This is a genomic window from Streptomyces sp. NBC_00224 (assembly GCF_041435195.1).
In the GTDB taxonomy this organism is placed as follows: Bacteria; Actinomycetota; Actinomycetes; order Streptomycetales; family Streptomycetaceae; genus Streptomyces.
Map to the genome: position 1 here is coordinate 5,362,545 of NZ_CP108106.1, position 57,671 is coordinate 5,420,215.

The 57,671-nt window shown below is 71.0% G+C and carries 50 protein-coding genes and 1 pseudogene (2 of these 51 cut by a window edge); 28 read left to right on the forward strand and 23 right to left on the reverse strand.

What is annotated here, in order from left to right; genetic code table 11:
- The 3 genes and pseudogenes from OG965_RS23905 to recQ all read left to right on the forward strand — a co-directional run.
- Positions 1-420: the 3' end of an NADH-quinone oxidoreductase subunit M gene (locus OG965_RS23905; RefSeq protein WP_371654119.1), read on the forward strand. The gene continues 1,152 nt to the left of window position 1, outside the view; 420 of the gene's 1,572 nt are visible here — the last part of the coding sequence; its start codon lies off the left edge, out of view; the stop codon is at positions 418-420.
- A complete protein-coding gene (nuoN, locus tag OG965_RS23910; protein ID WP_371654120.1) occupies positions 417-2,072 on the forward strand; it encodes an NADH-quinone oxidoreductase subunit NuoN in 1,656 nt (551 codons plus the stop codon). The genes OG965_RS23905 and nuoN overlap by 4 nt, the downstream gene beginning before the upstream one ends.
- Positions 2,073-2,422: 350 nt before the next feature.
- Positions 2,423-4,237: pseudogene (gene recQ, locus OG965_RS23915) on the forward strand (DNA helicase RecQ); the annotation flags it as partial.
- Positions 4,238-4,291: 54 nt separating this feature from the next.
- Here recQ and fahA read toward each other — a convergent pair.
- A complete protein-coding gene (gene fahA / locus OG965_RS23920; protein WP_371654121.1) occupies positions 4,292-5,515 on the reverse strand; it encodes a fumarylacetoacetase in 1,224 nt (407 codons plus the stop codon).
- Positions 5,516-5,696: 181 nt separating this feature from the next.
- On the opposite strand from fahA, the gene OG965_RS23925 reads away from it, so the two are divergent.
- Both OG965_RS23925 and OG965_RS23930 read left to right on the forward strand, forming a co-directional pair.
- Positions 5,697-6,947 (forward strand): ATP-grasp domain-containing protein, encoded by a 1,251-nt coding sequence (locus OG965_RS23925; protein WP_371654122.1) that lies wholly within the window; start codon positions 5,697-5,699, stop codon positions 6,945-6,947.
- Positions 6,948-7,015: 68 nt separating this feature from the next.
- Positions 7,016-8,215 carry an FAD-dependent oxidoreductase gene (locus tag OG965_RS23930; RefSeq protein ID WP_371654123.1) on the forward strand — a complete coding sequence of 400 codons (1,200 nt, stop codon included), beginning with the start codon at positions 7,016-7,018 and terminating at the stop codon, positions 8,213-8,215.
- Between the two features lie 18 nt (positions 8,216-8,233).
- Here OG965_RS23930 and OG965_RS23935 read toward each other — a convergent pair whose 3' ends face one another.
- Both OG965_RS23935 and OG965_RS23940 read right to left on the reverse strand, forming a co-directional pair.
- The gene (locus OG965_RS23935; RefSeq protein WP_371654124.1) at positions 8,234-10,231 is read right to left on the reverse strand and encodes a CocE/NonD family hydrolase; all 1,998 of its coding nucleotides are present in this window, start codon (positions 10,229-10,231) and stop codon (positions 8,234-8,236) included.
- A 17-nt stretch (positions 10,232-10,248) separates the two neighbouring features.
- Entirely contained in the window at positions 10,249-11,760 is a 1,512-nt protein-coding gene (locus OG965_RS23940; protein ID WP_371654125.1) for a peptide MFS transporter, read from the reverse strand.
- Positions 11,761-11,938: 178 nt separating this feature from the next.
- Between OG965_RS23940 and OG965_RS23945 the strand changes: the two genes are divergently transcribed.
- Positions 11,939-12,949 carry a polyprenyl synthetase family protein gene (locus OG965_RS23945; RefSeq protein WP_371654126.1) on the forward strand — a complete coding sequence of 337 codons (1,011 nt, stop codon included), beginning with the start codon at positions 11,939-11,941 and terminating at the stop codon, positions 12,947-12,949.
- A gap of 72 nt (positions 12,950-13,021) precedes the next feature.
- Here the strand turns inward: OG965_RS23945 and OG965_RS23950 are convergent, their stop codons facing one another.
- Positions 13,022-13,585 (reverse strand): hypothetical protein, encoded by a 564-nt coding sequence (locus OG965_RS23950; protein ID WP_371654127.1) that lies wholly within the window; start codon positions 13,583-13,585, stop codon positions 13,022-13,024.
- Positions 13,586-14,165: 580 nt separating this feature from the next.
- On the opposite strand from OG965_RS23950, the gene OG965_RS23955 reads away from it, so the two are divergent.
- The 4 genes from OG965_RS23955 to OG965_RS23970 all read left to right on the forward strand — a co-directional run bounded on the left by OG965_RS23955 (position 14,166) and on the right by OG965_RS23970 (position 18,239).
- Entirely contained in the window at positions 14,166-15,422 is a 1,257-nt protein-coding gene (locus OG965_RS23955) for an outer membrane lipoprotein carrier protein LolA (RefSeq protein WP_371654128.1), read from the forward strand.
- A 124-nt stretch (positions 15,423-15,546) separates the two neighbouring features.
- Entirely contained in the window at positions 15,547-16,476 is a 930-nt protein-coding gene (locus tag OG965_RS23960; RefSeq protein ID WP_371654129.1) for an ATP-binding cassette domain-containing protein, read from the forward strand.
- Positions 16,463-17,482, forward strand: a complete 1,020-nt coding sequence (locus tag OG965_RS23965) for an ABC transporter permease (RefSeq protein ID WP_371654130.1) — start codon at positions 16,463-16,465, stop codon at positions 17,480-17,482. The genes OG965_RS23960 and OG965_RS23965 overlap by 14 nt, the downstream gene beginning before the upstream one ends.
- Positions 17,483-17,633: 151 nt before the next feature.
- Positions 17,634-18,239, forward strand: a complete 606-nt coding sequence (locus OG965_RS23970) for a TetR/AcrR family transcriptional regulator (protein WP_371654131.1) — start codon at positions 17,634-17,636, stop codon at positions 18,237-18,239.
- On the opposite strand, the gene OG965_RS23975 is transcribed toward OG965_RS23970, so the two are convergent.
- From OG965_RS23975 to OG965_RS23990, 4 genes are all read right to left on the reverse strand, one after another.
- The gene (locus OG965_RS23975) at positions 18,205-18,780 is read right to left on the reverse strand and encodes a flavodoxin family protein (RefSeq protein WP_371654132.1); all 576 of its coding nucleotides are present in this window, start codon (positions 18,778-18,780) and stop codon (positions 18,205-18,207) included. The genes OG965_RS23970 and OG965_RS23975 overlap by 35 nt on opposite strands.
- Positions 18,781-18,895: 115 nt before the next feature.
- Complete coding sequence (locus OG965_RS23980; protein ID WP_371654133.1) at positions 18,896-20,224, reverse strand: M28 family metallopeptidase; 1,329 nt, start codon at positions 20,222-20,224, stop codon at positions 18,896-18,898.
- Positions 20,225-20,625: 401 nt separating this feature from the next.
- A complete protein-coding gene (rarD, locus tag OG965_RS23985) occupies positions 20,626-21,543 on the reverse strand; it encodes an EamA family transporter RarD (RefSeq protein ID WP_371657036.1) in 918 nt (305 codons plus the stop codon).
- 207 nt (positions 21,544-21,750) lie between these two features.
- Positions 21,751-22,620: an NAD(P)H-binding protein gene (locus OG965_RS23990; RefSeq protein ID WP_371654134.1), complete on the reverse strand. Its 870-nt coding sequence runs from the start codon at positions 22,618-22,620 to the stop codon at positions 21,751-21,753.
- Positions 22,621-22,725: 105 nt separating this feature from the next.
- On the opposite strand from OG965_RS23990, the gene OG965_RS23995 reads away from it, so the two are divergent.
- Positions 22,726-23,115: a winged helix-turn-helix transcriptional regulator gene (locus OG965_RS23995; protein WP_371654135.1), complete on the forward strand. Its 390-nt coding sequence runs from the start codon at positions 22,726-22,728 to the stop codon at positions 23,113-23,115.
- Between the two features lie 12 nt (positions 23,116-23,127).
- On the opposite strand, the gene OG965_RS24000 is transcribed toward OG965_RS23995, so the two are convergent.
- The 6 genes from OG965_RS24000 to OG965_RS24025 form a co-directional block, all read right to left on the reverse strand.
- On the reverse strand, positions 23,128-25,083 hold the full coding sequence (locus OG965_RS24000; RefSeq protein WP_371654136.1) for an APC family permease: 1,956 nt from the start codon (positions 25,081-25,083) through the stop codon (positions 23,128-23,130).
- A 60-nt stretch (positions 25,084-25,143) separates the two neighbouring features.
- A complete protein-coding gene (locus OG965_RS24005; RefSeq protein ID WP_371654137.1) occupies positions 25,144-26,193 on the reverse strand; it encodes a 2-oxoacid:ferredoxin oxidoreductase subunit beta in 1,050 nt (349 codons plus the stop codon).
- Positions 26,186-28,123, reverse strand: coding sequence for a 2-oxoacid:acceptor oxidoreductase subunit alpha (locus OG965_RS24010; protein WP_371654138.1), 1,938 nt, complete (start codon positions 28,121-28,123; stop codon positions 26,186-26,188). The genes OG965_RS24005 and OG965_RS24010 overlap by 8 nt, the downstream gene beginning before the upstream one ends.
- Positions 28,124-28,383: 260 nt before the next feature.
- A complete protein-coding gene (locus OG965_RS24015; RefSeq protein ID WP_371657037.1) occupies positions 28,384-29,043 on the reverse strand; it encodes a LuxR C-terminal-related transcriptional regulator in 660 nt (219 codons plus the stop codon).
- Between the two features lie 383 nt (positions 29,044-29,426).
- A complete protein-coding gene (locus OG965_RS24020) occupies positions 29,427-30,734 on the reverse strand; it encodes a sensor histidine kinase (protein ID WP_371657038.1) in 1,308 nt (435 codons plus the stop codon).
- A gap of 166 nt (positions 30,735-30,900) precedes the next feature.
- The gene (locus tag OG965_RS24025) at positions 30,901-32,202 is read right to left on the reverse strand and encodes a sensor histidine kinase (protein ID WP_371654139.1); all 1,302 of its coding nucleotides are present in this window, start codon (positions 32,200-32,202) and stop codon (positions 30,901-30,903) included.
- 312 nt (positions 32,203-32,514) lie between these two features.
- Here OG965_RS24025 and OG965_RS24030 point away from each other — a divergent pair, with 312 nt between their 5' ends.
- From OG965_RS24030 to OG965_RS24090, 13 genes are all read left to right on the forward strand, one after another.
- Positions 32,515-32,913: an NADH-quinone oxidoreductase subunit A gene (locus tag OG965_RS24030; protein ID WP_371654140.1), complete on the forward strand. Its 399-nt coding sequence runs from the start codon at positions 32,515-32,517 to the stop codon at positions 32,911-32,913.
- Positions 32,904-33,641, forward strand: a complete 738-nt coding sequence (locus OG965_RS24035; protein ID WP_371654141.1) for an NADH-quinone oxidoreductase subunit B — start codon at positions 32,904-32,906, stop codon at positions 33,639-33,641. The genes OG965_RS24030 and OG965_RS24035 overlap by 10 nt, the downstream gene beginning before the upstream one ends.
- Positions 33,638-34,849 (forward strand): NADH-quinone oxidoreductase subunit C, encoded by a 1,212-nt coding sequence (locus OG965_RS24040; protein WP_371654142.1) that lies wholly within the window; start codon positions 33,638-33,640, stop codon positions 34,847-34,849. The genes OG965_RS24035 and OG965_RS24040 overlap by 4 nt, the downstream gene beginning before the upstream one ends.
- Positions 34,846-35,814, forward strand: coding sequence for an NADH-quinone oxidoreductase subunit H (locus OG965_RS24045; protein WP_371654143.1), 969 nt, complete (start codon positions 34,846-34,848; stop codon positions 35,812-35,814). The genes OG965_RS24040 and OG965_RS24045 overlap by 4 nt, the downstream gene beginning before the upstream one ends.
- A complete protein-coding gene (locus OG965_RS24050; RefSeq protein ID WP_371654144.1) occupies positions 35,814-36,437 on the forward strand; it encodes an NADH-quinone oxidoreductase subunit I in 624 nt (207 codons plus the stop codon). Before OG965_RS24045 ends, OG965_RS24050 begins: the two co-directional genes overlap by 1 nt.
- Complete coding sequence (locus OG965_RS24055) at positions 36,434-37,033, forward strand: NADH-quinone oxidoreductase subunit J (protein ID WP_371654145.1); 600 nt, start codon at positions 36,434-36,436, stop codon at positions 37,031-37,033. Before OG965_RS24050 ends, OG965_RS24055 begins: the two co-directional genes overlap by 4 nt.
- Positions 37,033-37,392, forward strand: coding sequence for an NADH-quinone oxidoreductase subunit NuoK (gene nuoK / locus OG965_RS24060; RefSeq protein ID WP_361392146.1), 360 nt, complete (start codon positions 37,033-37,035; stop codon positions 37,390-37,392). The genes OG965_RS24055 and nuoK overlap by 1 nt, the downstream gene beginning before the upstream one ends.
- The gene (locus OG965_RS24065; RefSeq protein WP_371654146.1) at positions 37,389-39,443 is read left to right on the forward strand and encodes an NADH-quinone oxidoreductase subunit L; all 2,055 of its coding nucleotides are present in this window, start codon (positions 37,389-37,391) and stop codon (positions 39,441-39,443) included. The genes nuoK and OG965_RS24065 overlap by 4 nt, the downstream gene beginning before the upstream one ends.
- A 27-nt stretch (positions 39,444-39,470) precedes the next feature.
- A complete protein-coding gene (locus OG965_RS24070; RefSeq protein WP_371657039.1) occupies positions 39,471-41,027 on the forward strand; it encodes an NADH-quinone oxidoreductase subunit M in 1,557 nt (518 codons plus the stop codon).
- Positions 41,024-42,685 (forward strand): NADH-quinone oxidoreductase subunit N, encoded by a 1,662-nt coding sequence (locus tag OG965_RS24075; protein WP_371654147.1) that lies wholly within the window; start codon positions 41,024-41,026, stop codon positions 42,683-42,685. Before OG965_RS24070 ends, OG965_RS24075 begins: the two co-directional genes overlap by 4 nt.
- A 173-nt stretch (positions 42,686-42,858) precedes the next feature.
- Positions 42,859-43,314: an MscL family protein gene (locus OG965_RS24080; protein WP_371654148.1), complete on the forward strand. Its 456-nt coding sequence runs from the start codon at positions 42,859-42,861 to the stop codon at positions 43,312-43,314.
- A gap of 148 nt (positions 43,315-43,462) precedes the next feature.
- A complete protein-coding gene (gene htpX, locus OG965_RS24085) occupies positions 43,463-44,326 on the forward strand; it encodes a zinc metalloprotease HtpX (protein ID WP_371654149.1) in 864 nt (287 codons plus the stop codon).
- The gene (locus OG965_RS24090; protein WP_371654150.1) at positions 44,323-44,712 is read left to right on the forward strand and encodes a YccF domain-containing protein; all 390 of its coding nucleotides are present in this window, start codon (positions 44,323-44,325) and stop codon (positions 44,710-44,712) included. Before htpX ends, OG965_RS24090 begins: the two co-directional genes overlap by 4 nt.
- A 226-nt stretch (positions 44,713-44,938) precedes the next feature.
- On the opposite strand, the gene OG965_RS24095 is transcribed toward OG965_RS24090, so the two are convergent.
- Positions 44,939-46,156: an APC family permease gene (locus tag OG965_RS24095; RefSeq protein WP_371654151.1), complete on the reverse strand. Its 1,218-nt coding sequence runs from the start codon at positions 46,154-46,156 to the stop codon at positions 44,939-44,941.
- 101 nt (positions 46,157-46,257) lie between these two features.
- Here OG965_RS24095 and OG965_RS24100 point away from each other — a divergent pair, with 101 nt between their 5' ends.
- Entirely contained in the window at positions 46,258-46,530 is a 273-nt protein-coding gene (locus OG965_RS24100; RefSeq protein WP_371654152.1) for a GlsB/YeaQ/YmgE family stress response membrane protein, read from the forward strand.
- A 71-nt stretch (positions 46,531-46,601) separates the two neighbouring features.
- On the opposite strand, the gene OG965_RS24105 is transcribed toward OG965_RS24100, so the two are convergent.
- The gene (locus OG965_RS24105; RefSeq protein WP_371654153.1) at positions 46,602-47,267 is read right to left on the reverse strand and encodes an alpha-ketoglutarate-dependent dioxygenase AlkB; all 666 of its coding nucleotides are present in this window, start codon (positions 47,265-47,267) and stop codon (positions 46,602-46,604) included.
- Entirely contained in the window at positions 47,264-47,809 is a 546-nt protein-coding gene (locus tag OG965_RS24110) for a methylated-DNA--[protein]-cysteine S-methyltransferase (RefSeq protein ID WP_371654154.1), read from the reverse strand. Before OG965_RS24110 ends, OG965_RS24105 begins: the two co-directional genes overlap by 4 nt.
- A 506-nt stretch (positions 47,810-48,315) precedes the next feature.
- Here OG965_RS24110 and OG965_RS24115 point away from each other — a divergent pair.
- On the forward strand, positions 48,316-49,560 hold the full coding sequence (locus OG965_RS24115; RefSeq protein WP_371654155.1) for an MFS transporter: 1,245 nt from the start codon (positions 48,316-48,318) through the stop codon (positions 49,558-49,560).
- Between the two features lie 477 nt (positions 49,561-50,037).
- On the opposite strand, the gene OG965_RS24120 is transcribed toward OG965_RS24115, so the two are convergent.
- From OG965_RS24120 to OG965_RS24135, 4 genes are all read right to left on the reverse strand, one after another.
- Entirely contained in the window at positions 50,038-50,763 is a 726-nt protein-coding gene (locus OG965_RS24120; protein WP_371654156.1) for a DUF6082 family protein, read from the reverse strand.
- Between the two features lie 559 nt (positions 50,764-51,322).
- Entirely contained in the window at positions 51,323-51,775 is a 453-nt protein-coding gene (locus OG965_RS24125) for a hypothetical protein (RefSeq protein WP_371654157.1), read from the reverse strand.
- A 37-nt stretch (positions 51,776-51,812) separates the two neighbouring features.
- Positions 51,813-52,526: a phytanoyl-CoA dioxygenase family protein gene (locus tag OG965_RS24130; RefSeq protein WP_371654158.1), complete on the reverse strand. Its 714-nt coding sequence runs from the start codon at positions 52,524-52,526 to the stop codon at positions 51,813-51,815.
- Entirely contained in the window at positions 52,523-52,915 is a 393-nt protein-coding gene (locus OG965_RS24135) for a hypothetical protein (protein ID WP_371654159.1), read from the reverse strand. Before OG965_RS24135 ends, OG965_RS24130 begins: the two co-directional genes overlap by 4 nt.
- A gap of 167 nt (positions 52,916-53,082) precedes the next feature.
- Here OG965_RS24135 and OG965_RS24140 point away from each other — a divergent pair, with 167 nt between their 5' ends.
- The gene (locus OG965_RS24140; RefSeq protein WP_371654160.1) at positions 53,083-54,348 is read left to right on the forward strand and encodes a multiprotein-bridging factor 1 family protein; all 1,266 of its coding nucleotides are present in this window, start codon (positions 53,083-53,085) and stop codon (positions 54,346-54,348) included.
- A gap of 13 nt (positions 54,349-54,361) precedes the next feature.
- A complete protein-coding gene (locus tag OG965_RS24145; RefSeq protein ID WP_371654161.1) occupies positions 54,362-54,838 on the forward strand; it encodes a hypothetical protein in 477 nt (158 codons plus the stop codon).
- A gap of 396 nt (positions 54,839-55,234) precedes the next feature.
- Here OG965_RS24145 and OG965_RS24150 read toward each other — a convergent pair whose 3' ends face one another.
- Together OG965_RS24150 and OG965_RS24155 are read right to left on the reverse strand one after the other, a co-directional pair.
- Positions 55,235-56,806, reverse strand: coding sequence for a hypothetical protein (locus tag OG965_RS24150; protein ID WP_371654162.1), 1,572 nt, complete (start codon positions 56,804-56,806; stop codon positions 55,235-55,237).
- Positions 56,803-57,671 carry the 3' portion of a bifunctional DNA primase/polymerase gene (locus OG965_RS24155; RefSeq protein ID WP_371654163.1) on the reverse strand. It continues 202 nt past the right edge of the window, so the window shows 869 of its 1,071 coding nt (coding positions 203-1,071); the start codon falls outside the window, past its right edge — the gene reads right to left on this strand; the stop codon is at positions 56,803-56,805. The genes OG965_RS24150 and OG965_RS24155 overlap by 4 nt, the downstream gene beginning before the upstream one ends.

The window sequence follows — 57,671 nt, forward strand, 5'->3', positions numbered from 1 at the left end:
GACTACGGCGGGGTGCAGAAGGTGGCCCCGCTGCTCGCGGGCACGTTCCTGGTGGGCGGTCTGGCGACCCTGTCGCTGCCGGGGCTCGCGCCCTTCGTCAGTGAGTTCCTGGTCCTGGTGGGCACGTTCAGCCGCTATCCGGCGATCGGCGTGATCGCCACGCTGGGCATCGTGCTGGCCGCGCTTTATGTGCTGGTGCTCTACCAGCGGACGATGACCGGCCCGGTCAAGGCCGAGGTGCAGGGCATGCCGGACCTCAAGGTCCGCGAGCTCCTGGTGGTCGCCCCGCTGATCGCGCTCCTGGTCTTCCTGGGGGTCTACCCGAAGCCGCTGACCGACATCGTCAACCCGGCGGTGCAGCACACCATGACCGACGTACACAAGAAGGACCCCAAGCCCGTGGTGGAGGCGGCCCAGTGAGCACAGCAGCAGCTGTCCACAGCCTGTGGACGACGGCGGCCGACGGCAAGGTGGACAAGATCCCGGCGCCGCACATCGAGTACGCACAGCTTTCGCCCGTGCTGATCGTGATCGGCGCGGCGGTGGTGGGCGTGCTGATCGAGGCGTTCGTCCCGCGCAAGAGCCGTTACTACGCCCAGGTGTTCCTCTCCGTCGTCGCGCTCGCCGCCGCCTTCGCCGCGGTCGTCGGGCTCGCCGCCGACGGATACGGCACGACGAAGGCGCACATCGCGGCGATGGGCGCGGTGGCCGTCGACGGCCCGGCGCTCTTCCTCCAGGGCACCATTCTCCTCGCCTCGATCGTCGCGATCTTCACCTTCGCCGAGCGCCGCCTCGACCCGGAGACGCACGGCAACCGGGTCGACTCGTTCGCCGCGCAGGCCGCGTCCGTACCGGGCAGCGACAGCGAGCAGGCCGCGGTCAAGGCCGGTTTCGCGACCACCGAGGTCTTCCCGCTGGCGCTCTTCGCGATCTCCGGGATGCTGGTGTTCCCGGCGGCCAACGACCTGCTGACGCTCTTCGTGGCCCTTGAGGTCTTCTCCCTGCCGCTCTACCTGCTGTGCGCGCTGGCCCGCCGCAAGCGGCTGATGTCGCAGGAAGCGGCGGTGAAGTACTTTCTGCTCGGCGCCTTCTCGTCGGCGTTCCTGCTGTTCGGCATCGCCCTCCTGTACGGCTACGCGGGCTCGGTCCAGTACGCGACCATCGCGGACGTCGTCGACGGCACGGTCCAGACCGTGGACCCGGCGCTCGCGGGCACGATGGGCAACGACGCGCTGCTGCTGATCGGCGGCGCGATGCTCCTGATGGGGCTGCTCTTCAAGGTCGGCGCGGTGCCGTTCCACATGTGGACCCCGGACGTCTACCAGGGCGCGCCCACCCCGGTCACCGGCTTCATGGCGGCCGCCACCAAGGTCGCGGCCTTCGGCGCGCTGCTGCGGCTGCTGTACGTAGTGCTGCCCGGGATGCGGTGGGACTGGCGGCCGGTGATGTGGGGCGTCGCCATCGTCACGATGGTGGGCGGCGCGATCGTCGCGATCACCCAGACCGACATCAAGCGGCTCCTCGCGTACTCGTCGATCGCGCACGCGGGGTTCATCCTGGCGGGTGTCATCGCCACCAACGCGGACGGCATCTCGTCGGTGCTGTTCTACCTCGCGGCGTACTCGTTCGTGACGATCGGGGCGTTCGCGGTCGTCACGCTGGTGCGCGACGCGGGCGGCGAGGCGACGCACCTGTCCAAGTGGGCCGGGCTCGGCCGCCGTTCGCCACTGGTGGCGGCGGTGTTCGCGGTCTTCCTGCTCGCCTTCGCGGGCATCCCGCTGACGTCCGGCTTCACCGGGAAGTTCGCCGTGTTCAAGGCGGCGGCGGAGGGCGGCGCGGGCCCGCTGGTCGTGGTCGGTGTGATCTCGTCGGCGATCGCCGCGTTCTTCTACATCCGGGTGATCGTGCTGATGTTCTTCAGCGAGCCGAAGGCCGACGGGCCGACGGTGGCGGTCCCGTCGCCGCTGACGATGACGGCGATCGGCGTCGGTGTCGCGGTGACGCTGGTGCTGGGTGTGGCGCCGCAGTACTTCCTGGATCTGGCCAGTCAGGCGGGGGTGTTCGTGCGGTGACGCTCCGCGGGGGCGTGGATGTCTGGCCGCGGGTTGTGTGTGGCTGGTCGCGCAGTTCCCCGCGCCCCTGAGTAGCTAGGGGGTTGCTAGGCCCCGGCACCCTGAGTGGTGCCGGGGCCTCGTGTGATCTCCGGGCCGCCTACGCCCCTGTGGATAACTTTTCGCCCGCTCTGACCTGCGGTTTCGTCCGCGATCGAGCAAGATCTGCCCCGACCGCGGCAGGGCGTGTCCGCCCGGGCCCCTATCGTGGCAGGGGTGGCGGAGTTAATGGGACGACGGTGGGGGACGGCGGGATGAACGGGACGGAAGGGACGGTCGAGGTGGCGGACGAGCCGGCGGTCGGGGCAGCGGTCGAGAGCGAGGCGCTGCGGACGCTGAACCGGGTCTTCGGCTACGAGACCTTCCGCGGTGACCAGGGCGAGGTCATCGAGCACGTGGTGGCCGGCGGGGACGCCGTGGTGCTCATGCCGACGGGCGCCGGAAAGTCGCTCTGCTACCAGATCCCGGCCCTGGTCAGACCAGGTACGGGCGTCGTCGTCTCGCCGTTGATCGCCCTGATGCAGGACCAGGTGGACGCGCTGCGGGCGCTCGGCGTGCGAGCCGGTTTCATCAACTCGACGCAGGACTTCGACGAGCGCCGCACGGTGGAGGCGGAGCTCCTCGCGGGCGAGCTCGACCTGCTCTATCTGGCCCCGGAGCGGCTGCGCGTGGAGGCCACGCTCGATCTGCTCTCGCGGGCCAAGATCTCGGTCTTCGCGATCGACGAGGCGCACTGCGTGGCGCAGTGGGGCCACGACTTCCGCCCGGACTACCTGGCGCTCTCGCTGCTCGGGGAGCGCTGGCCGGACGTGCCGCGCATCGCGCTGACGGCGACGGCGACGCGGGTCACCCACCGGGAGATCACCGACCGTCTGGTGATGCCGCACGCGCGCCACTTCGAGGCGAGCTTCGACCGGCCGAACATCCAGTACCGGATCGTGCCGAAGAACGACCCCAAGAAGCAGCTCCTGACCTTCCTGAAGGAGGAGCACGACGGGGACGCGGGCATCGTCTACTGCCTCTCGCGCGCCTCCGTGGAGAAGACCGCGCAGTATCTGAGCGACAACGGGGTGGCGGCGGTGCCGTACCACGCGGGGCTCGACGCGGGCACGCGCGCGCGGCACCAGTCCCGCTTCCTGCGGGAGGACGGCCTGGTCGTGGTGGCGACCATCGCCTTCGGCATGGGCATCGACAAGCCGGACGTCCGGTTCGTGGCCCATCTGGACCTGCCGAAGTCGGTCGAGGGCTACTACCAGGAGACGGGCCGCGCGGGCCGCGACGGCCTGCCGTCCACGGCGTGGATGGCGTACGGCCTTCAGGACGTGGTCCAGCAGCGCAAGATGATCCAGGGCGGCGAGGGCGACGAGGCGTTCCGGCGCCGGGCGGCCGCGCACCTGGACTCGATGCTGGCGCTCTGCGAGACGGCCGGGTGCCGCCGCGCCCAGCTCCTCGGCTACTTCGGCCAGGACACCACGGCCGACCACTGCGGCAACTGCGACACGTGTCTGAACCCGCCCGAGACCTGGGACGGCACGGTGGCCGCGCAGAAGGCGCTCTCCACGGTCGTCCGGCTGGAGCGCGAGCGGCGCCAGAAGTTCGGGGCGGGCCAGATCATCGACATCCTGCTCGGCCGCAAGACGGCCAAGGTGATCCAGTTCGACCACGACGCGCTGTCGGTGTTCGGCATCGGCGAGGACCTCTCCGAGGCGCAGTGGCGGGGCGTGGTGCGGCAGTTGCTCGCCCAGGGCCTGCTGGCGGTGGAGGGCGAGTACGGGACGCTGGTCCTGACGGAGACCAGCGGCGAGGTCCTCGGGCGCCGGCGCGAGGTCAGGTTCCGCTCGGAGCCGGCGAAGCCGGAGCGCGCGCCCCGCGCACGGGGTACGGCCAAGGCGAAGGCGGCCCCGGCCGACTTCCCGGAGGAGGCGGCCCCGCTCTTCGAGGCGCTGCGCGCCTGGCGGGCCGCTGAGGCCCGCGAGCAGGGCGTCCCGGCGTATGTGATCTTCCACGACGCGACGCTGCGGGAGATCGCTGTGGCCCGCCCCGGCTCGGTGGAGGAGCTGGGCACGATCGCCGGGGTGGGCGAGAAGAAGCTGGCGACGTACGGGGAGGGTGTGCTGGAGGTGCTGGGGGAGCAGGAGTAGCCAGGGGGGCGCCCACGGCGCCCCCCCCCGGCACGCCCGTTAAGCCTCCACGATCCGCCCGGTGACCTCGCCGAGCCCGACCCGGACCCCGTCCGGTCCCGGGGCCCACGCCGTCATCGTGACGACGTCGCCGTCCTCCAGGAACGTGCGCTTGCCGGTGGGGAGTTCCATCGGCTCCGTACCGTTCCAGGTCAGCTCAAGGAACGAGCCGCGCTGGTCGCGCTCGGGGCCGCTCACGGTCCCCGAGCCGTACACGTCACCCGTCCGCAGCGAAGCGCCGTTCACCGTCATGTGGGCGAGCTGCTGGGCCGCCGTCCAGTACATGCCGGCGAACGGCGGCTCGGACACGAGCCGGCCGTTGAGGGCGACGGCGATACGGATGTCGAAGCCGCCCGGCACCTCGGCGTCCGCGTCGTCGAGGTAGGGCAGCAGCGGGAAGTCCCGCTCGGGCGGGGCCACCCGGGCGGCCGTCAGCGCCTCCAGCGGAGTGACCCACGCCGAGACCGACGTGGCGAAGGACTTGCCCAGGAACGGGCCGAGCGGCACGTACTCCCACGCCTGGATGTCCCGCGCCGACCAGTCGTTCAGCAGGAAGAGGCCGAAGACGTGGTCCTCGAAGGAGGCCAGGTCCACCGGGCTGCCGAGGGCGGACGGGGTGCCCACCACGAAGCCCACCTCCGCCTCGATGTCCAGCTTCACCGAGGGGCCGAACACCGGCGCCGGGTCGGTGGGCGCCTTGCGCTGCCCGTGCGGGCGCGTCACGTCCGTACCGGAGACCACGATCGTGCCGGACCGGCCGTGGTAACCGATCGGCAGGTGCTTCCAGTTGGGGGTGAGCGCGTCCCCGTCCGGTCGGAAGATCCGGCCCACGTTGGTGGCGTGGTGCTCGCTCGCGTAGAAGTCGACGTAGTCCGAGACCTCGTACGGCAGATGCAGGGTGACCGTGTCCAGCGGGTGCAGCAGGGGCTCTATGTCGGGCCGGTGCGCGGGGACCGTGACCCACGCGGTGAGCGCGCGCCGCACATCGCGCCACGCCGTGCGCCCGGCCGCGAGCAGCGGGTTCAGCGAAGGCCGGGCGAGCAGCGCCGCGTACGGGGAGCCGAGTGCGTGCGCGGCGGCCCCCGCGTCCAGGACGTGATCGCCGATGCGGACGCCGACGCGGCGGTGCTCGGGGGCGTCGGGCGTGGAGAAGACGCCGTACGGAAGGTTGTGCGGGCCGAAGGGGTCGCCCTCGGCCAGGTCGAGCGGGCTCTGCTCGGACATCTGTGCCTGCCTCGCTTTCCACGGGTGTGGAGGACACGTTACGTCGGCGATGGTTGCGTAGGCAGTGTCTAAAGAGTTCGTAATGTCCGGAAACTCCGCGTCCGGAAGGGGAGATTCCCCCTTACCGTCCTTGCCGGGACACGAACGCGGCGAGGGGGCCGTGCGTCCTGAGGGGGGACTGGTGTCGAGCAGTAATGCCCTGTTCACGGCCGACCGGACCGTGCCCGCACTGATCGTGAAGATCGGTAACTACCCACTGCACCACGGCGGCGTCGGTGCCATCCGCAGCCTCGGCAGACTCGGCGTGCCGATGTACGCGATCACCGAGGACCGCTCGACACCCGCGGCGCACTCCCGCTATCTGCGCCACGCCTTCGCCTGGCCCACCACCGGCCGCGAGGACCCGGACGCCCTGGTCGACGGGCTGCTGCGGATCGGGCGGCGGATCGGCCGGCCGACCGTGCTCGTGCCGACCGACGAGGAAGCGGCGGTACTGATCGCCGAGCACCAGAAGGAGCTCGACGGGCACTTCCTCTTCCCGCCCGTGGCACCGGAGTTACCCCGAAGGCTCGCCAGCAAGCGCGGGCTGCACGAGCTGTGCGTCGAGCACGGGGTGCCCTCGCCCGCGGCCGCCTTCCCCGACACGTACGACGACATCGAGGACTTCGCCCGGCACGCCCGCTTCCCGCTGGTCGCCAAGAACCGCGAGGCGTTCGTCCGGCGTCGGCGGCCCGCGGTGCGCGGCACCACCCGTGTGGAGAGTGCCGCGCACCTGCTCGCCCTCGCCCGCGAGTGGGGCGAGCGGCCGGGCGTGATCCTCCAGGAGTACCTGCCGCGCGAGGAGGCCGAGGACTGGATCGTCCACGCCTACTTCGACGAGAACGCGGCGCCGCTGGCGATGTTCACCGGCGTCAAGGTCCGCTCCTGGCCGCCGCACGCGGGGATGACCGCCACCGCGTACGTCGTGGACAACCCCGAACTCGCGCTGCTGGCCGAGCAGTTCGTGAAGCGGATCGGCTTCAGCGGGATCGTCGACCTCGACCTGCGCTTCGACCGGCGCGACGGGCGGTACAAACTGCTCGACTTCAACCCGCGGATGGGCGCCCAGTTCCGCCTCTTCGAGAGCGAGGCGGGCGTCGACGTCGTCCGCGCCCAGCATCTGCACCTCACCGGCCGCGCGGTCCCCGAGGGCGAACAGCGGGCGGGACGGCGCTATGTGGTGGAGAACATCGACCTGCCCGCGCTGCTGGCCTACCGGCGCAGCGGCTACACCACCCCGCACGCGCCCGCGCGCCCCCGTGGCACCGAGCTGGCGTGGCTCGCCCGGGACGACCCGAGGCCGTTCTTCACCATGCTCGCCCGCTTCGTACGACCGGGGGCCGAGCACCTGTACCAGCTGTGGCGGAGCTCGCGCCGCGCGATAGCCGAGTAGCCCGGCGGGGCCGGCGGAACAGGCACGACCAGCACTTGTGCGTACCACCCTGGGGAGGGGACCTTCACGTGATTCGTCCGGTAGCTGTCATCGGGGCGGGGCCCTACGGTCTGTCCACCGCCGCGCATCTGCGCGGGCGCGGCCTCCCGGTCCGCGTCTTCGGCTCGCCCATGGTGAGCTGGCGCGCGCACATGCCCGCGGGCATGGTCCTCAAATCGACGCCGTCCGCCTCCGGCATCGACGCGCCCCAACCCGGCCACGCCCTGGTCGACTTCTGCGCCGACACCGGGATCCGGCGGTACGAGTCCGACTGGGACCTCATCGCGGTGGAGGACTTCGCGGCGTACGGGCAGTGGTTCGCCCAGCGGCTGCTGCCCGATCTGGAGGACGTACGGGTGGTCTCCGTGGACCGCACCCGGGCGGGCCACTTCGAGCTGAAGCTGGACTCCGGCGAGGCCTTCGAGGCGCGTGCGGTGGTGGTCGCGACCGGGCTCGCGGGGCTGGCCCGGATGCCGCGCGAGCTGGCGGCCGCGGTCCCCGACGGCCCCTGTGCCACCGGCCCCGTCTCGCACGCCTCGCAGCACGCCGACCTCTCCCGCTTCGCCGGGCGCGAGGTGCTGGTCGTGGGCGCCGGCCAGTCCGCCATCGAGAGCGCGGTGCTGATGGCGGAGGCGGGCGCGGAGGTACGGATCGTGGCACGCCGGACCGGGGCCGTCCGCTTCGGCGCCGCCCCCGACCAGCAGCCCCGGCTCAGCCCCGACTCGCCCTTCGGCCGCGCCTGGTCGCTGTACGCGTTCTCGTACCACGCCACCCACTTCCGCCACTTGCCCGCGCCCACCCGGCACCATCTGGTGCGCAGGGTGCTGGGCCCGCTGGGCGCGTGGTGGCTGCGCGACCGGTTCACCGGCAGGGTCGCGGTGACCGACGGCCGCCGGGTGGTCCGCGCCCGCGTCGAGTCCGGCCGCCCGGTCCTGACACTGAGCGGTGGCACCGGCGCCCAGCGCGAACTGGCCGCCGACCACGTGCTGGCCGCGACCGGCTACCGCATGGACGTCGCCGCCCTCGACTACCTCGGCCCGGGGCTGCGCACCCAGCTCGCCACCTCGCGGGGCGCGCCGGTACTGGACGCCGGGTACCGGTCGACGGTGCCCGGCCTCTACTTCACGGGTCTGCCGGCCGCGTCGTCGTTCGGGCCGGTGATGCGGTTCGTCTGCGGTACCGCGTATGCCTCGCCCCGGCTCGCGGCGTCGGTGGCGGCGGGCGGCTGAGACCGCCGGGGCGGCGCGTCAGCCCGCCGTCCGGGGGATGCGCTTCTCCCACGTCCGGTGGAAGACGACCTCCCCGCCGTCCCGGCACACCACCTCGTCCGAGGTGACGAAGTCCGCCGCGTCGCAGGCGATCTCGGACCGCGTGGTGATCGTGACGTCCCAGGCCGGCTCCGGCCGGTGCAGCCGGATCGTCCAGTCCGAGCGGGTGCGCGCGGACTGGGGGTCCGCCTCGTCGATCGTGTACGTCTCCAGGGCGTCCTCGGTGAACTCCAGACCGTCGGGGTAGACCCGCGTACCGCCGTAGCGCGGGTCCACTTCCAGGCGCCACTCGCCCTTGGCGACATCGCGGACGACCAGCCGCTCCGGGCGGGGCTCGTCCAGCGAGGCGGGGGAGACCACACCGAGCGGCGCCGACTGCTCGGGCTCCTCGAAGGCGATCGCGTCGGCCGTCCGCTCCCGGACCGGCAGGGTCAGGGAGCTGCCCTCCGGTTCGAGCGTGAAGCCCACCGAGTCCGCCTGCGGCCAGATCCACGGCCAGTACGCGGAGGAGACCGCGAGGCGGACGCGGTGTCCCGGCGGGAAGCTGTGGCCGATGCCGTTGAGGAGAAACGTCACGTCCTGGGTGGCGCCCAGCGGCCAGGCGTCCGCGCGGTCCCGGCCCTCGCGCGCGGACAGATTGAGCGCGCCCCGGGTGACCAGCGTGGACGAGCCGTCCGGCGCCACGTCGCAGAGCCGCGCGATCGCCTGCCCGAACGGGACGTCCATGCGCAGCCGCAGCGTCACCTCCGGGCGCCCGAGGACCTCAAGGGGCGGCCCGTCGTCCGGCACCGCGAAGTCGAACGCCGCCGAGTGCGCGTCCTCGGCGCGCTGGTCCGGCGGCAGGTCGCCGTCGTTGCCGAACGGGAAGAAGCGGCCCGCGTCCAGGCCGGTGTGCTGCGGCGAGTCGACCCGGACCGGGGCGCCCCCGAGCGCGTACGGGACGGGGGTGACGTGCGGCGAGGGCCACGCCGGGTCGCCGACCCAGCGGCCGGGCAACTCCTCGTACACCGTGGCGGGCCGGTGCGACTCGCTGATCCAGGAGCGCAGCAGCGGCTCCTCCATGACCCCGCTGTCCTTGCCCTTGAGCCAGTGGTCCCACCAGCGCAGCGTCTCCTGGAGGAAGCCGATGGCCGGTCCCGGCGGCAGCCCCCGGTCGGGGTACTGGTGCGACCACGGCCCGATCAGTCCGCGCACCCGGTCGGCGGGCAGGTGCTCCACCAGGCGCAGCACGGTGTCCCGGTACGGGTCGTGCCAGCCGCCCACCGCGAGCACCGCCGCACCGATCGCCCCGTAGTCCTCGCGGACACTGCCGTGCTTCCAGTAGTCGTCGCGGGTCTGGTGCGCCAGCCAGGTGTGGATGTAGGGCTCCATGGCCTCCAGGCGCGTCAGCCACATGTCCCGCCACTGGTCGCCGACGTACGCCGGGTCCGGCGGTCGCGCCGTGAACGCCAGCATCGTCGCCGCCCAGGCGTGCATGTCCACGGCGAGGACGGAACCTCCCAGGTAGTGCACGTCGTTGTCATAGCGGTCGTCCGACGAGCAGACCGTGACGACCGCCTTGAGCGGCTCGGGCGCGAGGGCCGCGATCTGGAGGGAGTTGAAGCCGCCCCAGGAGATCCCGAACATGCCGACCTTGCCGTCGCACCAGGGCTGCGCGGCGAGCCAGTCGACGACCGCGACCCCGTCCGCGAGCTCCCGCGCGTCGTACTCGTCGCCCGGCAGGCCCTCGCTGTTGCCGTGCCCGCGCACATCGACGCGCACGGAGGCGTAGCCGTGTCCCGCGTACCAGGGATGGCGCTGCCAGTCGCGCGGCGCGGTCCAGTCGGTGAGCCGGTACGGCAGGTATTCGAGCAGCGCCGGTACGGGCTCGTCGGTCACCGGGCGCCAGATCCGGGCGTAGAGGAGCGTCCCGTCCGGGAGCGGAATACGCACGTCCACGTGGGTGGTCTCGTACGGGAAGTCGGTTCGGATCCGCATGGCAGCCTCGCAGGACCTCAGTGGACGGGGTGCATGGTGCGCTTGAGCCAGGGCGCGGCAGCGATCACCGCGAGGCCGGCCGCCACCGCGATCGCGCCGTTGACGCCGAAGTAGGCGGCGTTGGAGACCTTTCCGTAGACCTTCACGGTCTGCGCCTGGATGCCGTTGGCGAGCGCGAGGGAGAGGAACCAGAGCGACATGGTCTGGCTGGCGAAGGCCTTCGGGGCGAGCTTGGTCGTCGCCGACATCCCGGAGGTCTCCAGAAGGACGTCGCCGAGCCCGAGCAGCAGATACGAGCCGACGATCCACCAGGCCGCCATCCGGTACGAGTCGGAGCCCTGCCCGGCCGTCGGCACCACCATCAGCAGGAACGAGAGCCCGCCGAGTACCACCCCGAACGCGATCTTGTTGGAGGCGTGCGGCTGGCGCGGCCCCATCCGGGACCAGACCGCCGCGACCACCGGCGCCAGCGCCACCTCGAAGGCGCCGAGCGCCGAGGCGTACCAGCTCGCCGGGAAGTGGAAGCCGAGGATCTCGGTGCGGGCGTTGGTCGACGCGAGCAGCATCATCGTCGAATACGCCTGGAAGAGGATGAAGTTGAAGACCACCGAGGCGAGGAAGAGCACCACATAGGGGCGCAGCCGCCCGCGCTCCTCCGCACTCACCCGGGGGCTGCGGAACATCACCGTGAAGTACACCGCCGGGGCGATCACCGAGATCACCGTCAGCGCGTCCACGAACCGGCCCATGGTCAGCCAGCCCGCCAGCGAGAGCGCCCCGGCCAGCAGCCCGGCCGCCACCGCGCCGAGCGCCAACAGCCGCACCGCCCGGCGCATCCCCTCGGGCGGCAGCGCGAACTCGGCCGCGTGCCGGCGCCCGGCCAGCTGCCGACGCCCGGCCACGTACTGGACGAGCCCGAACGTCATCCCGACCGCCGCCGCCGAGAAACCCCAGTGCCAGCCCTTGTGGTCGCCGAGCCAGCCGGTGATCAGCGGCCCCAGGAAGGCGCCGATGTTGATGCCCATGTAGTAGAGCGCGAACCCGGCGTCGCGGCGCTCGTCGTCGGTGCGGTAGAGCTTGCCCACCATCGAGGCCACATTGGGCTTGAGCAGGCCCGTACCGGCGCTGATCAGGCCGAGCCCGGCCCAGGTCGCCGCCTGGGCGGGGACGGCCATCGTGTAGTGGCCGCAGGCGATCAGGACGCCGCCGTACAGGACCGCGCGGTACGAGCCGAGGATGCGGTCCGCGAGCCAGCCGCCCGCGACCGAGACCAGATAGACGAGCGTTCCGTACGCCGCCGAGACCGAGGCCGCCGTGGCCGCGTCCAGGCCCATGCCGCCGTGCGCCACGGTGTCGGCGAAGTAGAGGACCAGGATCGCCTGCATCCCCAGGAAGGAGAAGCGCTCCCAGACCTCAAGGCCGGAGAGCGTCAGCAACCCCTTCGGGTGGCCGAGGAAGGCGTGGTCGTCCCCGGGCGGCGGCCGCTCGGCGCCGGGGTCGGGCACGGTGTCGGTGGTCGTTCCGGACAAAAGGTCCACTCCTGATCGTATGAGCTGATCACGAACATACCGGGGTCCATCGGGCTGTGCGCGGGGGGTGACGGGAAGGCGCCAGCGGTGATCGAACAGCGACCGGATACGCTGACTTGAGTGAAGGCAGCGACACATCGACAATCCGTGTGATCGTCAGCAGACAGGAGTACCCCTCGTGACCGTCGTCGGGCCGTTCGGGCTGAGCGTGCGGGACCAGGCTCTTGAAGCCGATGTCCAGACCGGATTGGCGGCAGTCGAGGCGGGCCTGCTCGACGCCACCAAGAGCGAGGTCCCCTTCATCACGGAGGCCGCGCAGCACCTCGTGCGCGCGGGCGGCAAACGCTTCCGGCCGCTGCTCGTGATGCTCTCGGCGCAGTTCGGCGACCCCTACGCGCCGGGTGTGGTGCCCTCGGCGGTGGTGGTCGAGCTCACGCATCTGGCGACGCTCTACCACGACGACGTCATGGACGAGGCCGAGGTGCGGCGCGGGGTGCCCAGCGCCAACGTCCGCTGGGGCAACTCGGTCGCGGTCCTCACCGGCGACTTCCTGTTCGCCCGCGCCTCGCACATACTGGCCGACCTGGGCCCGGAGGCCGTGCGCATCCAGGCCGAGGCGTTCGAACGGCTGGTCACCGGCCAGATCCTGGAGACCGCGGGGCCGCGCGACGGCCGCGACCCGGTGGACCACTACCTCGACGTGCTCGCGGGCAAGACCGGTTCGCTGGTGGCCGTCTCCGGCCGGTTCGGCGCGATGATGTCGGGCGCCGACGAGTCGGTCGTCGACATCCTCACGCAGTACGGCGAGCGGCTCGGCACCGCGTTCCAGCTGGCCGACGACGTCCTGGACATCGCCAGCGACTCGCACGAGTCCGGCAAGACCCCCGGCACCGACCTGCGCGAGGGCATCCCGACGCTGCCGGTCCTGCACCTGCGGGCGCAGGCCGCCCAGCACGGCCGCCCGGAGGACCTGGAGCTCGTCGCGCTGCTCGACGGCGACCTGACGGACGACGCCCGGCACGCCGAGGCACTGCGCCGGCTGCGGGTGCACCCGGCGCTCGAACAGGCCCGCAGGGACACCGTGAGGTACGCGGAGGAGGCCCGCGCCACGCTGGCGCCGCTGCCGGAGTGCTACGCGAAGTCGGCTCTGGAGGAGCTGTGCGACGCGGTGGTGCACCGGGCGGGTTAGGACCCGTCTCCGCTGGTCCTGGTCCCGGTACCCGTCCGGTTCCTGTTCCCGTACTCGTTCCTGGTGCCCGTTCTAGTAGCCGGAGCCGTCCGGCGGTGTCATGACGCCGCCCGAGGTCGTGCCGCCGCCCGTGTCGGCCGTGGCCTTCGCCCCGGTCGGGGTGATCGCGAACCAGGTGCCGCCGGCGCCCTGACCGTACGCCTCGCGAGGCCCGTCGTCCTTGGCGTACCGGTAGAGCGGCCAGCCCGCGAGGGTCAACTGGGTGCTGCCGTCCGGGCGGGTGACCTTGCCGACCAGGGCCTTGTCGATGCCCTTGACGGTCAGTGCGTCGGTGGCGGGGGCCGGGGGCCAGATCGCGGCGCAGGCGGCCAGGCAGTTCGAGTGGGACGGCTTCGCGGTGTCCTTGTCGAAGCGGTACAGGACGTATCCGTCGCTGTCGGTGACGACCGTGCCGACCTTGTCGACCTCGGTGGCGCTGAGCGCGGGGGCGGCCGGATTCGGGGTCGCGGGGGCCGTCGTGGTGGTCGACGGCTTCTCGGTCTTGCTGCTGTTGCTGCTTCCGCACCCCGTGGCGGCCAGCGCGAGGACGGCTGTCCCGGCGGCAGCGCCGACGGCGATGCGGTGGACGGTGAGCATGGCGATCCCCTTTTGTGGTGCCGGTTGCTCTCACTCAGGTGTACGGATTCCGGCCCAAAGCGACTCGAACACCCGATCTGTCAATAGTGTGACCCAGGTCACACTATTGAGTGTCCGGTGATGCTGTGCAAACGGTCGCATACCTGGTGAAACGATAGTGAAACGGGATCGGGGGAGCACCTCGCGGACGTCGTCGCCGTAGGGGTCGGGCGGTGGTGACGGTGTCCGGGGTGCGAGCCGGGGCGCGGGCCGATGTGCGGGCTGTACCTGAAGGCGGCTCAACCCGGAGCGCACCGAGGTTGGTTGGCGGTGGCGGGAAGCAATCCCGCCTGGCCTCGGTGGAGTTGGCGATTCTGACAGGTACGCGACGTACAACCCCTACTGGTCGGGGGAGGTCTGGGGCGCTGGTGTCATCCCAGAGAGGTACACGAGGTTGCTCCCGAGGGGTGACGCCTGACGGCGGCTGATTTGGTCAGATTGAGAACACCACTCCTGACCAATTCGGGTGAGAATGGCGGCGCGGGGTGGACAGAGCGCAGCACTACGGACGGACGCCGCCGACCACGGAGGTAAGGCACACATGGCACCGAACGACAGCGCACACACCACCGAGGAGGCCGGGGACCTCGTCGCGGGCCGCCGCAAGGCCGCGCGGTATCTGGTCCCGGTCGCGGTGGCGGGGGTGGCGGCCGCAACCATCGGGCTGGTCCCGGCGCTCGCGGCTTCAGGTGATCCGGATCTGCCGAAGATCAGCGCACAGCAGCTCATCGAGAAGATCGCCGCGTCGGACGCCCAGCAGCTCTCCGGCACGGTGAAGATCAAGACCGACCTGGGCCTGCCGTCCTTCGGCGGCCTCGGCTCCTTCGCCCCCAAGGGCGGCGCGGGCAAGGGCGGCTCGTCCGCCTCGCCCGACAGCAAGCTGATGGAGCTGGCCTCCGGCTCGCACACCCTGCGGGTCGCGGCCGACGGCCCGGACAAGCAGAAGCTGTCGGTGCTCGACAACGCGTCGGAGTACAGCGTCATCCACAGCGGGAACGACGTGTGGGCGTACGACAGCGCCTCGAACGAGGTGTACCACTCGAAGCGGGCCGGCGACGGCAAGAAGGAGCTCGGGGGCGACGCGGCCAAGCGCCACGGCCGCTCCGGCAAGGCTCCGGAGGCCCTGCCGACCACGCCCAAGGCGATGGCCGAGCAGGCCTTGAAGTCGGTCGACCCGACCACCTCGGTGACCGTCGACGGCACGTCCCACGTGGCGGGCCGGGACGCCTACCAGCTGGTGATCAAGCCGAAGCAGTCCGGCTCGACGATCGGCGCGATCCGGATCGCGGTGGACGCGAAGAACGGGGTGCCGCTGAAGTTCACGCTCGCGCCGTCCGGCGGGGGCAAGGCCGTGATCGACGCGGGCTTCACCAAGGTCGACTTCGGCAAGCCGTCCGCCTCGACGTTCGACTTCACCCCGCCCAAGGGGGCGAAGGTCACCCAGGACGACGGCAAGGCGCACACGGACCGGGGCGACAAGGGCTTCAAGGGCTCCGACGGCAGCGAGTTCAAGGGCCTCAACGTCATCGGAAAGGGCTGGAACTCCATCGCCCGCCTCGACGTTCCAGGAGGTAAGGGCATCCCGACCGCACCTTCCGGCAAGGGCGGCAAGGGCGATGTCCCGCCGGAGGCCCGGAAGTTCCTCGACTCCCTGGGCGACAAGGTCACGGGCAAGTTCGGCTCGGGCACGGTCTACAAGACCCGCCTGATCAACGCGCTGGTGACGGACGACGGCAAGGTGTTCGTGGGCGCGGTCACCAAGGACGCGCTGGTGAACGCGGCGAACGCGGCGAAGTAGTGAGGGGGGAGGGGGGACTCGGGTCCCCCCTCGCAACCCCCTGAAATCTCAGCGGCACCCGGCCGAGGGGGTCCGGGGCGAAGTACCGGTTACGGAAAGGGGCGGGGTGGGGAACTCTCCATCGGTGATCGAGACCCACGGTCTCAGCAAGCGCTACCGCGGCGGCCAACTCGCCGTGGACGGCCTCGACCTCACCGTCCCCAGCGGCAGCATCTTCGGCTTCCTCGGCCCCAACGGCTCGGGCAAGACGACCACCATCCGCATGCTGATGGGCCTGATCGAGCCGACCTCCGGCACGGCCCGGGTCCTCGGCAGCCCCATGCCCCGCGCGGGGCGCACGGTCCTGCCACAGGTGGGCGCCCTGATCGAGGGCCCCGCGCTGTACGGATTCCTGTCCGGCCGCGACAACCTCGTACGGTACGACTCGGCCGACCCGACCGCCGACCCCCGCACCCGCGCGAGCCGGGTCGCCCACGCCCTGGAGCGGGTCGGGCTCGCCGCCGCCTCCGGCAAGAAGGCGCGGGCGTACTCGCTGGGCATGAAGCAGCGGCTCGGGCTCGCGTCCGCGCTGCTCCAGCCCCGCAAGCTGCTGGTCCTGGACGAGCCGACCAACGGCCTCGACCCGCAGGGCATGCGGGAGATCCGCGCCCTGGTGCGGGAGCTCGCGGCCGACGGCACCACGGTCTTCCTCTCCTCGCACCTCCTGGACGAGATCGAGCAGGTCTGTACGCACGCGGCGGTGATGACCCAGGGCCGTCTGGTCGTCCAGGGCGAGGTCGCCGAACTCTCGGCGGGCAACCGGGGCCGGCTCGCCGTCACCACCCCGGACCCGGCCGACGCGGCCCGGCTGCTCAAGGAGCGCGGGGTCGCGGACGTGACCGTGGACGGAGACCGCGTGACGGGCGAAGTCCCGCCGGACGACGTGGAACTGGCGGAGCTCAACGCCGCGCTGGTGCACGGCGGCGTACGGGTGAGGGCCTTCGGGGTCGAACGGGCCTCGCTGGAGGACGCGTTCGTGGCACTGACGGGGGAGGGGTTCGATGTCGCGGGCTGAGGTGAACGCAACGGAGGATGTGCCCACGTCGGCGCCCCCGCCGGGCCCGGACGCGGCACGGACCACAGAGGCCGGGTCCGCCACAGAGGCGGAGACGGCCGAGGCCGCGCAGGCCACAGAGGTCCAGGCCGCCCCGGACGGGCCGGGCCCCGGGGTCCGGCGGCCCAGCCCGCTCTGGGCGCTCGGGCTCTTCCGGTCCGAGCTGGTCACCGTCGTGCGGCGGTGGCGCACCCTCGCGCTGCTCGGGGTGCTGGCGGCCGTCCCGATCCTGATCGGCATCGCCGTGAAGATCGAGACGAGCGACGGCGGCACGGCCGGTCCCAGCGGCGGTGACGGCCCGGCCTTCATCTCGCAGGTCACCAACAACGGGCTCTTCCTCGTCTTCGCGGGGCTCGCCGCGACCCTTCCCGTCTTCCTGCCGATGGCGATCGGCGTGGTCGCGGGCGACGCGGTAGCGGGCGAGGCCAACAGCGGCACCCTGCGCTACCTCCTGGTCGCCCCGGCCGGGCGGACCAGGCTGCTGCTCGCCAAGTATGCGTCGGTGCTCGCGTTCTGCCTGCTGGCGACCCTGGTCGTGGCGGCGTCCGCGCTCGCCGTGGGTGCGCTGCTCTTCCCGCTCGGAGAGGTCACGACCATCTCCGGCACGCAGATATCGTTCGCGGACGGACTGGTGCGCGCGCTCGCGATCGCCGGGTTGGTGGCCCTGTCGCTGACCGGCGTGGCCGCGCTCGGCCTGTTCATCTCCACGCTCACCGGCAGCGGTGTCGCGGCGATGGCGGCGACGGTCGGCCTGCTGATCACCGTGCAGATCCTGGACCAGATCCCCCAGCTGCACGCGATACACCCGTATCTGTTCCCGCACTACTGGCTGTCCTTCGCGGACCTGCTGCGGGTGCCGGTCTACTGGGACCAGCTGGTGAAGAACCTGGAGCTGCAGGCGCTGTACGTGGCGGTGTTCGGCTCGGCGGCCTGGGCGCGCTTCACGGCGAAGGACATCACGGCCTGAAAACCGGACCCGGGAGGACGACGGAAGGGACGGGTCGTGCGAGCCGACCCCCGTGGCGGCTCGACACGACACGTGCCGTTTCCTCGGCACATTCTTGGAGCAGACCATTCCGCTGTCAATACGCTACGGACCGTTCTCGTAGACTCACCCCGTGACCGAGTCGCCACGTCCTGCCCCCAACCCCCGGCGCCGGAGCGAGAGATCGCGCCGCGCGATCCTCTCCGCGGCCCTCGAACTCTGCGCGGAAAACGGCTATGGACGCGTCACGATCGAGGGCATCGCCGCCCGAGCGGGTGTGAGCAAGAAGACGATCTACCGCTGGTGGGCGACGAAGGGCGCGGTGCTCCTGGAGGCCGTGATCGAGGCCGTGGTCAGCACCTCGCCGCTGCCCGACACCGGGGACATCGACACGGACATGGTGACGCACGTCACCAGTGTGATGCGGGTCTTCACCTCGCCGGTGATCGGCCCCGCGTATACCGGCATCCTCTCCGAGCTGCTCCACGACGAGGCGCTGGCGGCGGCCGTCAACGAGGAGCTGGTCGGTCCGCGCGTCGCGCTGGTGCACGAGCGGCTGCGCGCCGGGCAGCGCCAGGGCCAGCTGCCGCCGGACGCCGATCTGGAGCTGGCCGTGGAGATGCTGTACGGGCCGCTGTACTACCGGCACGCGCTGAAGCGGCCGTTCCACGACCCGGACAGGATCGCCTCACTGGTGGCGCACGTCATGCGTGCGTTGCGAGCACCGTTTCCGAGCTGAAGAAGGTCTTGGCGCGGACCGTCGCCTCCGTGTCCTGCCCCATGGTGCCGGGCCGGTTGGCGGAGCCGAGCAGTACGCCGCCCCATTGCATGCTCATATACGCGGCGGTGTGGCGCAGGGTCCCCACCAGCGGATCGGCCACGGACTGGTCGGCGGTGGCGAGCGCCGTCACGCCCCACATGGTGCGCCCGGCCATCCGCGGCCGGAACTCCAGACCCGGCACCCGCATCCACCCCGACCAGTGGTCGAGGTAGTGCTTGACGGGGGTCGAGACGCCGTACCAGTACAGCGGCGAGGCGATGACCAGGTCGGTCGCCTCCAGGGTCGCGTCGAGCAGGGTCGCGGCGTCCCCGGCCGGGTCGGCGTACAGGCCCTCACCGTCGTGGCGCCGGTCGGTGAACTCGGGCAGCCGCAGCTGCGAGAGGTTCAGCCAGCGCTGCGAGACGCCGCTCGGCAGCTGCTCGGCGGCCAGCCTGGCCAGCGCCTCCGTGTTGCCGCCGGAGCGCGTACTGCCGAGCAGGAAAAGGAAGTTGCGGGCCATGGTCCCCCCCAGAGAAAAGCATGCGCGTGCAGTATATGCACGCGCATGCTCATTGCGGGAGAGGTGAATCCCGGGACGGATCCCGGGACGAACCCAGGACCGGACGGTCAGAAGGTCAGAAGGTGAGCTTCCAGCTGTTGATGTAGCCGGTGTCCTGCGGCCCCTTGTCCTGCACCTTCAGCTTCCACGTCCCGTTCGCCGTCTCGGTGGACGCGTTCACGGTGTACGTGGTGTTGATGTTCGGCGTGGAGTCCGACGACGAGTTGTGCAGCCGGTACGCCTTGCCGCTCGGGCCGATCAGATCGACCACCAGGTCGCCGCTGTAGGTGTGGACGATGTTCACCCCGACCTTGAGCGCGGTGGACGCGTTGCCCGTACGCCCGGTGACCGAGACCGACGAGGTCACGGCCGCGCCGGGGGAGTCCGGGATGGTCACGTCGGTGGTGTTCTCGTACAAGTCCCCGGTGGGCGGGATCGTGGTGCCGGCCGACAGCTGCCACAGCGCGTACGCGATGGCGTCGCTGTTGTGGTCGAGCGCGGAGTCGTCGATGTTGGCGCTGGTGTCGCAGGAGGAGTGGTAGCAGGCGTCGAACGCGCGGCCCGCCGTGCCGCCCCACTTCTGGGCCTGGGCCGAGGTCTTGGTGTAGTCGGCGCCGGAGAAGAGGCCGCCGACGCGTATGCCGGCGTTCTTGAACGGCGCGTGGTCGGAGCGCCCGTCGCCCTCCGTCTCGATCTCGGTGGGTATGGAGAGGGTCGCGAAGTAGTCCTTGAAGACCTTCTCCAGGGCCGGGTCGTCGTCGTACACGAAGTAACCCGGGTTCGGCGAGCCGATCATGTCGAAGTTGAGGTACGAGGAGATCTTGCCTCGGTCCGCCGACGACAGGCTGTTGACGTAGTACTTCGAGCCGACCAGGCCCAGCTCCTCGGCGCCGAACCAGCCGAACCGCAGGTGCTTGTCGGGCTTGAGCTGGGCGCGGGAGACGGCGAGCGCGGTCTCCAGGACCCCGGCCGAGCCGGAGCCGTTGTCGTTGACGCCGGGCCCCTCGGTCACCGAGTCGAGGTGTGCGCCGGTCATCACGGTCTGCGAGGTGTCACCGCCCGGCCAGTCGGCGATCAGGTTGTAGCCGGTGGCGCCGGACGAGCTGAACTGCTGGACGGAGGTGGTGAACCCGGCCGCGTCCAGCTTGCCCTTCACATAGTCGAGCGAGGCCTTGTAGCCGGCCCGGCCGTGGGCGCGGTTGCCGCCGTTGGCGTTCGCTATCTGCTGGAACTGGGCGAGGTGCGCCTTGACGTTGGCGAGGGGGATGTCGGGGGCGGCGGCGGCCGCCGGGGCGGGGGCGGCGGCGGTGGCCTGAACGGCCGGTGCGGCGAGGCCGAGGCTGGCGACGGCGAGGGTCGCGACCGCGAGGGTGCTTCTGCGGTACTTGGGGAGCTTGGTGCGCATGTGGGGGCTCCGTATTCCGTTCGGGGATGGGACGGAAACGCGAGCCTGATGTTCAGGGAGAGTTTCACTCACCGTCAAGAACGTATTCCGGACAGGGGTGTTCGGTGGGCGGACAGTGGCTGGATTGGTTCCCCCACCCCGCCCCTTCCCGAAAGCCCTCTGGCGGGCGGCCGGGGGCTGCGCCCCGGACCTCGTTCGTCTGCGGGCCGTCTGTGGCTGGTCGCGCAGTTCCCCGCGCCCCTGAACGAGCGGGAGCTTCGCTCCCTGCACGCCGGGGGGCCGGAGATACCTAAGGGGCGCGGGGAACTGCGCGACCAGCCCCCACCGGCCCGCAGACGAACACGGGTCCAGGGGCGCAGCCCCGAAGCGGGGTCCCCCGGGGCGTAGCCCCGGCAGAACCCCTACTCCTCCCCGACCCTCACCCCCGGAGGGTTCAGGGAAGGGGTGGGGAGGGGCTCAACACGTCGTCCCGCCGCCGCAAGCGCGACCCGGCCCCGTCGAGCCGTCCGCAGCGCGTCCCACGTCAGCAGCGTCAGCGCCAGCCACACCAGCGAGAACCCGGCCCACCGCTCCGCCGGCATCGCCTCGTGGAAGTACAGGATGCCCAGGCCGAACTGGAACACCGGCGCCAGGTACTGCAGCAGCCCCAGCGTCGACAGCGGGACGCGGATCGCGGCCGCGCCGAAGCAGACCAGCGGCGCCGCCGTGACCACCCCGGTCGCGGTGAGCAGCGCCCCGTGCCCGGCGCCGTGGGACGCGAAGGTCGCCTCCCCCTGCGTCCCGAGCCACACCAGATACCCCAGCGCGGGCAGGAACTGCATCGCCGTCTCGGCGGCCAGCGACTCCAGCCCGCCGAGGTTCACCTTCTTCTTCACCAGCCCGTACGTGGCGAACGTCAGCGCCAACGTCAGCGAGATCCACGGCGGCCGGCCGGCGCCCACCGCCAGGACGACCACCGCCGCCGCGCCGACCCCGACCGCCGCCCACTGCACCGGCCGCAGCCGCTCCTTGAGCAGCAGCACGCCCATCGCGATGGTGACCAGAGGGTTGATGAAGTAGCCGAGCGACGCCTCGACGACGTGGCCGGAGTTCACCGACCAGATGTAGACGCCCCAGTTGACCGTGATCACGGCGGCGGCGAGGCCGATGAGGGCGAGCCGGCGCGGCTGGCGCAGGAGCTCGCCGATCCACGCCCAGCGGCGCAGTACGAGGAGCGCGGCGCCGACGGCGACGAGGGACCACACCATCCGGTGGGCCAGGATCTCGATCGCGCCGGACGGCTTCAGAAGCGGCCAGAAGAGCGGGACCAGTCCCCACATCCCGTAGGCACCGATCCCGTAGAGCAGTCCTGCCCGCTCTTCCCCGGCAGCGGTACTCGGTTCCTCGGCCACTGGCCCTCCCTGCGCGCACGTCGACGCGCGCACGTCGACGTGATCGAAGGTAGCGCCAGGGGACCGCGCCTGTCATGCCCTATATCCGAAAACGGTCCTGACCGTGGTGTGGCCGATTCCGCCTGCCGGATCCCGTCAGGCGGAGGCCCCCGCAGTTGCCGCCGCGATCGTCTGCGAGATCGGCGTCGTCGGCCGCCCGATCAGCCGGGACAGCTCGCCGGACGTGCCCGCCAGCCGCCCCCGCCCGATCGCCAGGTCCACGTCGACCAGGATCTCGGCGAACGGCGCCGGGACGCCCGCGCCCGTGAGGATGCCGAGGTGCACCTCGGGGGCGACGGCCTGGTACGCGATCTCCTTGCCGGTCGCCCGCGCGACCTCCGCCGCGTACTCCGCGAACGACCACGCCACGTCGCCGCTCAGCTCGTACGTCCGGCCCAGGTGGCCCTCGCCGGTCAGCACGGCCGCCGCGGCCGCCGCGTAGTCGGCGCGGGCGGCCGAGGCCACCCGGCCCTCGCCCGCGTTGGAGACGACCGCCCCGTGCGCCAGGACCGGCTCCAGGTGGGCGGTGTAGTTCTCGGTGTACCAGCCGTTGCGCAGGAAGGTGTACGGCAGCCCCGAGTCGAGGATCAGCTGCTCGGTGGCCTTGTGCTCGTCGGCGAGGCGGAAGTCGGCCTCCGGTCCGCCGAGGATGCCGGTGTACGCGAGCTGCGCCACCCCGGCGTCCTTCGCAGCCGCGATCACGGCGGCGTGCTGCGCCACCCGCTGCCCGACCTCGCTGCCGGAGATCAGCAGCACGCGGTCACCGGCGCGGAAGGCCCCGGCCAGCGTCTCGGGCGCGCTGTAGTCGGCCACCCGCAGCTCCACACCGCGCCCGGCGAGCCCGGCGGCCTTCTCCTTGTCGCGTACGACGGCCGCTATCCCGCTCGCGGGCACCCCCGCGGCGAGCAGCTCGTCGACGACGAGACGGCCGAGGGCTCCGGTGGCTCCGGTGACGACGATGCTCATGGCTGCTGACTCCTTGGCTCTGGGTTCCCGTGCGGAACCCGTGCCACTCACCGTACGGCTGGCGCTAACCTTTCGTAAGTACCCACTTTGAAGTAAGGTACTGGTATGGCAGTAAGTACCCGGTCCGCCGAGGACCTCCGCGAGGCGATGTGTCCGCACCGGCTCGTCCTGGAGCACGTGACCAGCCGCTGGGGCGTCCTCGTCCTGCTCGCGCTGCTCGACCGGTCGTACCGGTTCAGCGAGCTGCGCCGGCACGTCGGCCGGGTCAGCGAGAAGATGCTGGCCCAGACCCTCCAGACGCTGGAGCGCGACGGCTTCGTGGACCGCGACGCCAAGCCGGTCATCCCGCCGCGCGTCGACTACTCGCTGACCCCCCTCGGCCGCGAGGCCGCCGAGCGGGTAGGGGCCCTCGCCGAGTGGACCGGCGTGCGGATGGAGCAGGTGCAAGAGGCACGCGCCGCCTACGACACGGCCCGGGAGGCCAGGCAGGCGTGATGCCTGGGGGCCCTAGTCGGGCTGCGGCTCACGCCCCTCGTCCAGCGACCGCAGCGCCCGCGACACGTCGAACGGCAGCACCGTCACCGCCACCGACGGCAGCTGCTCCAGCGCCTTGGCCATCGCCTCGCCGGTGCCCCGGTGCAGCAGCCTGCCGAGGAAACCGGTGTACGTACGGTGCGGGACCAGCACCGTCAGCCAGGTCCGGCCGTCCTCGGTCGTCCGGGCCGCCAGCTCCTTCATGGCGTGCCGCAGCCGCCGGTCCGGGCACTCCACCACCTCCAGCGCCACCGTGGTCGCCGCCGTCGCCTCCCACCGCGCCGAGAGCCGCCGTGCGTGCGGCTCGTCGATCGCGAAGTGGACCGCCCGGATCTCGTCGGGCCGCAGCTCGTGCGCGTACCGCAGCGCCTTGATCGCCGCCAGGTCGAGCGTTTCCACCAGCACGAACACCAGATGGCGGCGGCCGTGCGGCAGATCGGCGCCGGGCGCCTGGAGGGTGTCGAGGGCCGCCGCCTCCCGCCGGTACTCCCGGTTGATCCGCGTCAGCGCCCACACCCCCAGCGGGAACACCACGACCACCAGCCAGGCGCCCTCGGTGAACTTGGTGACCGCGAAGATCAGCACGACGGCCGCCGACACCACGGCCGCGACCCCGTTGACGGCGACCTTCAGCCGCCGGTGCCGCTCGCGCCGCCGCAGGTGGTATGCCGTGAGCCCGGCCCCGGCCATGGTGAACGCGGTGAACACCCCGATCGCGTACAGCGCCACCAGCTTGTCGACGTTGGCGCGGGTCACGAGCAGCAGCGCCAGCGAGACGACGGTCAGCGAGATGATCCCGTTGGAGAATGCGAGCCGGTGCCCGCGCCGGGTCAACAGCCGTGGCAGGAACCGGTCCTCGGCCACGAAGCTGGCCAGGTAGGGGAAGCCGGTGAACGGAGTGTTGGCGCCGGTGTAGAGGATGAGCGCGGTCGCGAGCTGTACGAAGACGAGCCCGGCCGTGCCCAGCGCCCCGCCACCGAACGCGAAGTGGGCCTCCTGTGCGATGACGGTCGGGGTCCCGTCGCTGTACGGCACCGCGTGCGTGAAGTGCGCGAGCGTCGACACACCGAGCACCAGCACGCCCAGGACACAGCTCATCGTGATCAGCGTGCGGCGGGCGTTGCGGCCCTGCGGCTCGCGGAACGCCGAGATGCCGTTCGAGATCGCTTCGAGCCCCGTCAGCGACGACCCGCCGTTGGCGAACGCCCGCAGCACCATGAACAGCGACGCCCCGTACAGCCAGCCGCTGCCCGCGCCGCCGACCGGGATCGCCCCCGCCGCGTGCAGATCGGCGCGCGGCAGCCCCGAGGTGAGCCCGCGCGCGGCGGAGACGGCCAGCAGCAGCGCGACGGCCGCCATGAACAGATAGGCGGGCAGCGCGAACAGCCGCCCGGCCTCCCGCACCCCACGCAGGTTCCCGTACGCGAGGAACAGGACCACCCCGACGGAGATGGGAAGTTGGAGGTGGTCCATACCGGTCCAGCCGCCGCCCAGCAGGTGCGCGAGCGAGATGATCGCGTTGGTCCCGGCCGACACCTGCACGGCGACGGTCACGATGTAGTCGACGAGCAGCGCCACGGCCGCGATCTGCGCGACATCCGGCCCGAAGTTCTCGCGCGCCACGACGTACGAGCCGCCGGCCCGCGTGTAGATGGTGACGACATCGCTGTAACAGAGCGTCAGAAGCACCAGGACGAAGAGGATCGCCCCGGTCACAGGCATCAGCAGACTGAACGCCGCCGCCCCGACCACGGGCACCAGGACCCGCAGTATCTCCTCGGACCCGTACGCGGACGAGCTGATGCAGTCCGACGCCAGCACCCCGAGCGCGGTGCGGTTGTCCAGCTTCTCGTCGCCGATGCGCTCGGTGGTGAGCGGTTTGCCGAGCAACTGCCGTTTGACGCGGTACGCGAGACGGTCCATGGGCATATCAGTACGGGTGCCCGGCCGGGGGCCCGCGCAGACTCCCCGGCCGGTCGGCCCTTTGGGTCAGCCCGCGACGGTCCAGGTGTCGTTGCCGGTGAGGAGGGTGGTGAGGTCGCCCTTGCCGTGCTGCTCGATGGCGGTGTCGAGTTGGTCGGCCATCTGGGTGTCGTAGACAGGGCGGTCCACGGAGCGGAGGACGCCGATGGGGGTGTGGTGGAGGGTGTCGGGGTCGGCGAGGCGGGAGAGGGCGAAGGCGGTGGTGGGGGATGCTGCGTGCGCGTCGTGGACGAGGACGTCGGCGATGTTGTCCGGGGTGACGGGGACGATCTTCAGATCGCCGGTGGCGGGGTCACGGACAACACCCTTGGTGTTGTCGGCGCCGAACAGGATGGGCTGTCCGTGTTCGAGGCGGATGACCGCGTCCTGGGCCTGCTCATGGTCCTTGAGGGCTTCAAAAGCACCGTCGTTGAAGATGTTGCAGTTCTGGTAGATCTCGATGAGGGCGGTGCCGGGGTGGTCGGCGGCCTGTCGTAGTACGTCGGTGAGGTGTTTGCGGTCGGAGTCGATGGTGCGGGCGACGAAGGAGGCCTCCGCGCCCAGCGCCAGGGACACGGGGTTGAAGGGCGCGTCCAGGGAGCCCATGGGGGTCGACTTGGTGATTTTGCCGACTTCGCTGGTGGGGGAGTACTGGCCTTTAGTGAGGCCGTAGATCCGGTTGTTGAAGAGGAGGATCTTCAGGTTGACGTTGCGGCGGAGGGCGTGGATGAGGTGGTTGCCGCCGATGGAGAGGGCGTCGCCGTCGCCGGTGACGACCCAGACGGAGAGGTCTTGGCGGCTGGTGGCGAGGCCGGTGGCGATGGCGGGGGCGCGTCCGTGGATGGAGTGCATCCCGTAGGTGTTCATGTAGTAGGGGAAGCGGCTGGAGCAGCCGATGCCGGAGACGAAGACGATGTTTTCTTTGGCGAGGCCGAGTTCGGGCATGAAGCCCTGGACGGCGGCGAGGACGGCGTAGTCACCGCAGCCGGGGCACCAGCGCACTTCCTGGTCCGACTTGAAGTCCTTCATCGACTGGGCGGCCTCGGCCTTGGGGACCAGCTTGAGCGCCTCAGACATGGATGGCCTCCTTGAGGGCCGTGGCGAGCTGCTCGGCTTTGAACGGCATGCCGTTGACCTGCGTGTAGGACTGCGCGTCCACGAGGTACTTCGCGCGGATGAGGGTGGCGAGCTGGCCGAGGTTCATCTCGGGGATGACGACCTTGTCGAAGCGTTGGAGTGCTTCGCCGAGGTTGCGGGGGAACGGGTTGAGGTGACGCAGGTGGGCCTGGGCGATGGGTTCGCCCTGGGCGCGCAGGCGGCGTACTGCGGCGGTGATGGGTCCGTAGGTGGAGCCCCAGCCGATCACGAGGGTGCGTGCACTGTCCGGGTCGTCGATTTCCAGGTCGGGGACGTGGATGCCGTCGATTTTGGCTTGGCGGGTGCGGACCATGAGGTCGTGGTTGGCGGGGTCGTAGGAGATGTTGCCGGTGCCGTCTTGTTTTTCGATGCCGCCGATGCGGTGTTCGAGTCCTGGGGTGCCGGGGATGGCCCAGGGGCGGGCGAGGGTGTGGGGGTCGCGTTTGTAGGGCCAGAACACGTCGGTGCCGTCGGCGAGGGTGTGGTTGGGGGTGGTGGCGAACTGGACGCGCAGGTCGGGGAGTTCGTCGGTGTCGGGGATGCGCCAGGGCTCGGATCCGTTGGCGAGGTAGCCGTCGGAGAGCAGGAACACCGGGGTGCGATAGGTCAGGGCGATCCGGGCGGCATCGAGGGCGGCGTCGAAGCAGTCGGCGGGTGTCTTCGGCGCGACGACGGGGACGGGGGCTTCGCCGTTGCGCCCGTACATCGCCTGCAACAGGTCCGCCTGCTCGGTCTTCGTCGGCAACCCGGTGGAGGGGCCGCCGCGCTGGATGTCCACGATCAGCAGCGGCAACTCCAGGGACACGGCCAGTCCGATGGTCTCCGACTTCAGCGCGACACCCGGGCCGGAGGTGGTGGTGACGGCCAGCGACCCGCCGAACGCGGCTCCCAGCGCCGCGCCGATTCCGGCGATTTCGTCTTCGGCCTGGAAGGTGCGGACGCCGAAGTTCTTGTGCTTGGACAGTTCGTGCAGGATGTCCGAGGCCGGGGTGATCGGATACGAGCCGAGATACAGGGGCAGGTCCGCTTGGCGGCCCGCGGCGATCAGCCCGTATGCCAAAGCCAGGTTCCCGGAGATGTTCCTGTACGTACCGGTGGGGAAGGCCTTGGTGGCCGGGGCGACCTCGTAGGAGGCCGCGAAGTCCTCGGTGGTCTCGCCGAAGTTCCAGCCCGCCCGGAACGCGGTGACGTTCGCCTCGGCGATCTCCGGCTTCTTGGCGAACTTCTGCCGCAGGAAGCGCTCGGTGCCCTCGGTGGGGCGGTGGTACATCCACGACAGCAGCCCCAGCGCGAACATGTTCTTGGAGCGCTCGGCCTCCTTGCGCGGCAGGCCGAAGTCCTTCAGCGCCTCCACCGTCAGCGTGGTGAGGGGGACGGGGTGGACGTTGTAGGCGTCCAGGGTGCCGTCTTCCAGCGGGTTGGTGGCGTAGCCGACCTTCGCCATCGGGCGTTTGGTGAACTCGTCGGTGTTGACGATGATGTCCGCGCCGCGCGGCACGTCCGCGAGGTTGGCTTTCAGCGCGGCGGGGTTCATGGCGACGAGGACGTTGGGTGCGTCGCCGGGGGTGAGGATGTCGTGGTCGGCGAAGTGGAGCTGGAAGCTGGAGACGCCGGGCAGGGTCCCTGCGGGAGCGCGGATCTCGGCGGGGAAGTTCGGGAGGGTGGAGAGGTCGTTGCCGAACGAGGCGGTCTCCGACGTGAACCGGTCACCCGTCAGCTGCATCCCGTCACCCGAATCACCCGCGAAACGGATGATCACCCGATCAAGGCGCTTGACCTCTTTCTCACCCACGGGTTTGCGCTGCTCACCGAGGACGGCCTCATCGGCCCCGTCTGCCTGCTCGGCTGGCGTACTGACCTGGCTGGTCACTGAACTGGACCTCCCTGGGACGGGCTGCTCGGGCGCGTCCGGAGAACCGGTCGCTCCAAAGCCCACCCTACGTCGGTAAGGGTCGCCTTCCTTGGATGGATCGCATCCTGGACGCCCTTTTGAGATGGTCCAATGCCCCGGTTTGTCATATTTCAGTCGCCCCCCGGCTCCTTCTGGTAAGACGCCCCTCGGTCGGTCTTTAGTTGTAGGTCTCCAGCCGTCCGCAACCCTGCCGACTTGCCTGACAGGGTGTCAGGTGGTCAGGAATTGAGATAGGTCAGCACCGCGAGTACCCGTCGGTGGTCGCCCTCACTTGGGGAGAGGCCCAGCTTCAGGAAGATGTTGCTCACGTGCTTCTCGACGGCGCCGTCGCTCACGACCAGCTGTTTCGCGACCGCGTTGTTCGTGCGCCCCTCGGCCATCAGGCCGAGGACCTCGCGCTCGCGCGGCGTGAGGCCGGCCAGTACGTCCTGCTTGCGGCTGCGGCCGAGCAACTGGGCCACCACTTCGGGGTCCAGGGCTGTACCGCCCCGGGCGACCCTTACGACGGCGTCCACGAACTCCCTGACCTCGGCGACGCGGTCCTTGAGCAGATAGCCCACTCCGCGGCTGGAACCGGCCAGCAGTTCGGTGGCGTACCGCTCCTCCACGTACTGCGACAGCACGAGTACGCCCACGCCGGGGTACAGCTTCCGCAGCAGCACCGCGGCCCGTACGCCCTCGTCGGTGTGGGTCGGTGGCATCCGTACGTCCGCGACCACCACGTCCGGCAGCGCGTTCTGGTCGGCGAGCTCGCCGACGGTCTTGACCAGCGCGTCTCCGTCGCCGACCCCGGCGACGACGTCGTGCCCCCGGTCGGTCAGCAGGCGGGTCAGTCCCTCCCGAAGCAGCACTGAATCCTCGGCGATGACGACCCGCACCCTGTCCTCCACGATCTGCAGCCCCCCGGCTCGGCGTTGCTCGGCTCCCGCACGCCAGATGGCTGTGCGCACCCAGCATCCCAGCATCCGGACCGAGCTGCGCGGAATCCAGAAGGCGGGTTCGTTCTCTGTGAGCCGGTGGCGGGCTGAGCGCGCAGTTCCCCGCGCCCCTAAATGCGCCCCTCCGGGGCGCCCAGCGGATTGCCGCGCAGCGGCATTTTTAGGGGCGCGGGGCTGTGACATTTGCGGCTCCGCCGCGCGGGCGCGAGCAACCCAGCACGGTCCGCAGACGAGCGGGGGGTCCGGGGCGAAGCCCCCGGGAAACGAGCCTCCACCACCCACCGACCCCCGGAGGGTTTAGGGAAGGGGCGGGGAGGGGCAACTCACGCCCGCCAAGGCAGCTCCGCCGTCACCGTCGTAGGCCCACCCCGAGGCGAATCCACCACCAGAATCCCGTCCACCGCGTCCAGCCGCTCCGCGAGCCCCGCGAGCCCGGACCCGCCGTCGACCGTCGCCCCGCCCCGCCCGTTGTCCGTGACCTGGAGCATCAGCCGGTCCTGAGCCCGCCACACATCCACCCCGGCCCGGCTCGCCCCACTGTGCTTGCTCACGTTCTGGAGCAGCTCGGAGACGGTGAAGTACGCGATCCCCTCGATGGCCGGCACGGGGCGGCCCGGCAGATCCACCTCCACCTGCACCGGCACCGTGCACCGGGAGGCGACCGACGACAGTGCGGCGTCCAGGCCGCGGTCGGTCAGGACGGCGGGGTGGATGCCCCGGGCCAGATCCCGCAGCTCCTGGAGCGCCACCTTCACCTCGCCGTGCGCCGAGTCCACCATCCGCGCCGCCGCCTGCGGATCCTCGGTCAGCTTCTCCTTCGCGAGACCCAGATCCATCGCGAGGGCGACCAGCCGCGCCTGCGCGCCGTCGTGCAGATCCCGCTCGATGCGCCGCAGGTCCGCCGCGGACGTGTCCACGACCACGCCCCGGTCCGACTCCAGCTCCACCACCCGCTCCTCAAGGCGCGACGGCCCGAGCAGCCCGAAGAGCAGACCCCGGTCGACGTACGCGAACCCGCGGATGACCCACGGCACGGCGAGCGTGACGACCAGTCCGACCAGCACGGTCAGGGTGATCTCGAACGGCGAGTCCAGATAGAAGTCGTGCGTCCCGTCCCCGTACAGCTGGATTCCGTCCTGACCGGTGTACGTCGGGAACACCCACTGCCACAGCGGGTACGTCAGCAGCCCCCACCCGTACACCCACAGCGACAGCGAGACCACGAAGGAGAAGACCGCCCACGGGAAGTGCAGCACCGAGTACAGCAGGTGGCGCCACGAGACCCCGCTCTTCAGCACGGCTCCGATCCAGGCCATCCCGCGCTTGCCCCGCACGGGCTGCGGCGCGGCCACGGTCACGCCCAGCAGGGCCCGCGCCCGCTTGCGCTCCAGCGCGCCGAAGGCCCGGCATCCGACGAGTCCGGCGGCGAGCACCGGGATGCCGAGGAATGTGATCAGCAGCCCGGCGCTCAGCGACACCACGACGATGGCCCAGGTGAACATGACGATGCTGATCGGCAGGCTGAGCAGCAGATAGCCGAACTCACGGAACGTCCGGGCCTCCAGCGGCGCGCGCAGCGCCGGCGGAAGGAAGTGCTGCCGTGCAGGCCGCCGCCCGTACTCCGTCTCCATGATCATCGGTCCGTCCGTTCGTTTCCGCTGATGTGGCCGATGCGGTCCATGTACGCCCGGCCGCGTTCTCTTACGTACAAGACTGCTGGTCACGGCCGCCCCGGACCATGGAGCCGGTCACCGTCTTCGGCGGGGGGTTTTCCCTACCCCGGCTCCGGGGCCGGCCCTACTCCTTCGTCCCCCGGGCCCGCCACGGCAGCTCCGCCGTGACGATCGTCGGGCCACCCGGCGGGGAGTCGAGCACGAACAGCCCGTCCACCGCGCCGAGGCGTTCGGCGAGACCCGCCATGCCCGTACCGCCGTCGAGGCGCGCGCCCCCGCGCCCGTCGTCCTCGACCTGGATGAGCAGCCGGTCGCCCGCCCGCCACACCTCCACCGAGGCCGCCCGCGCGCCGCTGTGCTTGCTGACGTTCTGGAGCAGCTCGGAGACGGTGAAGTACGCGATGCCCTCGATCGCCGCCGCGGGCCTTTCCCGTACGTCCACCGTCACCTTCACCGGCACCGTGCACCGCGAGGCGACCGACGACATGGCGGCGTCCAGGCCCCGGTCGGTGAGGACCGCCGGGTGGATGCCCCGGGCCAGGTCGCGCAGCTCCTGGAGGGCGAGCTTGACCTCGCCGTGCGCCTCGTCGACCATCGCCGCCACGGTTTCGTCGGCCTGGCCCTCCAGGAGCTTCTCCTTGGCGAGGCCGAGTCCCATGGCGAGGGCGACGAGCCGAGCCTGCGCGCCGTCGTGCAGATCGCGTTCGATCCGGCGCAGATCGGCCGCCGCCGTGTCCACGACCACCCCGCGGTCCGACTCCAGTTCGGCGATCCGCCGCTCCAGGTCGTCCGAGGGCGAGAGCAGCGCCCGCACCATCGCCCGGTCGGCGTTGGTGAGCACCCGGGCGATGAACCCGAGCACCGGCCACGCCACGAACAGGCTGACCATCGTGACGCCGAAGGTCAGCACGCCCCAGGGCAGCCGGATGAACTCGTAGAGCACGTTCCGCCAGCCCACCGGGTCCTTCAGGCTCGTCCACAGCCAGCGCAGGGCCCCGCCGCGCGCGCCCTTTCGCAGCGCCCGGGCCGGAATCGGCGTGGGCTCGTCGATCCGTACGCCGAGCAGCGCGCGCGCCCGCGCGCGCTCCAGCTTGCCCAGCTGACGGGCGCCGACCAGACCGACCGCGAGCAGCGGCAGGCCGATCACGGTGACCGAGAGGCCGGCGCCGGTGAAGACCAGCACGGCCACGTAGACGAAGCCGATGAGCGCCATCGGCAGATTGGCGAGGAGATGCGCGATCTCCTTCCAGGTCTGCCGGTCGTAGGCGAACCGCGCGGGCGGCAGCCTCTCGTCGTCGGACGGCCGGTCGTACGACGGGTCGTGCGGCCGGTCGTGCGGCCGGCTCTGCGGTAGGTCGGGCCGCCGCCCGGGCTGTCGGCCGGATCGGCGGCCCGGCCGCTGCTCGTCGCGGAAGGTGCTGGTCATGAAGGCAAGCCTGCCGGGCCGCGCGGCCCGGCGCCATGGGGTAGCTAGGCGGGTTTCGCCTGGGGAAAACCCCACCCCCGGTGCCGCCCACGGCGTTCCGGGGCCACTCGCGCCAACGCGATCAGGTCACGCCCCGGGTCCTCTTCCGGACACGGGGGCGGTGCGCGCCGGGACACCGCCGCCCGGGCGCCAGGTGTGCAACCTGCGTGAGACACCTGCTTACGCCGTCCTTAGCAGGGCCTAGACTCCCGTGCGTACAGATCGTCGAACAGACTGCAACGACGCAACGAGGTCAGGGAGCGAGGGGCGGACGTGCCGGAACCGACCGTACGCCAACTGTCGGCGGACTACTTCCAGAGCTATTCGGTCGTCGGACTGCTCGCCGTCGTCGGCGTGCTCTTCGTCGCGGTGGCCTTCGGGGCCGGGCGCCTGCTGCGGCCGGTGGTCCCGACGCCGGAGAAGCTGCTCACGTACGAATGCGGAGTGGACCCCGTCGGCGAAGGCTGGGCGCACACCCAAGTGCGCTACTACGTCTATGCCTTCCTGTACGTGATCTTCGCCGTGGACTCGATCTTCCTCTTCCCGTGGGCGACGGTCTTCGCCGCCCCCGGATTCGGCGCGGCCACGCTGGTCGAGATGTTCATCTTCCTCGGCTTCCTGGCCGTGGGACTGCTCTACGCATGGAAGAAGGGCGTCCTCGAATGGGCGTGACGTCTCCGGATCCCCAGTTCCTGCCCACACCGAAAGTGGCCGAAAACGGCGCTCCGGCGCCCGCGGGGGCCTCGGTTGTGCAGGGCCAGCGCCTGGGCGTGCTCTCACGCCTGGCGCCCGAGCCGATGAAGGTGGTCCTCAACTGGGGCCGCCGTTACAGCCTCTGGGTGTTCAACTTCGGACTCGCCTGCTGCGCCATCGAGTTCATCGCGGCCTCGATGGCCCGCCACGACTTCATCCGGCTCGGCGTGATCCCCTTCGCGCCCGGCCCGCGCCAGGCCGACCTCATGATCGTCTCCGGCACGGTGACGGACAAGATGGCCCCGGCGGTGAAGCGGCTGTACGAGCAGATGCCCGAGCCGAAGTACGTCATCTCCTTCGGCGCCTGCTCCAACTGCGGCGGCCCGTACTGGGACTCGTACTCGGTGACCAAGGGCGTCGACCAGATCATCCCGGTCGACGTGTACGTCCCCGGGTGCCCGCCCCGCCCCGAGGCGCTCCTCCAGGGCATCCTCAAGCTCCAGGAGAAGATCGCCCGCGAGTCCCTGGCCGAGCGCTACGCCACGCAGGCGTCACCGGCGCAGCTCACCAGCGGTCTGGTGACGGCTCCAGCGGCTCCGGCGGCGCCGAGTGCGGACTCAGCTGATGGGGCTCGTGGGACTGAGGGGGCTTCCGGGGCCGCAGGGGCCTCCGAGAACGACACGCCGACGCCGGGGGCCGCGCAGTGACCGCGTACGACCGTCTGCCCGACGCCGTCACGGAGCTCTTCGGCGAGGAGGCCACCGCCGAGGAGGCGTACGACCTCCTCACCGTCGACGTCCCCGTCGGCTCCTGGATCCCCGCGTTGGAGATCGCCCGCGACAAACTGGGCTGCACGTACTTCGACTGGCTCAGCGCGGTCGACGAGCCCGGCACCGGCTTCCGCGTCTGCGCGCACGTCGTCTCCCTCGAAGGCCGCCGCGTCCGCCGCCTCCTCGTCCGTACGACCGTGCCGCACACCGCCCCCGTCCTGGCCTCGGCCGTCGACGTGTACGCGGGCGCGGGCTGGCACGAGCGCGAGACGCACGAGATGTTCGGCGTCACGTTCGAGGGCCACCCGAACCTGATCCCGCTCCTCCTCCCCGACGGCTTCGAGGGCCACCCCCTGCGCAAGGACTTCGTCCTCGCGGCGCGGGTCGCCAAGGCCTGGCCGGGCGCGAAGGAGCCGGGGGAGTCGGAGCACGGTGGGCCCAAGCGCCGCCAGATGCTCCCGCCCGGCGTCCCGGACCCGAACGAGTGGGGCCCCCTGAAGGGCCAGCTCCCGCCCGCCCCGGCCCGCACCCCGCGCGCAGCCGGAGACCGCCCGGTCCGCCGGACCCGTACGGTCACGGAGGGCTCCGCGTCCCAGGCCCCGTCGGCGGCGACAGCCGAGGGCGCCGCCGCGACCCCGCGCCGCGCCCGCAGCACGTCGCAGGGCTCGGCGTCCCAGACGGCACCGTCGACGGACCCGTCCGCGCCGGACGCACCGACGACCGGGACCCCGGCCACGGAGGCACCCGCTCCGGCCCCGGAGGCTCCCGCCCCGCGCCCGCGCCGGACCCGCAGCGCTACCGAGGGCTCGGCCTCCCAGGCCCCGGAGGCACCTCAGACCTCAGCGGCACCTGAGCCCCCGGAGACCGCACCGGCCCCGCCGCGCACCCGCAGCACGGACGCCCCCTGGAACAACCCGCGTCCGGCGTTCGACGGCGCCCCGGCGACCCCGGCGGCTGGCGAGCCCACCGAAGCATCGGAAGCCGCCGAAGCAACCGAAGCAACCGAAGCTGCGGAAGCCACCGAGGCGCGGCCCGCCGAATCCGACGGCCGTGGTCCCGGTACCACCAGCACCCAGCCCGAGCCCGAGCCCGAGCCCGAGCCCGACCCCGAAACCGACACCCCCGCCGGAGGCGAACCCGCGTGAACGACGCACTCGACGTCGCCCTCCGGCTCCTCGTCGTCTTCGCCGTGTTCCTGGTCCTGCCCCTCGTCATCGGGCAGACCGAGCACAAGGTCATGGCCCATATGCAGGGCCGCCTCGGCCCGATGTACGCCGGCGGCTTCCACGGCTGGGCCCAGCTCGTCGCCGACGGCGTGAAGTTCGCGCAGAAGGAGGACGTGGTCCCGGCCGACGCCGACCGCCGCGTCTTCCAGCTCGCCCCCGCCGTCGCGCTGCTCCCGTACCTCCTCGTCCTGGTCGCGATCCCCGTCGGCCCGAGCGAGGGCGCCGTCGGCCAAGTCGTCGACGCGGGGATCTTCTTCGTGCTCGCCGTCATGGGTGTCGGCGTACTCGGCTCGCTCATGGCCGGCTGGGCCTCGGCCAACAAGTTCTCCCTCCTCGGCGGACTGCGTACCGCCGCCCAGCTCCTCGCGTACGAGCTGCCGATGCTGCTCGCCGCCGCCTCCGTGGCGATGGCGGCCGGCACGGTCTCCCTCCCCGGCATCCTCAACGCCTTCGAGTGGTGGTGGCTGCCCTGGCAGATCGTGGGCGCCCTGGTCTTCTTCACCGCCGGGCTCGCCGAACTCCAGCGCCCGCCCTTCGACATGCCCGTCGCCGACTCCGAGATCATCTTCGGCGCGTACACCGAGTACACGGGTCTGCGCTTCGCCCTGTTCCTCCTCGCCGAGTACGCCGGGATCGTCGTCCTCTGCGGCCTCACCACCGTCCTGTTCCTGGGCGGCTGGCACGGCCCCTTCGGCGCCGACGGGCTCGGCTGGGTGTGGACGCTCCTCAAGACCGCGATCCTCGCCTTCGTCGTCATCTGGCTACGCGTCAGCTACCCCCGGCTCCGCGAGGACCAGCTGCAGAAGCTCGCCTGGACCACGCTCATCCCGCTCGCTCTCGCGCAGATCGCGCTCACCGGCATCGTGAAGGTGGCGATCAACTGATGGCTGCGTCGCTCCCGCCCGCCCGGCCCCGCATCCCAGGGTCCGGCTTGGTCAAGGGCCTCGCCGTGACGCTGCGCACGATGACCAAGAAGACGGTCACCGCGCAGTACCCGGACGTCCAGCCCGAACTCCCGCCCCGTACCCGCGGCGTGATCGGCCTGTTCGAGGAGAACTGCACGGTCTGCATGCTCTGCGCCCGCGAGTGCCCCGACTGGTGCATCTACATCGACTCCCACAAGGAGACGATCCCGGCCGCCGCCCCCGGCGGCCGCGAGCGCAGCCGCAACGTCCTCGACCGCTTCGCCATCGACTTCTCCCTCTGTATGTACTGCGGTATCTGCATCGAGGTGTGTCCTTTCGACGCGCTGTTCTGGTCGCCCGAGTTCGAGTACGCGGAGACGGACATCCACGAACTCACCCACGAGCGCGACAAGCTCCGCGACTGGATGTGGACCGTCCCGGCCCCGCCCGCCCTCGACCCGGCGGCCGAGGAGCCCAAGGAGATCGCCGCGGCCCGCAAGACGGCAGAGAAGCTCGCCGCCGCAGAGGCGGCCGCCGAGGCCACCCCGGCAGCAGAGGCGGCCACCGAGACCGCCACCGAGACCGAGGAGGGCCAGGCATGATGCTCCTCGCCAGCGGTCACCACCCGGTGCACCACGGCTTCCTCTCCCCGACCGGGGTCGAGATCGCGTTCCTCCTCGTCGCCGCGGTGACCTTCGGCGCAGCCGTCCTCACGGTCACGACCAAGCAGCTGGTGCACGCCGCCCTCTGGCTGGTCGTGGCGCTCGGCGGCATCGCCGTCGAGTACCTCCTGCTCACCGCCGAGTTCATCGCCTGGGTGCAGGTACTGATCTACGTCGGTTCCGTCGTGGTCCTCCTCCTGTTCGGACTGATGCTCACCAAGGCGCCGATCGGCCGCTCCCCGGACGCCGACTCGGGCAATCGTTGGGCCGCCCTCGTCGTCGCCCTGGCCGCCGCCGGCTCCCTCCTGTGGGTCGTCGTGGACGCCTTCCGTACGACCTGGATCAACCTCGACGGGCCCGGCCAGGGCTCGACGAAGGTCTCCGGCTCGATCCTGTTCCGCCACTGGGTGCTGCCGTTCGAAGCGCTCTCCGTCCTCCTCCTCGCCGCCCTCGTCGGCGCGATCGTCATGTCCCGCAAGAGCGGCGACGCGGACGGTGCCCCCGGCGACGCCCCCCGAGACAAGGAGCAGCGCTGATGCACCTGATCTATCCGGCCGTGCTCGCCGTCCTCCTCTTCTGCACCGGTGTGTACGGAGTGCTCGCGCGCCGCAACGCGATCCTCGTCCTGATGTCCGTCGAGCTGATGCTCAACGCCGTCAACCTCAACCTCGTCGCCTTCGACGTCTGGCTGCGCGACACCCTCCACGCCGGACAGGCGCTCACCCTGTTCACCATCGCCATCGCCGCCGCCGAGATCGGCATCGGCCTGGCGATCGTCCTGGCGGTGTACCGCAACCGGGGCACCGCGGACATCGACAAGCTCCGTGACACCGCCGAGGGCTCCGGCCCCGACGACCCCGCCGCCCCGGCACAGAAGGCTGAGGCCGCCGCGTGACCACCACGACCCTCGCCGTCCTCGTCCCCCTCCTTCCGTTCCTGGGCGCGGCCGCCGGACTCCTGCTCGGCCGCACCGCCCCCGGTTACGTGCGCCCGCTGGCCGTACTGCCGACCCTGGCCGCGTTCGTCCTCGCCGTCGTCGTCGCCGTGGACCAGGGCGGCGGCAAGTCGATCGACGCGTCCAGGCGGCTCACCCCGACCGGGTCCGTCCCGGTCGACCTCGCCCTGCACCTCGACGGCTTCGCCGTCCTCGTCGCCGTACTGGTCGGCCTGGTGGCGACCTGTGTGCAGCTGTATTCGACCGGGTACCTGCGCGACGACCCGCGCTACCCCTCGTACGCCGCTCTCGTCTCCCTCTTCACCTCCGCGATGCTGCTCGTCGTCTACTCCGGCGACCTGATGCTGCTGCTGGTCGGCTGGGAGATCATGGGCATCTGCTCGTACTTCCTGGTCGGCCACTACTGGGAGACCCCCGAGGCGCGCGCCGCCTCCCTCAAGGCCTTCCTGGTCACCAAGCTCGGTGACGTCCCCTTCCTGATCGGTCTGTTCGCACTGGCCACCGACGCCGGTACGTTCCGGATCACCGGGGTCGTCCAGGCCGCCCTCACCGGCGGGATCGACCACCCCACGCTGATCGCCCTGCTGCTCCTGGCCGGTGTGGCGGGCAAGTCCGCGCAGTTCCCGCTGCACACCTGGCTGCCCGACGCGATGGCGGGCCCGACCCCCGTCTCCGCGCTGATCCACGCCGCGACGATGGTCGCGGCCGGCATCTACTTCGTGGCCCGTCTCCTCCCCGTCTTCGCGGCCTCGGCGGCCGCCCTGACCGTGCTCGCCGTGATGGCCGCCGTCACGATGGTCGGCTCGGCGCTGGCCGCCCTCGCGCAGGACGACATCAAGCGCGTCCTCGCCTACTCGACGATCGGCCAGCTCGGCTACATGTCCGGCGCCCTGGCCGTCGGCGACCGCGGCGCCGCCGTCTTCCACCTCCTCTCGCACGGCGCCTTCAAGGCGCTGCTGTTCCTCGCGGCCGGCGTGATCATCCACGCCGCCGGCACCAACTCGCTGTCCGCCATGTCCCGCATGGACGGCCTCGCCAAGCGCATCCCCGACGCGTACTGGACGATGACCGTCGCCCTGCTCGCGCTCGCCGCCATTCCTCCCTTCGCCGGCTTCTTCTCCAAGGAAGCCGTCCTGTCGGCGGCCGAGCACACCGCCCTCGGCCACAGCACGGTCGCCCCGCAGGGCACCGGCTGGATCGTGCTGATCGCCGGTCTGCTCACCGCCCTGCTCACCGCCGCGTACGCCACCCGCCTGTGGCTGATGGCCTTCCGCGGCAAGGGCGCCCCGGCCCCCGACCACGGTCGCCAGCCCGTCGCGATGAACGCCGTGCTCTGGGTGCTCGCGATCCCGTCCATCGGCTTCGGCCTGACCACCGGCTACCTCGACGACTGGTTCGACGGCCACGCGCTCACCCCGGCCCTGACCACCTCGGTGCTCTCGACCGGCGTCGCCCTGGTCGGCGGACTCGTCACGTACGCCACCTGGCGGCACACCAGCGCCCTGGCCGCGCGCACCCCGATCGGCGCGGTCGCCGCCCACCCGGAGGCGGACGGAGGCCTGGTCGAGGAGGAGGCCATCGCCAGCCACGCCCCGGCCTACGGCGACATCGCCCGCCCGTCGCCCGACCACCGCCCCTCAACGAGCGGCTCCGCCGCGCCCCTTCTGGATGCATACGACCCGGCCGACCCGGGCCGACTGCTGCTCGGCCCGCTGCACCGCCACGCGGTCACCGGCTTCCACCTGGACGCCTTCTACCGGACGCTGTTCGTCCGCCCCGTGCTCGCCGCCGCCTCACTGGTCCGCTTCCTGGACCGCGAGGTCGTCGAGACGTACGTACAAGGCGCGGGCGCCCTTCCCCGCTGGCTGGGCGCGGCCGTGCGCAAGGCCCAGACCGGCAATGTGCAGACCTATCTCAGCGCGCTGCTCGCGGGCTCCGCCGTCCTGGCGCTCGTCGCCGTCGTCCTTGCCAACGCCAACGCCGGATCGTGAGCCGTGATTGATATCAGCGCGTCCGTGATGCAGTTCCTTCTCGCGTTCATCGTGGCCGGCCCGCTCGTCGGCGCGGTGGCGGCGCTGCTGCCCGCCCCGCCCGGACTGAAGGGGAAGTCGCCCGGCCAGGCCGTGCTGCGCCACGGCGTGACGGTCACCGGCGCGATCCTGCTCGCGGCGATCGTCCTGGCACTCGGCTTCGACCGCGACCACCCGTCGAAGATGCAGGCCACGACGGACATCAAGTGGATCCCCACGCTCAACGTGCGCATCCACCTCGGCATCGACGGCATCTCACTCCCCCTTCTCGTCCTGACCGCGCTGCTGACCTTCCTGTGCGCGCTGTACAGCTACTTCAAGATGCCCGCGGGCCCGTCCCCGAAGGCCTTCGTCGCTCTTCTGCTCGTCCTGGAGTCCGGCACCCTCGCCACCTTCGCCGTCCTCGATCTGCTGCTGTTCTTCCTCGCGTTCGAGATGGTCCTCATCCCGATGTACTTCCTGATCGCCCGCTGGGGCGGCGACCAACGGCAGGCCGCCGCCTGGAAGTTCATCCTCTACACCCTGCTCGGCTCCGTCGTGATGCTGCTCGGCCTGCTGCTGATCGGGCTGAAGACCGGCACCTTCGACATGGTGGCACTCGCCACTGACAACGGCCGGGGGATGACCACATCGGTGCAGGTCATCGCCGTTTTGGCGATCGGGATCGGGCTCGCGGTGAAGACCCCGATGTGGCCGCTGCACAGCTGGCTGCCGGACGCCCACACCGCCGCGCCGACCGTCGGTTCGGTGCTGCTGGCCGGTGTGCTGCTGAAGATGGGTACGTACGGATTCGTCCGGATCGTGCTGCCCATCGCCCCTGATGGAATGCACCGGTTCGCCCCGTATCTGGCGGCCTTCGCCGTCGCCGGGATCATCTACGGATCACTGGCCTGCCTGGCCCTGGCCAAGCGTGGCAACAAGGGCGACCTGAAGCGTCTCATCGCGTACTCCTCGGTCGGCCACATGGGCTTCGTGCTCCTCGGCATCGCGAGCATGACCCCCACCGGCGTCAACGGCGCGCTCTTCGCGAACGTCGCCCACGGCCTCATCACCGGCCTGCTCTTCTTCCTGGTCGGCGCCCTCAAGGACCGGTACGGCACGGCCGACCTGGACACCCTCTCCGGCGCGACCGGCGCCGCGCTCTACGGCCGGGCCCCGCGCCTGGGCGGCCTCCTGGCCTTCGCGGCGGTCGCCTCGCTCGGACTGCCGGGCCTCGCCGGGTTCTGGGGCGAAATGCTGGCCATGTTCGGCGCGTTCGACCCGGCCGACGGCCTCAGCCGCTCCGCGTTCCTCACCTTCATGGCCATCGCGGGCGTCGGCACGCTGCTCACCGCCGCGTATCTGCTCGTCGTCGTCCGCCGCGTCTGCATGGGCACGCCGGACACCCAGCCGCAGGAGCCCCGGCTCGTGGACGTCCAGGGGTACGAAGTCGCCGCCTGGAGCCCGCTCGTGGCCCTCACCGTCCTCGCCGGCCTCTGGCCCGCGGTCCTCCTCGGCCTCACCGATCCGGCCGTCCACAAGCTCCTCGCAGGAGGCAAGTCGTGACCGTGGCCGCCGCAAGCGCCCCAGCCGTCACCGGCGCCGCAAGCGTCGTCCAGTCCGTCGACTGGCTCGCGATCGCCCCGCCGGTGATCACCGCGTCCGTCGCGCTGATCGTGCTGGTCGCCGACCTGTTCCTGCCGCAGAAGCGCAAGCCGCTGCTGGGCGGGATCGCGATCGCCGGGCTCGGCGCCGCGCTCCTCCTCCTGATCCCGCTCCACAAGTCGACGCGCTCGACCTTCTGCCTCACCACCAACCCCGAGGCGTGCAGCTACACCGTCGACCGCTTCACGCTGGTGCTCCAGTTCCTGGTGCTCGGCGGCGCCCTGCTCACCGCGCTGCTGTCGATGACGGAGCCCACCGAAAGCAAGGAGAGGCTGCCCGCGGGCGAGTTCTGGTTCCTGCTGCTCTCCTCGGCCGCCGGCGCCGCCCTGCTGCCCGCCTCCCGCGACCTGGCCACCCTGGTCGTCGCCCTGGAGGTCGCCTCGCTGCCGGCCTTCGCGCTCGTCGGCCTCAAGCGGGGCGACCGGCTGTCCTCGGAGGCGGCTCTCAAGTTCTTCCTCTCCTCGGTGACCGCGACTGCGGTGATGCTGCTCGGCGTCAGCTTCGTGTACGCGGCGACCGGCACCCTGCACCTCACCGAGATCGCCAACCGCCTGGCCGACGTGCCCTACCAGCTGGACACCGTCGCCCAGACCGGCGTCGCGCTCACCCTGGTGGGCTTCGCCTTCAAGACGGCCGCGGTCCCCTTCCACTTCTGGGTCCCCGACACCTATGTGGGCGCGCCGCTGCCGGTCGCCGCCTACCTGTCGGTCGTCGGCAAGGCCGTCGGCTTCTCCGGCCTCATCCTGGTGGCCGTCATCGCCTTCCCGGCGTACGCGGACGTGTGGGGCCCGGCGCTCGCGGTCGTCGCCGCGCTGACGATGACCGTCGGCAATGTGGGCGCGCTGCGCCAGTCGGCCACGCGCGCGTACAGCGCGGTCCGCCTGCTCGCCTGGTCCTCCGTCGGTCAGGCCGGCTACCTCCTGGTGCCGATCGCGGCCGCGGGCTACTCCAGCGACGCCCAGGTCGGCGCGACCGTCGCGTACGCCCTGATGTACGCCGTGGTGAACCTCGGCGCCTTCGCGGTGGCCGCGCTGGTCGCCCGTACGCGGCCGCTGAACCGTATCGCCGACTACCGCGGCCTGTACGCCGAGCGCCCGTTCGCGGCGCTCGCGCTCGGCTTCTTCCTGCTCTGCCTGGCCGGTCTGCCGCCGGGCATCATCGGCCTGTTCGCCAAGGTGACGGTCTTCTCGGCGGCGGTCGACGCGGGCCTGGGCTGGCTGGCGGTCGTCATGGCGTTCAACGTCGTGATCGCCCTGTACTACTACCTGCGGTGGACCGCCGTACTGTTCCGCGCGCCGGAGGAGGTCGAGGCGCCCGTGGAGGGCGCGAAGGCCGTGGTGGCGGGGACCGGGACGGCGTCGGCAGGCGCCGAACCGGGCGGGGCCATGGGCGCCGGTTCCGGTGGCGCTGTGGGTGCCGGAGCCGCGGGCGTGTCCGCCGCGCGCCCCCGGGTCCCGGCCCCGCTCACGCTCGCCATCGCGCTCACCGCGCTCGCCGCCATCGCCCTGTCGGGCATGCCCCAGGTGGCCCTGCACTTCGCGTCCATCAGCCTTTTCTGACTTTTCTGACCTGGTCGCCCCAGGCCCGGCTGGTCCATCGGGGCCACCGTTCGCGCAGCGGGTTTGAACTCAGGTGCCCGGACAGGGCAGTGTCGTACACGCGTACGTGTGCGCACGCGTGCCCGGACGGCGAACGGCCGGTCGGGCAGCCGGAGACGACTAGGAGCGAGCAGTTGCTGAGCGGGTTCAAGGACTTCATCCTTCGCGGGAACATTGTGACGATGGCCGTCGGTCTGGCCGTCGGATCGGCGTTCACCGCCGTGGTCACCGGCTTCAGCACCGCCTTCATCACACCGCTCATCGGCCTCGCCACCCGGTCGACGGGCGACTTCACCACGGCGACGTTCAAGGTCGAGGGCGTCGAATTTCCCTACGGGAAATTCATCAGCGCGGCCATCGCCTTCGTGATCACCGCCGCGGTGCTCTACTTCCTCGTCGTCATCCCGATGATGAAGGTGCAGGCGCGGCTCGACCGCGACAAGCCGGTCGACATCAAGGCCGCCCTGCGTGACTGCCCCCGCTGCTACAGCCAGATCCCGGGCATCGCCACCCGCTGCGCGCACTGCACCACCGAGCTGGAGCCCGACCCGAAGGCCCTGGAGGTCGCCGGACTGCCCGTGCCGCGCTGACCCACCCGTACGGAGTAGGGCGCCCTCCAGCGCGCACAAGGGAACCAGCGGTCCTCGTCTGGCGTTGACCAGTACGGGAGCGTCCACTGGAAAGTGGAAGGACCATCAGGCAAAGGGTTCCCCTGCCGCACCATTTGGAGGGCGTACCGTGCACCGCCGGCACAACGGGTTGAGGACTGCCGTCCTTCTCGGAGGACTGTCCGCGCTCATCATCGTCATCGGCAGCTTCTTCGGGCGTACGGGGCTGATCGTCGCGCTGTTCGTGGCGCTGGGCACCAATGCCTACGCGTACTGGAACAGCGACAAACTGGCCCTGCGGGCCATGCGCGCCCGCCCGGTCAGCGAATTCGAGGCCCCGGCGCTGTACCGGATGGTCCGCGAGCTGTCGACGGCCGCGCGCCAGCCCATGCCGCGCCTGTACATCTCGCCGACCCAGGCGCCGAACGCCTTCGCGACCGGCCGCAACCCGCGCAACGCGGCGGTGTGCTGCACGGAAGGGATCCTGCAGATCCTCGACGAGCGTGAGCTGCGCGGCGTGATCGGCCATGAGCTCAGCCATGTCTACAACCGGGACATCCTGATCTCGTCGGTCGCCGGAGCGCTCGCCTCCGTGATCATGTTCCTGGTCAATTTCGCCTGGTTGATCCCGGTAGGCCGGTCCAACGACGACGAGGGCCCGGGCATCGTCGGCATGCTGCTGATCATGATCCTGGGGCCGCTCGCGGCGTCCGTCATCCAGCTGGCGATCAGCCGCTCGCGCGAGTACGAGGCGGACGCGTCCGGCGCCCAGCTGACCGGCGACCCGCTGGCCCTGGCCAGCGCCCTGCGCAAGCTCGACGCGGGCACCAAGCAGCTGCCACTGCCGCCCGAGCCGCGGATCGAGACCGCGAGCCACATGATGATCGCCAACCCCTTCCGCCCGGGCCAGGGTGTCTCCAAGATGTTCTCGACACACCCGCCGATGGCGGAGCGCATCGCCCGACTCGAACAGATGGCAGGTCGCCGCCCATGAAGACAATCCTCAACGTCATTTGGCTGGTCCTGTGCGGCTTCTGGATGTTCCTGGGCTATCTGCTCGCGGGCGTCCTGCTCTGCATCACGATCATCGGCATCCCCTTCGGCCTGGCCGCCTTCCGTATCGGCCTCTACGCGCTCTGGCCGTTCGGGTACACGGTCGTGGAGCGGCAGGACGCGGGCGCCGCGTCGTGCATCGGCAATGTGCTCTGGCTGATCCTGGCGGGCTGGTGGCTGGCGCTCGGCCACATCGTCACGGGCTTCCTGCTCTGCATCACGATCATCGGAATCCCGCTGGGCATCGCGAACTTCAAGCTGATCCCGGTCTCGCTGCTCCCGCTGGGCAAGCAGATCGTGCCGACGGACCAGCCGTTCTACCGGTAGCCGGACCAGGTTTTCCACAGGCAGTCGACAGAGATCACGCAGGTCAGAGCGGTCTGGGGCGAGCTCCGGACCGATTGTCAGTGGCGTGGTCCACCATGGAGCCATGACCGAGAACGAGATGGAGTCCCGGGCTTTTCCCGCGACTTTCCCCGCGGGGTCCAGCGGCCGAATATGAGGCCGCGGCAGCCGTAGCGCGCCGTGGCCTGTCGCCGCGGCCCGTGCGGCCTCAGCGCCGCCGCACGGCGTACGCGACCGCCCCCACGGCCAGCACCGCGCTGCCCGCCACCACTGACGACGGTGGCAGCGCGAAGGCGAGCAGCAGACACCCGGCCAGCCCGCAGGCCGCGAGCAGCCGCCCGCCGCGGCCCGGACCGAGCGTCCAGGCCGACGCGTTGGCGATCGCGTAATAGACGAGCACGCCGAACGACGAGAAGCCGATCGCCCCGCGCAGATCGGCCGTCGCCGCCAGCACCGCCACCACGGCGCCCACCGCGACCTCCGCCCGGTGCGGCACCCGGAACCGGGGGTGCACGGCGGCCAGCGTGCCCGGCAGATGGCCGTCCCTGGCCATCGCGAGGACCGTGCGCGAGACCCCGAGCACCAGCGCGAGCAGGGACCCGAGCGCGGCGACCGCCGCCCCGACCCGCACCACCGGCACCAGCGCCGGCGCGCCCGCCGCCCGCACCGCGTCGGCGAGCGGCGCCGTCGCCTGCCCCAGCCCGTCAGCGCCCAGTACGGAAAGGACAGCGACCGCGACACAGACATAGACGGCCAGCGCGATGCCCAGCGCCAGGGGAACGGCGCGTGGGATCGTCCGGGCCGGATCGCGCACCTCCTCCCCGAGCGTGGCGATCCGGGCGTACCCGGCGAACGCGAAGAAGAGCAGCCCCGCCGCCTGGAGCAGCCCCGCCCCGCCCCCGGACAGCCCGACGTCCAGGTGCCCGGCGGCGGACGACCCCAGGCAGGTCGCGACCACCGCCGCGAGGACCGCGAGCACCAGCGCCACGATCGCCCGCGTCAGCCACGCCGACTTCTGCACACCCCCGTAGTTCACGGCGGTCAGCGCCACCACCGCCGCGACCGCCACCAAGTGGGCCTGCCCCGGCCAGACATAGGCGCCCACGGTCAGAGCCATCGCCGCACACGAGGAGGTCTTGCCGACGACGAACGCCCAGCCCGCCAGATAGCCCCAGAACGGCCCGAGCCGCTCCCGCCCGTACACATAGGTGCCACCGGACGCGGGATAGCGGGCGGCGAGCCGTGCCGAGGCCATGGCGTTGCAGTACGCGACGGCCGCGGCCAGCGCCAACGCGGCCAGCAGCCCGGTTCCGGCCACCTTCGCCGCGGGGGCGAGCGCGGCGAAGACCCCGGCCCCGACCATCGAGCCGAGCCCGATGACCACGGCGTCGAAGACGCCGAGGGTGCGGCGCAGTTCCTGTGTCATGCGCCGCACCCTAGCCACCGGTGCAACCGCGCTCCGGAGGGAGTACGTCTTCCCGTACGCCATGGCATAGGACGACACTGTACGAAAGGCAGGTTCAGGACATGGGCATCGTCAGCTGGATCATCCTCGGCCTGCTCGCCGGAGCAATCGCCAAGATCCTGCTCCCCGGGCGGGACCCGGGCGGCCTGATCGGCACGACGGTCATAGGGATAGCGGGTGCGTTCGTCGGCGGCTGGATCTCGGCCCGCTGGCTGGACCGCCCCGTCACCAACCACTTCTACGACGGCGCCACTTGGGCGGCGGCGGTCGGCGGCTCGCTCGTGCTGCTGATCGCCTACCGCATAGTCTTCGGCAACTCGCGCGACCGCCGCTGAGGCGTCGGCCGGAAGTGCGGCCAGGGGCGCGGCCGGAGGTCACCTGGTCACCCGGTCAACCGGTCAGCTGCTCACGCCTTCAGCCCGGTCTCGCGGAGAGTCAGGTTGAGGCGGCCGCCGGGCAGGCCGGTGATCGCCGGGTCGCCTGTGCCCGGGAGGACCTTCGGTACGCCGTGGTAGGCGAAGCGTGAGGCGCCGCCGAAGACGAAGAGGTCGCCCGAGGCGAGCTCGACATCGGTGTAGGGGCGGCCCCGGTCCTCGGTGTTGCCGAAGCGGAAGAGGCAGCTGTCGCCGACGCTCAGGGAGACCACGGGCGCGCCGGACCGCTCGTCCTTGTCCTGGTGCATCCCCATGCGCGCGTCGCCGTCGTAGAAGTTGATCAGGGCGGTGTCGGGGGAGTACCCGTCCCCGGCGGCGGGGTCGTCGTACGCGTCGGCCACGGCGGCGCGGCCCAGCGCGGCGAGCCAGTCGGGGAAGGGGGCGACGGGGCGGCCGTTCACGTCGTCGGCGGTGCGGGTGTACCGGTAGGGCTGCCAGTGCCAGCCGACGCAGACGGTCTGCACGGACATGACGCCGCCGCCCGGCAGCACGGTGTGCCGGATGGGGACGGGCCCCCGCGCCCACTCCCGGCAGGCGGCCACCAGCTCCCGCTGCCGTTCGGGCGGAAGCCACCCCGGCACGTGCACGGCGCCGGGTGCGACGACGGTGCGCGGCCGGGGGAAGAGGGCGTCGCTCATCTGCCGGGACTGGCGAGGCTGCTGGGGCTGCCGGGTGTCGCCACCAGGGCTCCTTCGAGCCCCAGCAGGCGCTCCTTGCGCTCCAGGCCGCCCGCGTACCCCTTCAGGGTGCCGTCGGAGCCGATGACACGGTGGCAGGGGCGTACGACGAGCGCGGGGTTGCGGCCGATGGCGGTGCCGACCGCGCGCACCTTCACCGAGGAGGCGCCGATCCGGCGGGCGATCTCCCCGTACGAGGTGGTGACCCCGTACGGAATGGAGTCCAGCTCCGCCCAGACCTGCCGCTGGAACTCGGTGCCCGTGCCGGGCGCGTACTCGATGTCGAAGCGGGTCAGCTCGCCGCCGAAGTACGCCCGCAGCTGGCGGGCGATCTCCTCGAAGGCCTCCGGTGCCCGCCGCCAGCCGTCCCGGACGACGGCGGCGCCCTTCTGGCCGGGCATGGAGAGCGAGACCAGCGCGGTCCCGCCGTTCGCGGTGGCCGACTCCTCACCGACCAGGAGCAGTTCGCCCAGCGGGCTGTCGAGGGTCGCGTAGACCGTCATCGCACGTTCCTTTCCTTGCGACGAGTGCTCACGTACGCGTTCTCACGTATGAGGCCCATGAGTCCTCTGAGTCCTCGTGTACGAGTCCTCACGTACGAGACCGAGTCTGCGACCCCCGTCCGGCCCGCGCTGGCGGAAATCGGACAGGACGTCCGAGGGGTCAGCGGTAGTTCACGAACTTCCCCCATGATCCCCTGACCTGCACGGACTCGCAAAGAGCCCGGTTGACGTGCGGAAACTACGTTCAGTAGTTGCCGCCGTTTTCCGGGCTCTTCCTGGCTCTTGTGCCCTGGGTGTGCCCTCGGGCACAAGGGCGCGCCTCTGGTTCCCCGGCCCGTCGCATTGGTCGTACGACGGGGCCGTTCGGTTGCAGGGGTGGGCCGTGCCGCGTTCGTGTGAGGTGTCCGGGAAAGCAGCGCCCCGTGCTGCTCCGGGGCCTAGGGTGGGCGCCGATTCGGCCGGGGCGGCTGCTACCGGTGTCGGTGCGGTCCGCCTCGGAGGGCACGTTGAGCTACCTGCGCTTGCTGCTGCGGCGGTCCGTGTTGGTGCTGTGGCTGGCGCAGAGTCTGTCTGTCCTCGGGGATCGCCTGTACGCGCTGGCGGTCATGTGGGTGGTGTACGCCTCGACAGGCTCGGCGTCCCTCATGGGGCTGGTCGCCGTCGCGGAGTCCGTTCCGTACATCGTGCTGGGGAGCGCAGGCCGACGGCTGGTCGCCCGGTTCTCCTCGTTCGCTTCGCTCGCGTGGGTGGACGGGGCGCGCGCGGTGGTGGCCGTCGCGCTGCCGTTCGTGTGGTCGCCGGACGTGCACGGGTTCGCCCTGCTGCTCGGCGGGGTGCTGCTGCTCGGCACGCTCGGCGCCCTGTTCGACCCGAACCTCGGCGCCCTGGTGCCCGATCTGGTCGAGCCGGAGAAGGTGCAGGAGATCACGGGCCTGCTCGACCTCACGGGGCGCATTGCCCGGATCGCGGGCCCGGCAAGTATCGGCTTGCTGCTGCTCGTCGTCTCCGAGGTGCAGCTTTTCGCGCTGGACGGGGTCACGTTCGCGGTGTCTGCGGTGGCGCTCGGCTGGCTGGCGCGCCGGTACGCCATGGCGGCCGGTGGCGGGGCGGGCGAGCGGCCTCGCAAGGCACGGGCGGCGGTCCGTGCGTGGCCGGTGCTGCGGGCGCACCCCCGCGTCGGGCTCGCGGTCGGGCTGCACGGCGTCGCGCTGTTCTGCTCGGCCGTGACGGCGGTGGGCATGCCCGCGCTCCTCGCCACCCGGTATGGAGCCGGAGCGGCCGTCTACGGGCTGGTGACGGCCGCTGTGGGCGTCGGGGCGCTGCTGGGCAACCCCTTGGCCAGCAACCGGCGTACGGGCGCCTGGCTGGCCGTGTACTGCGGCGCGTGGATGGTGCAGGGTGCCGCGACGGCGTGCATGGGACTGATGTTGCAGCTTCCCGCCTTGATGCTGCTCGCCCTGGTGACCGGCCTGGTCACCCCCGCGACGAGTGTCACCCTGCGGGCGCACCTCGGGGCGTTCGCCCCGGCCGAGCGGCTGCGGCTCATGTCTGTGGACCAGACCGTGATCCGTACCGGGGGCACGGCCGGAATGCTGCTCGTGCCATTCCTCGTCGGTGCCTCGCCGCGCGGCGCATTCGTGGCGGGCGGCATCATTGTGGCGGGGTCGGCGCTCGCCGCCCTGCTCGTCTCCTCGCAACTGCCGCGGTCTGATTTGCCCGTGACGGGGGTCAAGACGCCCGCTCAGATTTAGTAGCTGATAAGGAGTCCATCTCCCGCGGCCGCGCATGAATGATCGAAAGTGATCAGATCCAGAGTCGTTTGGTCGTTTGAGTTGCTAAGTCAACTTCTCGACGCTACCGCTGACTTGATCCAGAAGGCGGCTTCGCTTACATACCGTTCCGAGCCGTTAGAGTGATCCCTCGAAGCCGAAGAAGCGGACGGTTTCTTCGAGAGAGGGATGCACATACATGCGAATTACAGAGCGACTGGACGCACCAAGTGGGCGGTGCCTGAATGAACACAACTGTCCAGCAGTATTCTCGCTATCATCGGGTGACGTTGCCTTTATCGGGCGCACGGCCCCACCCGAGCTTAGAGACACTCTCCCCGTCGGCTCTGGCGTCGGCGAGGGGGAGGAGCTCGTCGTGGTGCCACGGGAGGTTCTCATCAGTGCCGGGTGGAACCCATCCGTCACTTGAGTTGCCCGGTGTGGCCGGATAAGCGCCGTCTATCCGGCCACACCCTCACCCCTTAGCTGGCGCAGATAGGCAAGCTCCACTATTTCGTAGAACTTTCGCATAGTTCCACCATGGGGTGTAGTTCGTGCTCGCGCAGCCCGCGTCCCCTCCCAAAAGCTGCGGACTATTTCGTTACTGAACAAGTGACAGAGGGATGCTTCCACTTCTTCATCGGTGAAGTATCCTAGCTCGTGGCACATGCAGTGGTGCGAGATGATCAAGTTACAGTACATGTACTGCTTCCTGCGGTCGGCAGATGTCCCGGTTTCATGGTCAGGCCAGCATTGCATCAAGAGCGGGTCGTCTATGGCCATCTCGGCCAGCTTTATATGCCGCGCCCGCACCGCTGCCTCCGCGGAACGCTGGGTCGTCTTATGTTGATTTTGTGAGGTTTCACGCTGCAGCGTAATTTCAGCCATCTGCGCTTCGAGAGCTTTGCGCTGAAGAGAAAGCTCCGCCGTCTGGGCTTGGAGGGCTTCACGGTGCAAGCGCGCCTCATCGCCTTGGTGGCGGAACGTCCGTGCCAGGTACACGAGGACTACGACGGACGTAGCCGCTGCGGCAGCGCCGTAAGCTTGCCCGGCATTCCCAGTCGCCGTTGACTGAACGACGGGAAGACTCGTAAGTGCCAACGTGAGGCCGACCGACCCTGCGCACGAGGCCAACGTAGTGAGAGCCAGAATATAGATCTCGCGTGTACGACTCGATGCTGCCACGTCGACCCCGCCCTTACTCTTGTGTATCCCGCTTCGCGATCAGGATATTCCCACAACAGGTACGGGAGGAACGCGGCATTGGAGGCACGCGCGGTGCAGCAGGCGCATGCCGCCCCGGCGGATGGAACTGGAAAGCGTGGCCTGAATTCGACATGCATCGAGACGCCCACCTCTCACTAGCAGCAGCAGAGGTGAACCCTTTTACACCGGCAAGGATTCTGTGCATGCTGGAGGGTCGGGAAGTGAACGAAGGACGTGCATCTGTGCGCCTCCCGTGCGCCGCTTCCCATAAGGTTTAGAATCCCGCAGAGGAAGGCTGTACCCATAGCAGTATCAACCATATTCAACTGACGTCTATCGAGCGCCCACCTGCCTTTCAGATAACCCCTTGCCACTCTAGGGCTTCGCTTTGTCAGCCCCACGGTAGATATGCCATAGTGAAATAGCCTCCAAGCAGCCACGACATCGATACCTCGGCCCCCGCTGCGCGGTGCAGGCGCAACAGGGGCCGAGGGGATTGCGGGGAGGCAGCCCGCTCGGGCGGCCCAGTGCCCAGCGGCTATGCGGTCGGCTGACCGGGCTTCCACTGGGCTACTTCAAGCGCGAGCCAATGGTCGACGGTGACGTTCTCGAAGGGAACGCCGATCTCCTGGTAGATGCGGGTGTGCATGGCGCCGAACCAGGCGCCGCGGCGGTCGTCGAAGAACGTGCGGTCGTACCAGGCGACGCCGAGGATGACGGTCCCGCCACCGTTCTTGTTGTCGGGGTCGGCCTCGAAGTACGTGCACTCCCAGTCCCAGAGCATCTGTTCCTCGGGGCGGGAGCGCAGCCGCTCGTCGCTGGCGCGCAGGTGCTCGACGCACCGCTCGACGGTGGCGGCGTCCGGGCAGTAGTAGCGGCAGTCGCTGAACGCGATCACCTTCTTGCTGCCGCGCCGGGCGGGGTCGGCGTCTTCACCGACGAGGACCCGCACGCGGGTGATCGGCGGGGCGCCGGTTTCGAGGATGGTCACGGTTGTGCTCCTCTCGTTCCCGTGGTGCCTTGTGGGGTTACCAGTCCGATCCCGTGAGCGGGTACAGGCTGGGGTGATGGGGGCCGCTCGACCGGATGGCGCCGGGAGCGACGTAGCGGATGTTCAGGCCGATGCGGACGCCCGCTGCGGTGTTGCTGTCCGAGCGGTGGAGCAGCCGTACGTCCATCAGGCAGGCTTGGCCCGCGTTGAGTGGAAGCCATACGCCCCGGTCGTGGGGCGCGTTGACCATGCCCTGCACGCCGAGTGCCTTGCCCCGGCCCGCGTCGTGCTCCTCGCGGTCGTAGTCGAGGTACCCGGCGGCGTGCGAGCCGGGGATGACCTGTAAGCAGCCGTTGACCGTGGTCGCGTCGGTCACGGCGAGCCAGGCCGCGACGGCGCGTTCGGGGTCGAGCTGCATGCGGGGGTTGGTGCCGTCCTGGTGCCAGGGGACCGCGAAATCACGGCCGGGCCACTTGAGCATCAGGAAGGTGTTCTCGACGGCGACGGATTCGCCGATCGTCGTCTGTACCCGGTGGAGGAGTTGAGGGGAGCGGACGGCGTGCGCGGCCCAGTCGAAGCGCAGGTGGGCGTCGCGTACGACCTCGGTCTGCTCCGCCCGGTGTTCGGCGATCATCTCGGACGCGCGGGCGCGGGCGCGGCTGCTGGTGTTCCAGTCGAGGCCGCTGCGGTAGCCGGTTTCCCCGAGAGGGCTGGGCCCGGCGTAGCTGATTTGCGTGGGACGGCGCGTCACTGGTCCGCCTCCTCGCCGGTGGTGGTCGCGGCGACCAAGGCGGCGGCAAGCTCGTCGGCCGGGGTGTGGTCGGGGCCGTTCGTCGGCTCGCTCACCCACCGAAGCAGCCCGTCCCACCCGGGCGGCGCGAGCACGACCCACGATCCGGCGCCGAGCGCCCGCGTCCCGTCCTGCCGCCAGTCGCGGGCCGTTCCGGGCGGGGTGAGGAAGTACGCCTGTCCGCTGCACAGATCGTGGAGTACGGGGCCGACGGGCACGCCGCGCGTCTCCATGTCCCGGACCGCCCGCACCCCCACGTCGGCCGAGACTCGTACCGCGTCCCAGTCGTCGCCAGCCGCGAGTAGCCTCGGCTCGTTGAGCTTGCGGGTCCATGCGGGTCTGCGCTGCATCGCTGTCGGTCTCCTCGGTGAATGAACGTGGGGAGTTGAGGGAACCGCGCAGGGCAAAGGGCGAACCAGCGTTGATGCGGACGCGGAATACGCGTATGCGTCGGACGCATATCCCGGCTCGCAAACCCGGTGCGCCGTACCTACCGTTGGGGGAGAGGCAGGCACGCATGAACTGGTCGGACAACGCCGCGAGAGAGGCGTCGCGGGCCGGTGACTACGGGCGGGTGATCGAACTCGCGCGCCGGGCCGCTCGATTGACGCAGCGGCAGCTCGGCGACGCCTGCGGCTTGTCCCAGTCAGCCGTATCCCGCATGGAGAAGCGGGGAGCGGCCGAATACAACATGACCACCCTCGCGAGGGCCGCCCACCATCTTGGCATTGCGCCCGGACTGGTCGGCCTCGCCGACACCGGCGCCGCCCCGGGCGCGCTGGGGGAAGGGCTCGACCCAGTGGAACGGCGCAAGTTGCTCGCCGGTGTCGCCGCCGTAGCGGCCACGCCGGTACTGAGCGGGTCCGCGCAGCAGCACCCGGTTTGGGGAGCCGAGCAGGCGGACGTGCTGCGCGTCGCGACGACCGCGTTTCGGCGCATGGATGCCACTGTTCCCGCGCGGCAGCTCGCCGACACCGTGCAGGGGCACATGCGGCTCGTACAGGTCGTGGCGGCACAGGCGCCTGACCAGGCCACCCGGGCGCGGCTCGCGGCCGTCGGAAGCGAAGTGGCCAGCCTGGCCGGTTGGCTGAGCTGGGACATGGCCGACGCGGGCTCGGCTCGTACCTGGTACGGGGCGGCGATCAAAGCGGCCCGGCGCTCGGGTGACCCGTTGCTGATCGCGTATCAGCAGGGCAGTCTCGCGCAGTTCGAGGTCGAGGCCGGGAACGTCGCGCAAGGGCTGAGCCTGATCCGCAGTGCCCGACGGCAGCTCGGCGGCGAACGCCCTGCCATCGCGGCGGCATGGCTGTCCGCCCTCGAAGCGGTCGCGCACGCCACTGCGGGCGACGAGCGGGCCTCCGAGCGGGCGCTGCTCGCGAGCGCGGCCGAGGTCGAGCTGCTCCCGGAGGAACAGCCGCCACCGTGGCCGTGGGTCTTCGCGTTCGACCTGCGTAAAGTCGCGGCGGCCCGGGTGACTTGCGGGGCCCGCCTGGCACGTCCCCGCTGGGTCCTCACCTCACTGGACGACGCCACTGCCGCGCTCTCCTCCCACCACGAGAAGCAGCGCGCCCTGCTTGGCCTCGACGTGGCGAGCGGCCACATGGCGTCCGGTCACCTCGACACCGCGTTCGCGCTCGCCGCCCGCTCTCTCGACGTAGGGCTGCGCCTGCGTTCCGGTCGGGTCGTCGAGAGGGCCCGCACCTTCCGGCGCGGCTACTCCTCGGCGACCCCGCCCGCCATCGTCCGCGACTTCGACACGCGGCTGCATGACGCCTACCTGTAGACGAGAGGGAGACATGAGAGTCGGGATCACTGGTCACCGGGGGCTACCCCCCGAGGTCGAGCGGCAGACACGCCGCGCCCTGGCCGAGGCTGTCGCGGCGTACGACCCTGCCGAACTGGTGGGCGTAAGTTGCATCGCGGACGGGCCCGACGCCTGGTTCGCGCAGGCCGTCCTCGACTACGGAGGCCGGATTGAGGCCGTGGTGCCTGCCGAGCAGTACCGCAGTGATCTCCCCGACTGGCACCACCCGACGTACGACGCGCTGCTGCGCCGAGCGTCGGCCGTGCACCGCACAGGGCTCGACGGCTCCGACTCGAACGCCCACATGGCCGGTAGCGAACTGCTCGTCGACCAGGTCGACACGCTGCTCGCCGTCTGGGACGGACAGCCCGCCCGGGGATACGGAGGCACAGCCGACGTCGTGGCCTACGCCGAAGGCAAGGGCGTGCCGGTACGGGTGCTGTGGCCCGAGGGAGCGACACGGGGCTGATTCTCTTCCCGCGCGCGGGAGGGCGGCGACCGTCCCGGGCGCGTATGGCCCTGGCATTGTCAGTGGGGTGAGGTAATCGCGCGCGCCCGCGCGCAAGGCACGACCGGTCGCAGCGCGACGTTTCGGTGCGGCGGGGGACGTGGGGGACGCGTTTTTCGGGCTGCTCTCTCCCTTACCTCTCCCCCTTCTCGTCAAGACAGAGAGGAAGGAGGGGCGCAGCGTCCCCCGCGTCCTCCGGTGGGGTGCCTCGGACGCTGTAGCAGGCAGAGGCGGGCGCGCAGGGGGACGCTGGGTGATGCGGGGTGCGTCCCCGGCCGTCCCCCACGCGTCCCCGGGCAGAGGTGAGCCCCGGGCGGCGGGATGCCGCTCCGGGGCGCGTCGAGGGCGGGTGTCAGGTCATGACGGCGGGGCGTAGACGACAGTCCACACCTTGCCGTGCTTGTTGCTGCCCGAAGCGCGGGCCATGTGGATGCCCCGTGCGCGGAGCGCGGGGGCGACCTGGCGGATACGGGCGCTGAGGACGGCGGGAGTCTTGGGCCAGCCGTCGGCCAGGCCGCGCCCGTCGCTGCCGAGCAGCCGGTGAAGCTCGGCCATGGTGCCTGTCCAGTCCCCAGGTGGGAAGGCAGGCGAGGCGGCCCACTCGCGCAGCGCGGCGGCGACCGGATGGCCGTCGAGGACCGTCTCGTTCAGGGCGTCTTGCGTGGCGTGGAACGCGTCGAGGCTGCGCCACCCGGTGACGCGGTCGAGGGCGTGCAGCAGCTCGGCGAAGTCGGCCAGGCGCGGACGCTCAGTCAAGTCGGCAGCAGCATAAGGAAGTTCGGCCCAAGCCTCGGCGGCGAGGTCGAGCAGCGCGCCGAGGATGCGCGGGTGGGCCTGCTCGTACGCTGCCCACAAGGCGCCTGCGGTGCGCCGCTTGTGCCGGGGGATGGGGGCGAGTTCGAGCGGCAGCATGCGCTCGGCGAGGTCGTTGCGGAGTGCGCCGAGGTCGATTCCGGTGAGCAGTACGGGACGTTGGTAGGTGAGTACGTTCACGTCGTCGTCGGTGTAGAGGGCACGGGTCACCTGGGCGTCGCCGGTGACGATGCGGCACAGGGCGTCGGACAGCCAGCCAGGCAGCCCCGAGAGGTTGTCGAGGGCGAGCACCCACCCGGCGGCTGTCGTGGGCCCGAGGTCGCGCAGGTTCTCTGGAGCCTGGCGCAGCGGGGCGCGGGCGCCCTCGATGACTCCGGCGAGCATCTGCCCCGACGTGCTCTTGCCCGTGCCCTGCTCACCCGTGAGATAGGCGACCGGGCGCGGGATGTCCGGGCGCAAGGCGGCAAGCAGCCAGCCGACGGCGAGCGGCAGCGTCTCGGCGGTGAACGGCAGCAGCGCGGCGAACTCCTCGATGCCCGCCCGCCAGCCGCCCGCTACCCGGTCCGGACGGGGCAGGGTGCGAACCAGCCGACTGCGGCGCCACACAGGCCCTGTCTCGACGTCCGGGTACGTGAGCGTCCAGCCGTCCGGGGCGAGGCGCACCGACTCACCGTCGGGGCGCCCGAGGTCGAGCCACGTGACGGTGGGGTCGTCCGGGTCGGCGGCGACGCGCAGGGGCAGCTCGACCTCGGCGGCGTGCATGGCGAGCGCGTCGAGCACCGCCACGGCGTCGGCGAGCGCAGACTGCGAGGGTGTGCGGTTGTGCTCGGCGACGTACGCGCGGATGAGGTGCTGCCGCAGGCTGCCCGTACCGGTGTGTGCGGTGGCACGCAGCGGCACGGCGACGGGTGGACCGTCGTACGGCACGGCGTAGGGGGCGCCGTTGTGGTGGAGGTACCGGAAACGGTTCTGCCCGAGTATGCGCAGCACCTCGGCCTGCGGCGGCTGGCGTTCCTGCTGCGGCGCACGCGACGGCTCCGTGTCCCGTTCCGGGCGGCGGAAGGGGACGACGGAACGCGCTGCGGTGGTCGGATCAAAGCTCGGGGCTTGGATCATGCGGCGGCCCCGGTGAGCGCGCGCGGGTGCCGCTCGCCTGCGGCCAGACCGGAGCGGATCGCGGCCTCGGCCTCGCGACTGGGCAGCCCTGCGTGCTGGGCGGCGTCGGCGAGGACATCGGCGACCTGAGCGCGGTCGAGGCGGCCCGCGCCGCACAGGGTGCCGAGGTTGAACGCGGCCCGGTTGAGCGCGTCGTTGCGGGTACCGGGCTGCGCCTCGGCGACGGCGCGCAGCTCGGCCTCGACGGCGGCGGCCACATACCCGCCGCCCATGCCGCGCGAGCGCCACGGCAGCGTGATGCGGGGCCGCTCGGGGCGTACGCGGTGCCCGGTGCGGTCGAGGTCGCGAGCGAGCCATACGGGCAGCTCGGCGACCGTGCGGCAGTCCCCGAGCGCGGTGTACGCGCCCGCACGGGTGACGGTGCCGGGTGCGACGGCGTACGACGATCCGGCACGCACGTCCAACTGCCAGCCGAGCGCCCCCGCCTGCGGGCGCCACTGCGTACCGGCGGGTGCCCGGAACCAGTAGTGCACTCCGCCCGAGGGCGTGCGCACGGTGAGCGTTTCCGGGACGCAGCCGGGCAGGGGGGCGCGGCGCGCCTCGACGAGCAGTGCGAGGACGTCGCGGCCGTCGAGGACGCTGCCCGGGGCGAGGTCGTCAGGCAGTTCGACACCTGGCAGCAGGCGCTCGGGATCGCTCGGAACCTCTCCGCCGTGGGTGTCGACGTCGAGGATCACCAGCCCGGACGGCCCAGCGGCGACGCCGACCCCAGCGGCGGGCGTGCGCGTCCACCATTCGGTGATCCGGTCGGCGTCGGTGGCGGCGGCGAGGACCCCGTGACAGGCGTGCCCGTCGGCGTGGCACG

Coding starts and splice junctions, on each gene's coding strand:
- fahA (WP_371654121.1), bottom strand. CDS start 5,515: ATGTCCGAGCAGAGCCCGCTCGACCTGGCCGAGGGCGACCCCTTCGGC.
- OG965_RS23935 (WP_371654124.1), bottom strand. CDS start 10,231: ATGCGGATCCGAACCGACTTCCCGTACGAGACCACCCACGTGGACGTG.
- OG965_RS23950 (WP_371654127.1), bottom strand. CDS start 13,585: ATGCTCACCGTCCACCGCATCGCCGTCGGCGCTGCCGCCGGGACAGCC.
- OG965_RS23955 (WP_371654128.1), top strand. CDS start 14,166: ATGGCACCGAACGACAGCGCACACACCACCGAGGAGGCCGGGGACCTC.
- OG965_RS23965 (WP_371654130.1), top strand. CDS start 16,463: ATGTCGCGGGCTGAGGTGAACGCAACGGAGGATGTGCCCACGTCGGCG.
- OG965_RS23975 (WP_371654132.1), bottom strand. CDS start 18,780: ATGGCCCGCAACTTCCTTTTCCTGCTCGGCAGTACGCGCTCCGGCGGC.
- OG965_RS23980 (WP_371654133.1), bottom strand. CDS start 20,224: ATGCGCACCAAGCTCCCCAAGTACCGCAGAAGCACCCTCGCGGTCGCG.
- rarD (WP_371657036.1), bottom strand. CDS start 21,543: ATGTGGGGACTGGTCCCGCTCTTCTGGCCGCTTCTGAAGCCGTCCGGC.
- OG965_RS23990 (WP_371654134.1), bottom strand. CDS start 22,620: ATGAGCATCGTCGTCACCGGAGCCACCGGAGCCCTCGGCCGTCTCGTC.
- OG965_RS23995 (WP_371654135.1), top strand. CDS start 22,726: ATGGCAGTAAGTACCCGGTCCGCCGAGGACCTCCGCGAGGCGATGTGT.
- OG965_RS24000 (WP_371654136.1), bottom strand. CDS start 25,083: ATGCCCATGGACCGTCTCGCGTACCGCGTCAAACGGCAGTTGCTCGGC.
- OG965_RS24005 (WP_371654137.1), bottom strand. CDS start 26,193: ATGTCTGAGGCGCTCAAGCTGGTCCCCAAGGCCGAGGCCGCCCAGTCG.
- OG965_RS24020 (WP_371657038.1), bottom strand. CDS start 30,734: ATGGAGACGGAGTACGGGCGGCGGCCTGCACGGCAGCACTTCCTTCCG.
- OG965_RS24025 (WP_371654139.1), bottom strand. CDS start 32,202: ATGACCAGCACCTTCCGCGACGAGCAGCGGCCGGGCCGCCGATCCGGC.
- OG965_RS24035 (WP_371654141.1), top strand. CDS start 32,904: ATGGGCGTGACGTCTCCGGATCCCCAGTTCCTGCCCACACCGAAAGTG.
- OG965_RS24050 (WP_371654144.1), top strand. CDS start 35,814: ATGGCTGCGTCGCTCCCGCCCGCCCGGCCCCGCATCCCAGGGTCCGGC.
- OG965_RS24055 (WP_371654145.1), top strand. CDS start 36,434: ATGATGCTCCTCGCCAGCGGTCACCACCCGGTGCACCACGGCTTCCTC.
- nuoK (WP_361392146.1), top strand. CDS start 37,033: ATGCACCTGATCTATCCGGCCGTGCTCGCCGTCCTCCTCTTCTGCACC.
- OG965_RS24070 (WP_371657039.1), top strand. CDS start 39,471: ATGCAGTTCCTTCTCGCGTTCATCGTGGCCGGCCCGCTCGTCGGCGCG.
- OG965_RS24090 (WP_371654150.1), top strand. CDS start 44,323: ATGAAGACAATCCTCAACGTCATTTGGCTGGTCCTGTGCGGCTTCTGG.
- OG965_RS24095 (WP_371654151.1), bottom strand. CDS start 46,156: ATGACACAGGAACTGCGCCGCACCCTCGGCGTCTTCGACGCCGTGGTC.
- OG965_RS24100 (WP_371654152.1), top strand. CDS start 46,258: ATGGGCATCGTCAGCTGGATCATCCTCGGCCTGCTCGCCGGAGCAATC.
- OG965_RS24105 (WP_371654153.1), bottom strand. CDS start 47,267: ATGAGCGACGCCCTCTTCCCCCGGCCGCGCACCGTCGTCGCACCCGGC.
- OG965_RS24110 (WP_371654154.1), bottom strand. CDS start 47,809: ATGACGGTCTACGCGACCCTCGACAGCCCGCTGGGCGAACTGCTCCTG.
- OG965_RS24135 (WP_371654159.1), bottom strand. CDS start 52,915: ATGCAGCGCAGACCCGCATGGACCCGCAAGCTCAACGAGCCGAGGCTA.
- OG965_RS24140 (WP_371654160.1), top strand. CDS start 53,083: ATGAACTGGTCGGACAACGCCGCGAGAGAGGCGTCGCGGGCCGGTGAC.
- OG965_RS24145 (WP_371654161.1), top strand. CDS start 54,362: ATGAGAGTCGGGATCACTGGTCACCGGGGGCTACCCCCCGAGGTCGAG.
- OG965_RS24150 (WP_371654162.1), bottom strand. CDS start 56,806: ATGATCCAAGCCCCGAGCTTTGATCCGACCACCGCAGCGCGTTCCGTC.